At 75.2% G+C, this 55,344-nt stretch carries 59 protein-coding genes and 1 pseudogene (1 of these 60 only partly in view); 27 read left to right on the forward strand and 33 right to left on the reverse strand.

Going from position 1 to position 55,344, the window contains the following annotated elements:
* Positions 1-169 precede the first annotated feature (169 nt).
* The 4 genes from glgA (at position 170) to ACI8AG_RS13270 (ending at position 4,475) form a co-directional block, all read left to right on the forward strand.
* The gene (gene glgA, locus ACI8AG_RS13255) at positions 170-1,342 is read left to right on the forward strand and encodes a glycogen synthase (protein WP_456597412.1); all 1,173 of its coding nucleotides are present in this window, start codon (positions 170-172) and stop codon (positions 1,340-1,342) included.
* 253 nt (positions 1,343-1,595) lie between these two features.
* A complete protein-coding gene (locus ACI8AG_RS13260; RefSeq protein ID WP_456597413.1) occupies positions 1,596-2,564 on the forward strand; it encodes an ABC transporter substrate-binding protein in 969 nt (322 codons plus the stop codon).
* 10 nt (positions 2,565-2,574) lie between these two features.
* Positions 2,575-3,669 carry a FecCD family ABC transporter permease gene (locus ACI8AG_RS13265; RefSeq protein WP_456597414.1) on the forward strand — a complete coding sequence of 365 codons (1,095 nt, stop codon included), beginning with the start codon at positions 2,575-2,577 and terminating at the stop codon, positions 3,667-3,669.
* On the forward strand, positions 3,666-4,475 hold the full coding sequence (locus tag ACI8AG_RS13270) for an ABC transporter ATP-binding protein (RefSeq protein WP_456597415.1): 810 nt from the start codon (positions 3,666-3,668) through the stop codon (positions 4,473-4,475). The genes ACI8AG_RS13265 and ACI8AG_RS13270 overlap by 4 nt, the downstream gene beginning before the upstream one ends.
* Positions 4,476-4,481: 6 nt before the next feature.
* Here the strand turns inward: ACI8AG_RS13270 and ACI8AG_RS13275 are convergent, their stop codons facing one another.
* Together ACI8AG_RS13275 and ACI8AG_RS13280 are read right to left on the reverse strand one after the other, a co-directional pair.
* Positions 4,482-5,333 carry a 5-oxoprolinase subunit C family protein gene (locus ACI8AG_RS13275; RefSeq protein WP_456597416.1) on the reverse strand — a complete coding sequence of 284 codons (852 nt, stop codon included), beginning with the start codon at positions 5,331-5,333 and terminating at the stop codon, positions 4,482-4,484.
* Positions 5,334-5,963: a 5-oxoprolinase subunit B family protein gene (locus ACI8AG_RS13280; RefSeq protein WP_456597417.1), complete on the reverse strand. Its 630-nt coding sequence runs from the start codon at positions 5,961-5,963 to the stop codon at positions 5,334-5,336.
* Positions 5,964-6,058: 95 nt separating this feature from the next.
* Here ACI8AG_RS13280 and ACI8AG_RS13285 point away from each other — a divergent pair, with 95 nt between their 5' ends.
* On the forward strand, positions 6,059-7,270 hold the full coding sequence (locus ACI8AG_RS13285) for a PP2C family protein-serine/threonine phosphatase (RefSeq protein ID WP_456597418.1): 1,212 nt from the start codon (positions 6,059-6,061) through the stop codon (positions 7,268-7,270).
* Between the two features lie 82 nt (positions 7,271-7,352).
* A complete protein-coding gene (locus ACI8AG_RS13290) occupies positions 7,353-8,081 on the forward strand; it encodes a GAF and ANTAR domain-containing protein (RefSeq protein ID WP_456597419.1) in 729 nt (242 codons plus the stop codon).
* 4 nt (positions 8,082-8,085) lie between these two features.
* On the opposite strand, the gene ACI8AG_RS13295 is transcribed toward ACI8AG_RS13290, so the two are convergent.
* On the reverse strand, positions 8,086-8,862 hold the full coding sequence (locus ACI8AG_RS13295) for a LamB/YcsF family protein (RefSeq protein WP_456597420.1): 777 nt from the start codon (positions 8,860-8,862) through the stop codon (positions 8,086-8,088).
* Positions 8,863-8,914: 52 nt separating this feature from the next.
* On the opposite strand from ACI8AG_RS13295, the gene ACI8AG_RS13300 reads away from it, so the two are divergent.
* From ACI8AG_RS13300 to ACI8AG_RS13310, 3 genes are all read left to right on the forward strand, one after another.
* Positions 8,915-10,042 carry a spore photoproduct lyase family protein gene (locus ACI8AG_RS13300; protein ID WP_456597421.1) on the forward strand — a complete coding sequence of 376 codons (1,128 nt, stop codon included), beginning with the start codon at positions 8,915-8,917 and terminating at the stop codon, positions 10,040-10,042.
* A 144-nt stretch (positions 10,043-10,186) separates the two neighbouring features.
* Positions 10,187-11,848 carry a SpoIIE family protein phosphatase gene (locus tag ACI8AG_RS13305; protein ID WP_456597422.1) on the forward strand — a complete coding sequence of 554 codons (1,662 nt, stop codon included), beginning with the start codon at positions 10,187-10,189 and terminating at the stop codon, positions 11,846-11,848.
* A 49-nt stretch (positions 11,849-11,897) separates the two neighbouring features.
* The gene (locus ACI8AG_RS13310; RefSeq protein ID WP_456597423.1) at positions 11,898-13,400 is read left to right on the forward strand and encodes a phytoene desaturase family protein; all 1,503 of its coding nucleotides are present in this window, start codon (positions 11,898-11,900) and stop codon (positions 13,398-13,400) included.
* A gap of 10 nt (positions 13,401-13,410) precedes the next feature.
* On the opposite strand, the gene ACI8AG_RS13315 is transcribed toward ACI8AG_RS13310, so the two are convergent.
* The 9 genes from ACI8AG_RS13315 to dapE form a co-directional block, all read right to left on the reverse strand.
* On the reverse strand, positions 13,411-14,361 hold the full coding sequence (locus tag ACI8AG_RS13315; RefSeq protein ID WP_456597521.1) for a methyltransferase domain-containing protein: 951 nt from the start codon (positions 14,359-14,361) through the stop codon (positions 13,411-13,413).
* A gap of 142 nt (positions 14,362-14,503) precedes the next feature.
* Positions 14,504-15,967 (reverse strand): hypothetical protein, encoded by a 1,464-nt coding sequence (locus ACI8AG_RS13320; RefSeq protein WP_456597424.1) that lies wholly within the window; start codon positions 15,965-15,967, stop codon positions 14,504-14,506.
* Positions 15,968-16,149: 182 nt separating this feature from the next.
* Complete coding sequence (locus ACI8AG_RS13325; RefSeq protein WP_012947303.1) at positions 16,150-16,317, reverse strand: DUF3117 domain-containing protein; 168 nt, start codon at positions 16,315-16,317, stop codon at positions 16,150-16,152.
* Between the two features lie 125 nt (positions 16,318-16,442).
* Entirely contained in the window at positions 16,443-17,006 is a 564-nt protein-coding gene (locus ACI8AG_RS13330) for a DNA-3-methyladenine glycosylase I (protein WP_456597425.1), read from the reverse strand.
* A 60-nt stretch (positions 17,007-17,066) separates the two neighbouring features.
* Complete coding sequence (locus ACI8AG_RS13335) at positions 17,067-17,969, reverse strand: DMT family transporter (RefSeq protein ID WP_456597426.1); 903 nt, start codon at positions 17,967-17,969, stop codon at positions 17,067-17,069.
* Between the two features lie 70 nt (positions 17,970-18,039).
* A complete protein-coding gene (locus ACI8AG_RS13340) occupies positions 18,040-18,492 on the reverse strand; it encodes an SRPBCC family protein (protein WP_456597427.1) in 453 nt (150 codons plus the stop codon).
* A complete protein-coding gene (locus ACI8AG_RS13345; protein ID WP_456597428.1) occupies positions 18,485-18,853 on the reverse strand; it encodes a DivIVA domain-containing protein in 369 nt (122 codons plus the stop codon). Before ACI8AG_RS13345 ends, ACI8AG_RS13340 begins: the two co-directional genes overlap by 8 nt.
* Position 18,854: 1 nt before the next feature.
* Entirely contained in the window at positions 18,855-19,688 is an 834-nt protein-coding gene (locus tag ACI8AG_RS13350; RefSeq protein ID WP_456587305.1) for an LOG family protein, read from the reverse strand.
* Positions 19,685-20,797: a succinyl-diaminopimelate desuccinylase gene (dapE, locus tag ACI8AG_RS13355; RefSeq protein ID WP_456597429.1), complete on the reverse strand. Its 1,113-nt coding sequence runs from the start codon at positions 20,795-20,797 to the stop codon at positions 19,685-19,687. The genes ACI8AG_RS13350 and dapE overlap by 4 nt, the downstream gene beginning before the upstream one ends.
* A 73-nt stretch (positions 20,798-20,870) precedes the next feature.
* Here dapE and dapD point away from each other — a divergent pair, with 73 nt between their 5' ends.
* A complete protein-coding gene (dapD, locus tag ACI8AG_RS13360) occupies positions 20,871-21,854 on the forward strand; it encodes a 2,3,4,5-tetrahydropyridine-2,6-dicarboxylate N-succinyltransferase (RefSeq protein WP_456597430.1) in 984 nt (327 codons plus the stop codon).
* 125 nt (positions 21,855-21,979) lie between these two features.
* Here dapD and ACI8AG_RS13365 read toward each other — a convergent pair whose 3' ends face one another.
* Entirely contained in the window at positions 21,980-23,089 is a 1,110-nt protein-coding gene (locus ACI8AG_RS13365) for an alpha/beta fold hydrolase (RefSeq protein WP_456597431.1), read from the reverse strand.
* 162 nt (positions 23,090-23,251) lie between these two features.
* Between ACI8AG_RS13365 and ACI8AG_RS13370 the strand changes: the two genes are divergently transcribed.
* Together ACI8AG_RS13370 and ACI8AG_RS13375 are read left to right on the forward strand one after the other, a co-directional pair.
* The gene (locus ACI8AG_RS13370) at positions 23,252-23,965 is read left to right on the forward strand and encodes a hypothetical protein (RefSeq protein ID WP_456597432.1); all 714 of its coding nucleotides are present in this window, start codon (positions 23,252-23,254) and stop codon (positions 23,963-23,965) included.
* 53 nt (positions 23,966-24,018) lie between these two features.
* The gene (locus ACI8AG_RS13375; protein WP_456597433.1) at positions 24,019-24,567 is read left to right on the forward strand and encodes a hypothetical protein; all 549 of its coding nucleotides are present in this window, start codon (positions 24,019-24,021) and stop codon (positions 24,565-24,567) included.
* A gap of 13 nt (positions 24,568-24,580) precedes the next feature.
* Here ACI8AG_RS13375 and ACI8AG_RS13380 read toward each other — a convergent pair whose 3' ends face one another.
* The 4 genes from ACI8AG_RS13380 to fdxA form a co-directional block, all read right to left on the reverse strand.
* Positions 24,581-25,033 carry an anthrone oxygenase family protein gene (locus ACI8AG_RS13380; protein WP_456597434.1) on the reverse strand — a complete coding sequence of 151 codons (453 nt, stop codon included), beginning with the start codon at positions 25,031-25,033 and terminating at the stop codon, positions 24,581-24,583.
* Positions 25,030-25,164, reverse strand: a complete 135-nt coding sequence (locus ACI8AG_RS13385; RefSeq protein WP_456597435.1) for a hypothetical protein — start codon at positions 25,162-25,164, stop codon at positions 25,030-25,032. The genes ACI8AG_RS13380 and ACI8AG_RS13385 overlap by 4 nt, the downstream gene beginning before the upstream one ends.
* Positions 25,165-25,293: 129 nt before the next feature.
* Positions 25,294-26,430 carry a succinyldiaminopimelate transaminase gene (gene dapC / locus ACI8AG_RS13390; RefSeq protein ID WP_456597522.1) on the reverse strand — a complete coding sequence of 379 codons (1,137 nt, stop codon included), beginning with the start codon at positions 26,428-26,430 and terminating at the stop codon, positions 25,294-25,296.
* Positions 26,427-26,753: a ferredoxin gene (fdxA, locus tag ACI8AG_RS13395; protein WP_012947287.1), complete on the reverse strand. Its 327-nt coding sequence runs from the start codon at positions 26,751-26,753 to the stop codon at positions 26,427-26,429. The genes dapC and fdxA overlap by 4 nt, the downstream gene beginning before the upstream one ends.
* Before the next feature lie 219 nt (positions 26,754-26,972).
* Here fdxA and ACI8AG_RS13400 point away from each other — a divergent pair, with 219 nt between their 5' ends.
* On the forward strand, positions 26,973-29,831 hold the full coding sequence (locus ACI8AG_RS13400; protein WP_456597436.1) for an EAL domain-containing protein: 2,859 nt from the start codon (positions 26,973-26,975) through the stop codon (positions 29,829-29,831).
* Positions 29,832-29,881: 50 nt separating this feature from the next.
* Entirely contained in the window at positions 29,882-30,637 is a 756-nt protein-coding gene (locus ACI8AG_RS13405; protein ID WP_456597437.1) for a GNAT family N-acetyltransferase, read from the forward strand.
* Here the strand turns inward: ACI8AG_RS13405 and ACI8AG_RS13410 are convergent.
* The 7 genes from ACI8AG_RS13410 to ACI8AG_RS13440 form a co-directional block, all read right to left on the reverse strand.
* Entirely contained in the window at positions 30,591-31,049 is a 459-nt protein-coding gene (locus ACI8AG_RS13410) for a hypothetical protein (protein WP_456597438.1), read from the reverse strand. The genes ACI8AG_RS13405 and ACI8AG_RS13410 overlap by 47 nt on opposite strands.
* Positions 31,046-31,939, reverse strand: coding sequence for an N-acetyl-1-D-myo-inositol-2-amino-2-deoxy-alpha-D-glucopyranoside deacetylase (gene mshB, locus ACI8AG_RS13415; protein ID WP_456587296.1), 894 nt, complete (start codon positions 31,937-31,939; stop codon positions 31,046-31,048). Before mshB ends, ACI8AG_RS13410 begins: the two co-directional genes overlap by 4 nt.
* 128 nt (positions 31,940-32,067) lie before the next feature.
* A complete protein-coding gene (locus ACI8AG_RS13420) occupies positions 32,068-33,183 on the reverse strand; it encodes an ABC transporter ATP-binding protein (RefSeq protein ID WP_456597439.1) in 1,116 nt (371 codons plus the stop codon).
* Positions 33,176-34,228 (reverse strand): ABC transporter ATP-binding protein, encoded by a 1,053-nt coding sequence (locus ACI8AG_RS13425; protein WP_456587294.1) that lies wholly within the window; start codon positions 34,226-34,228, stop codon positions 33,176-33,178. Before ACI8AG_RS13425 ends, ACI8AG_RS13420 begins: the two co-directional genes overlap by 8 nt.
* A complete protein-coding gene (locus tag ACI8AG_RS13430; RefSeq protein WP_456587293.1) occupies positions 34,225-35,166 on the reverse strand; it encodes an ABC transporter permease in 942 nt (313 codons plus the stop codon). Before ACI8AG_RS13430 ends, ACI8AG_RS13425 begins: the two co-directional genes overlap by 4 nt.
* Positions 35,159-36,082 (reverse strand): ABC transporter permease, encoded by a 924-nt coding sequence (locus ACI8AG_RS13435; protein ID WP_456597440.1) that lies wholly within the window; start codon positions 36,080-36,082, stop codon positions 35,159-35,161. The genes ACI8AG_RS13430 and ACI8AG_RS13435 overlap by 8 nt, the downstream gene beginning before the upstream one ends.
* A 148-nt stretch (positions 36,083-36,230) precedes the next feature.
* The gene (locus ACI8AG_RS13440; protein WP_456597441.1) at positions 36,231-37,886 is read right to left on the reverse strand and encodes a peptide ABC transporter substrate-binding protein; all 1,656 of its coding nucleotides are present in this window, start codon (positions 37,884-37,886) and stop codon (positions 36,231-36,233) included.
* 346 nt (positions 37,887-38,232) lie between these two features.
* Between ACI8AG_RS13440 and ACI8AG_RS13445 the strand changes: the two genes are divergently transcribed.
* The gene (locus ACI8AG_RS13445; RefSeq protein WP_456587290.1) at positions 38,233-38,403 is read left to right on the forward strand and encodes a CsbD family protein; all 171 of its coding nucleotides are present in this window, start codon (positions 38,233-38,235) and stop codon (positions 38,401-38,403) included.
* 114 nt (positions 38,404-38,517) lie between these two features.
* Here the strand turns inward: ACI8AG_RS13445 and ACI8AG_RS13450 are convergent, their stop codons facing one another.
* Complete coding sequence (locus ACI8AG_RS13450) at positions 38,518-39,276, reverse strand: (deoxy)nucleoside triphosphate pyrophosphohydrolase (protein ID WP_456597442.1); 759 nt, start codon at positions 39,274-39,276, stop codon at positions 38,518-38,520.
* A gap of 27 nt (positions 39,277-39,303) precedes the next feature.
* Between ACI8AG_RS13450 and ACI8AG_RS13455 the strand changes: the two genes are divergently transcribed.
* The 5 genes from ACI8AG_RS13455 (at position 39,304) to ACI8AG_RS13475 (ending at position 43,014) form a co-directional block, all read left to right on the forward strand.
* Entirely contained in the window at positions 39,304-39,840 is a 537-nt protein-coding gene (locus ACI8AG_RS13455) for an RrF2 family transcriptional regulator (RefSeq protein ID WP_456597443.1), read from the forward strand.
* 230 nt (positions 39,841-40,070) lie between these two features.
* Positions 40,071-41,744, forward strand: a complete 1,674-nt coding sequence (locus ACI8AG_RS13460; RefSeq protein WP_456597444.1) for a nitrite/sulfite reductase — start codon at positions 40,071-40,073, stop codon at positions 41,742-41,744.
* The gene (locus tag ACI8AG_RS13465; RefSeq protein WP_456587286.1) at positions 41,741-41,914 is read left to right on the forward strand and encodes a hypothetical protein; all 174 of its coding nucleotides are present in this window, start codon (positions 41,741-41,743) and stop codon (positions 41,912-41,914) included. Before ACI8AG_RS13460 ends, ACI8AG_RS13465 begins: the two co-directional genes overlap by 4 nt.
* Positions 41,911-42,621, forward strand: a complete 711-nt coding sequence (locus ACI8AG_RS13470; protein ID WP_456587285.1) for a phosphoadenylyl-sulfate reductase — start codon at positions 41,911-41,913, stop codon at positions 42,619-42,621. Before ACI8AG_RS13465 ends, ACI8AG_RS13470 begins: the two co-directional genes overlap by 4 nt.
* Positions 42,622-42,723: 102 nt before the next feature.
* The gene (locus tag ACI8AG_RS13475; protein ID WP_456587284.1) at positions 42,724-43,014 is read left to right on the forward strand and encodes a 4a-hydroxytetrahydrobiopterin dehydratase; all 291 of its coding nucleotides are present in this window, start codon (positions 42,724-42,726) and stop codon (positions 43,012-43,014) included.
* Between the two features lie 46 nt (positions 43,015-43,060).
* On the opposite strand, the gene ACI8AG_RS13480 is transcribed toward ACI8AG_RS13475, so the two are convergent.
* The 3 genes from ACI8AG_RS13480 to ACI8AG_RS13490 all read right to left on the reverse strand — a co-directional run bounded on the left by ACI8AG_RS13480 (position 43,061) and on the right by ACI8AG_RS13490 (position 46,779).
* Positions 43,061-45,319, reverse strand: a complete 2,259-nt coding sequence (locus tag ACI8AG_RS13480) for a PhoX family protein (protein WP_456597445.1) — start codon at positions 45,317-45,319, stop codon at positions 43,061-43,063.
* 216 nt (positions 45,320-45,535) lie between these two features.
* Positions 45,536-45,925 (reverse strand): DUF3037 domain-containing protein, encoded by a 390-nt coding sequence (locus tag ACI8AG_RS13485; protein WP_456597446.1) that lies wholly within the window; start codon positions 45,923-45,925, stop codon positions 45,536-45,538.
* Entirely contained in the window at positions 45,922-46,779 is an 858-nt protein-coding gene (locus ACI8AG_RS13490) for a HipA family kinase (RefSeq protein WP_456597447.1), read from the reverse strand. Before ACI8AG_RS13490 ends, ACI8AG_RS13485 begins: the two co-directional genes overlap by 4 nt.
* A 151-nt stretch (positions 46,780-46,930) precedes the next feature.
* On the opposite strand from ACI8AG_RS13490, the gene ACI8AG_RS13495 reads away from it, so the two are divergent.
* Positions 46,931-47,476, forward strand: coding sequence for a DUF1990 family protein (locus ACI8AG_RS13495; protein WP_456587279.1), 546 nt, complete (start codon positions 46,931-46,933; stop codon positions 47,474-47,476).
* On the opposite strand, the gene ACI8AG_RS13500 is transcribed toward ACI8AG_RS13495, so the two are convergent.
* The 4 genes and pseudogenes from ACI8AG_RS13500 to ACI8AG_RS13515 all read right to left on the reverse strand — a co-directional run bounded on the left by ACI8AG_RS13500 (position 47,473) and on the right by ACI8AG_RS13515 (position 49,999).
* Positions 47,473-48,222: an ABC transporter permease gene (locus ACI8AG_RS13500; protein WP_456587278.1), complete on the reverse strand. Its 750-nt coding sequence runs from the start codon at positions 48,220-48,222 to the stop codon at positions 47,473-47,475. The genes ACI8AG_RS13495 and ACI8AG_RS13500 overlap by 4 nt on opposite strands.
* A complete protein-coding gene (locus ACI8AG_RS13505) occupies positions 48,219-48,728 on the reverse strand; it encodes an AAA family ATPase (protein WP_456597523.1) in 510 nt (169 codons plus the stop codon). Before ACI8AG_RS13505 ends, ACI8AG_RS13500 begins: the two co-directional genes overlap by 4 nt.
* Positions 48,714-49,120 (reverse strand): annotated as a pseudogene (locus ACI8AG_RS13510) (ATP-binding cassette domain-containing protein); the annotation flags it as partial. The pseudogene ACI8AG_RS13510 and the gene ACI8AG_RS13505, both read right to left, overlap by 15 nt.
* Positions 49,121-49,168: 48 nt before the next feature.
* Positions 49,169-49,999: a formate/nitrite transporter family protein gene (locus tag ACI8AG_RS13515; protein ID WP_456597448.1), complete on the reverse strand. Its 831-nt coding sequence runs from the start codon at positions 49,997-49,999 to the stop codon at positions 49,169-49,171.
* Positions 50,000-50,132: 133 nt separating this feature from the next.
* On the opposite strand from ACI8AG_RS13515, the gene ACI8AG_RS13520 reads away from it, so the two are divergent.
* From ACI8AG_RS13520 to ACI8AG_RS13540, 5 genes are all read left to right on the forward strand, one after another.
* Entirely contained in the window at positions 50,133-50,666 is a 534-nt protein-coding gene (locus ACI8AG_RS13520) for a DUF6817 domain-containing protein (protein WP_456597449.1), read from the forward strand.
* 164 nt (positions 50,667-50,830) lie between these two features.
* Positions 50,831-51,817: an ABC transporter ATP-binding protein gene (locus ACI8AG_RS13525; RefSeq protein ID WP_456597450.1), complete on the forward strand. Its 987-nt coding sequence runs from the start codon at positions 50,831-50,833 to the stop codon at positions 51,815-51,817.
* Complete coding sequence (locus ACI8AG_RS13530) at positions 51,817-52,644, forward strand: ABC transporter permease (RefSeq protein ID WP_456597451.1); 828 nt, start codon at positions 51,817-51,819, stop codon at positions 52,642-52,644. The genes ACI8AG_RS13525 and ACI8AG_RS13530 overlap by 1 nt, the downstream gene beginning before the upstream one ends.
* Positions 52,645-52,682: 38 nt before the next feature.
* Positions 52,683-53,885 (forward strand): sensor histidine kinase, encoded by a 1,203-nt coding sequence (locus ACI8AG_RS13535; RefSeq protein ID WP_456597452.1) that lies wholly within the window; start codon positions 52,683-52,685, stop codon positions 53,883-53,885.
* The gene (locus ACI8AG_RS13540; protein ID WP_456587270.1) at positions 53,882-54,487 is read left to right on the forward strand and encodes a response regulator; all 606 of its coding nucleotides are present in this window, start codon (positions 53,882-53,884) and stop codon (positions 54,485-54,487) included. The genes ACI8AG_RS13535 and ACI8AG_RS13540 overlap by 4 nt, the downstream gene beginning before the upstream one ends.
* Before the next feature lie 18 nt (positions 54,488-54,505).
* On the opposite strand, the gene ACI8AG_RS13545 is transcribed toward ACI8AG_RS13540, so the two are convergent.
* Positions 54,506-54,739: a hypothetical protein gene (locus tag ACI8AG_RS13545; RefSeq protein ID WP_456597453.1), complete on the reverse strand. Its 234-nt coding sequence runs from the start codon at positions 54,737-54,739 to the stop codon at positions 54,506-54,508.
* A gap of 196 nt (positions 54,740-54,935) precedes the next feature.
* On the opposite strand from ACI8AG_RS13545, the gene ACI8AG_RS13550 reads away from it, so the two are divergent.
* Positions 54,936-55,344, forward strand: the 5' portion of a protein-coding gene (locus ACI8AG_RS13550) for a M1 family metallopeptidase (RefSeq protein WP_456597454.1). It continues 1,049 nt past the right edge of the window; the window shows 409 of its 1,458 coding nt (coding positions 1-409); its start codon is at positions 54,936-54,938; its stop codon lies beyond the right edge, outside the window.

A 55,344-nucleotide genomic window follows, 5' to 3' on the forward strand; every position in this document is an offset into this window, starting at 1 on the left:
TGGAACGGCCACCTTTCAGGGGCCCGCGCCGAGCCCGGTGACGCGCTGGAACGGCCACCTTTCAGGGGCCCGCGCCGAGCCCGGTGACGCGCTGGAACGGCCACCTTTCAGGGGCCCGCGCCGAGCCTGCGAGGCGCGGGGGGAAAGGTGGTCCTTCTAGGGTGACGGCGTGCGCATCGGGATCGTCACGCGAGAGTGGCCGCCGGACGTCTACGGCGGCGCGGGGGTGCACGTCGAGCACCTGGTGTCGGCGCTGCGTGCCCTGCCCGACGGGCCGCAGCTCGACGTCCACTGCTTCGGCGGCGCACGGGCGGACGCGACCGCCCACGCCGTGCCCGCCGGGTTGTCCGACGCCAACGGGGCCCTGCAGGCGCTGGGGGTCGACGTCGAGATCGCCGCCGCGCTCGCCGGAGCCGACCTCGTGCACAGCCACACCTGGTACGCCAACACGGCCGGGCTGCTCGCCGCGCTGGTGCACGGCGTGCCGCACGTCGTCACCGCCCACTCGCTGGAACCGCGCCGGCCGTGGAAGGCCGAGCAGCTGGGCGGCGGCTACCGGCTGTCCTCCTGGGCCGAGCGCACCGCCTACCTGGCCGCCGACGCGGTGGTCGCGGTGAGCGCGGGCATGCGGGAGGACGTGCTCGCCGTCTACCCAGAGCTGGACCCGGCCCGGGTGCACGTCGTCCACAACGGCGTCGACGCGGAGGCCTACCGCCCGGTGCACGCCCCGGAGGTGGTCCGCGGGCTCGGGGTGGACCCCGACCGGCCGTACGCGCTGTTCGTCGGCCGGATCACCCGGCAGAAGGGGCTGGCCCACCTGCTGGCCGCGGCCGACCAGCTGCCGGCCGACGCCGGTCTCGTGCTGTGCGCCGGAGCCGCCGACACCCCGGCCGAGCGGCAGCAGGTCGCCGACGCCGTCGCCGAGCTGCAGTCCCGCCGCGACGGCGTGGTGTGGATCGAGGCGATGCTGCCGCGCGAGCAGCTGGTGCCGCTGATCACCGGTGCCACGGTCTTCGTGTGCCCGTCGGTGTACGAGCCGCTGGGCATCGTCAACCTGGAGGCGGCGGCGTGCGGCACCGCCGTCGTCGCCAGCGCCGTGGGCGGCATCCCGGAGGTGGTCGACGACGGCCGCACCGGTCTCCTGGTGCCCTACGACGAGACGGACCCGACCGGGTTCGCCGCCGGCCTGGCCGCGCGCACCGGCGAGCTGCTCGCCGATCCGCAGCGCGCCGCCGCGATGGGCGCCGCCGGCCGCGAGCGGGTCGTCGCCGAGTTCGGCTGGGCCGCGATCGCCCGGCAGACCGTGGACGTCTACGCGGAGGTGCTCGCCGCCCGCGGGTGAGCCGACCGCCGCGGTTCCGGCCGTCCGCGTCCCGCCCGCTGGTACCTTTCAGCCCGCCGGCGTCTGCCGGCGGTGCAGCCGCAGCGAAGCCCGGTGCGAACCCGGCGCTGTCCCGCAACTGTGATGGCCCCGTGCGGGCCCGAGCCAGATCGCCTGCCCTGCGCCGTGCAACCGACCCTCGCGGCAGGGGTCGCGCATCGGGCGTCGGATCAGCTCGGGGGCGACGCCCGCCGCCTCCTCTGGAGGCTCTTCCTTGCTCGGCACCTCCTCCCGGGCGGCGCGCACCTCGCGCGCCCCGCGGCGACCCGCGCGCGCCTTCCTCGCCCTCGTGGCCGCCCCCGTCCTGGCGCTGCCCGCCTGCGGTGGGGCCTCGGACGGCGGTGACGACGCGGCCCCCACCACGGCCGCCGGCGACTTCCCCGTGACGGTCACCGGCGACAACGGCGAGCTGACCCTCGACGAGCGGCCGGAGACCATCGTCTCCCTGTCGCCGACGGCCACCGAGATGCTCTTCGCCATCGGCGCCGGGGAGCAGGTGGAGGCCGTCGACGACAACTCCGACCACCCGGCCGAGGCGCCGACCACGGAGCTGTCGGCGTTCACGCCCAACGCCGAGGCCGTCGCCGGGTACGACCCCGACCTGGTGGTGCTCAGCAACGACATCAACGGCATCGTCGACGCCCTCGAGACGCTCGACGTCCCGGTCCTGCTGCTCGAGGCCGCCGAGGACCTCGACGACACCTACGCGCAGCTGGAGACCCTCGGGACGGCGACCGGGCACGACTCCGAGGCGGCCGAGGTGGTCGCCGACGTGCAGGACCGGATCGACGCCGCCGTCGCGTCCGTGCCCGACGACGTCGCCGGGATGCGCGTCTACCACGAGCTCGACCCGTCGTTCTACTCCGCGACGAGCGAGACGTTCATCGGCGGGATCTACTCCCTCTTCGGCCTGGAGAACATCGCCGACGGTGCCCCCGAGGCCGGGGGCTACCCCCAGCTGTCGGCCGAGTACGTCGTCGACCAGGCGCCCGAGCTGATCGTGCTGGCCGACACCGAGTGCTGCGGCGAGAGCGCCGAGACGGTGGCCCAGCGGCCGGCGTTCGGCTCGGTGCCCGCGGTGACCGAGGGGCGGGTCCTCGCCGTCGACGACGACATCGCCTCCCGGTGGGGTCCGCGCGTGGCCGACTTCGCCGAGGCGGTCGCCGGGGCGCTGCAGGACTGAGCCCGGCGGCATGAGCACCACCCACGGCACCCGGCCCGGCCGCACCGCGGCGGGGCCGGGTGCCGTGCGGTCACCGCGCTCCGCACTCCTCTCCGGAGCCGGCGTCACCGCCGCCCTCGTGGCCGCGGCGCTCGCCGGGGTCTGGGTGGGCGCGGTGCCGCTGCCGCCCGGCGCGGTCGTCGCCACGCTGCTCGACCGCGCGCTGGCGCCGGTGGGCCTCGACGTCCCCGGCACCCTGGAGGGGACCCGCGCAGCGGTGCTGCTGGAGCTCCGCCTGCCCCGCGTCGTGCTCGCGGTGCTGGTCGGCGCCGGGCTGGCCGTCTCCGGCGCCGCGTACCAGGGGGTGTTCCGCAACCCGCTCGCCGATCCGTACCTGCTGGGCGCGGCGGCCGGGGCCGGGCTGGGCGCCACCGTGGTCCTCGCGTACGCGCCCGGCCAGCAGGTCGGCCCGGTCGGGGTGGTCCCGCTGGCCGCCTTCGTCGGCGCGCTCGTCGGTGTGGGGTGCGCGCTGGCCCTCGGTCACGCGGCCGGCGGCTCGCAGAGCGCGCCGCTGCTGCTGGCGGGCATCGCGGTCGCCGCCTTCCTCGCGGCGGCGCAGACGCTGGTGCAGCAGCAGAACACCGACGACCTGCGGGAGATCTACGGCTGGCTGCTCGGGCACCTGGGCGGCGCGCAGTGGTCCGACGTGGGCCTGGTCCTCCCCTACCTGGGGGTGGCGGTGGTCGCCCTGCTGCTGTGCGCCCGCCCCCTGGACGTGCTGGCGATCGGCGACGACGAGGCCCGCTCGCTCGGCGTGCACCCCGGCAGGCTGCGGCTGCTCGTCGTGGTCGCCGCGTCGCTGGCCACCGCGTCGGCCGTCGCGGTCAGCGGGCTGATCGGCTTCGTCGGGCTGGTCGTGCCGCACATCGTCCGCCGGCTGGTCGGCGGCGCCAACGCCCGGGTGCTCCCGGTGTCCCTGCTGGCCGGTGGCGCGTTCCTGGTGCTCGCCGACCTGCTCGCCCGCACCGTGCTCGCCCCCGCGGAGCTGCCGCTGGGCGTGGTCACCGCCTTCGTCGGCGCCCCGTTCTTCGCAGGTCTGCTGTGGGCGGGGGCGCGGCGACGGTGAGCGGAGGACCACCCGGCCCGCGCCCGGCCGGCGGCGCGCGCGTGGAGGTCGTGGGCCTCGACGCCGGCTACGGACGGCGCCCGGTGCTCGTCGGTGTCCGGTTCACCGTGGCGGCCGGCGGCTGGCTGGGCATCGTCGGCCCCAACGGGTCGGGCAAGTCCACGCTGCTGCGCGCGGTGCTGGGCCTGCACCCGCACGAGGGCCAGGTGCGCATCGACGGCGTCCCGCTCACCGGGATGCCGCGCCGCGACCGGGCCCGCCTGCTGGCCTACGCGCCGCAGCTGCCGGTGCTGCCGGAGGGGGTCAGCACGCGGGACTACGTCCTGCTCGGCCGCACCCCGCACCGTCCGCTGCTGGCCGCACCCCGCCGGGTCGATCGCGAGGTCGTCGCCGAGGTGATGGACCGGCTGGAGCTCGACGAGCTGGCCGACCGGGCGGTCGTCACCCTCTCCGGTGGGGAGCAGCAGCGCGCCGTCCTCGCGCGGGCGCTGGCCCAGCGACCGCGGGTGCTGCTGCTCGACGAGCCCACCGCCGCCCTGGACCTCGGCCACGCGCAGCAGGTGCTCGACCTGCTCGACCGGCTGCGGCGGCAGGACGGGCTCACGGTGGTGAGCACCCTGCACGACCTCACGCTCGCCGGGCAGTACGCCGACCGGCTCACCCTCCTCGCCGAGGGGCGGGTGGCCGCCGAGGGCAGCCCGGCGGAGGTGCTCACCGCCGCCGTGCTGGCGGAGCACTACGGCGCCCGCGCCCGCATCGTGCCGGGCCCGCACGGGCCCGCGGTGCTGCCGGTGCGCGGGAGCTGATGCCGGTCAGCGCACCGCGTGGAAGCGGACCACGTCCCCGGGCCGCAGCTGGGCGGCGGCGGGCAGGTCCGCGGTGACGACGACGGCGAGCACCGGATAGCCACCGGTGACCGGGTGATCGGCGAGGAACAGCACCGGGGCGCCGTCGGGCGGGACCTGCAGCGCCCCGGGCACCAGCCCCTCGCTGGGCAGCTCGCCGTCGCGGGCCCGACCGAGCCGGGGACCCGCCAGCCGCAACCCCACCCGGTCGCTGTCGGCACCGACCGCCCAGCCGGCTCCCAGCAGGGCCGGCCACGCGGCGTCGTCGAGCCAGTCCCGCCGCGGCCCGGGCAGCACCCGCAGCACCGGCCGGTCCGACGGCTCGCCCACGGGCGCGACGTCGACGACCGGCTCCTCCCCCGCCAGCCCGCCGACCGGCAGGCGCGAGCCCGCGCCCAGGACGGCCGGGCCGAGGCCGGACAGGGTGTCGGTGCTGCGCGACCCCAGCACCGGCGGGACGTCGACGCCGCCCCGCACCGCGAGGTAGCTGCGCAGGCCGGTGCGCGGGGTGCCCAGCCCCAACACGGCGCCGGGGCGCACGGTGGTGGGAGCGGCGAACGGCGCCGGGCGCCCGTCCACGACGACCGGCACCGGGGCACCCGTCACCGCCACCAGGAGGGTGCGCTCGGCGCGGACCCGCAGCCCCCCGCCCGTCGCCTCGACGACCGCGGCCGCCGGCGTGTTGCCCACCAGCCGGTTGGCCAGCGCCGCCGCCGACCGGTCCGCGGCGCCGGACCGGGGCACCCCGACGGACGCCCAGCCGGTCCGCCCGGCGTCCTGCACGGTCGCGAACGGCCCCGGGGTCAGCACGGTGAGCACTCAGGCCACCGCCCGGAAGCGGACCGTGGTGCCCGGGGCGAGCAGCGCCGGCGGGTCGCGCCCGACATCGAAGAGGACCGCGTCGGTGCGCCCGACCAGCTGCCAGCCCCCGGGCGAGGCACGCGGGTAGACGCCCGCGTACGGGCCGGCCAGCGCCACCGAGCCGGCCGGGACCCGGGTGCGCGGGGTGGCCCGGCGCGGCACGTGCAGCTCCTCCGGCAGCCCGGTCAGGTACCCGAAGCCCGGGGCGAAGCCGCCGAAGGCGACGGTGAGCGGGGTGCCGGTCAGCGCGGCGACGACGGCGTCCGCCGTCCGCCCGGTGAGCCGGGCGACCTCGGCGAGGTCCGGTCCGTCGAAGACCACCGGCAGCACCACGGCCGCGCGCGCCGGTCCGGCCGCGGGCGCGGCGGGGGCCAGTCGGCACAGGGTGGTCACGTCGAGGTCGGTGACCGGCCGGTCGAGCAGGACGAGCAGGGTGCGGGCGGCGGGCACCAGGTCCACCTGCCCGGCCAGCGGGGCGGCGAGCAGCGCGGCCCGCAGCCCCGGGATCGCGGCGACGTCCGCCACCTCGAGCAGCACTGCGCGATCGCCGTAGGGCAGCGCACGCACCGCTCCCCCACCGTCGCCCACCCGCCCATGATCGGGCATCCCCCGGGCCCGTGACGGCCCCTCCGCCGCGCAACTCCGTTCGCCCGGTCCGCACGCCGGTGGAATGCTGGACCGCCGTGACCTCGACGACGGCCTCCGGGCAGGACCCGCTGCGGTCCCTGCTCCGGTCGTCGCACCACCTGACGGCCGACGAGCTCGGCTCGGTCGTCTCGCGGCACGCGAGGCTCCTGGGCGCCCGCGCGGCCGTCGTCTACCTGGCCGACTACGAGCAGTCCTCCCTGGTCCCCGTGGCCGGCGAGGACGTTCCGCCGCGCACCGGGCTGTCCGTCGACGGCTCGATCGGCGGCCTGGCCTTCCGCCGGGTCGAGGAGACCCGCTCCCCGAGCTCCGGCGACGACACTGCCGTGCGTCTCTGGCTCCCCCTGCTCGACGGCGCCGAGCGGGTCGGCGTCCTGGAGCTGCTGTTCGACACCGGGCCTCCGGCGGAGCAGGACGAGGAACGCCGCGCCTTCGCCGCACTGGTGGCCGAGCTCTGCGTCACCCGGGACGCCTACAGCGACGTGTTCGCCCGGCTGCGGCGCACCCGGCCGCTGAGCCTGGCCGCGGAGATCCAGTGGGACCTGGTCCCACCGCTGACCTTCGGCACCGAGCGGATCGTCATCTCCGCAGCGCTGGAGCCCACGTACGAGATCGGCGGGGACACCTTCGACTACGCCGTGAACGGCCCCGTCGCCGACCTCATGGTCCTCGATGCGGTGGGCCACGGTCTGCCCGCCGCGCTGCTGACCACGGTCGCCGTCGGCGCCTACCGCTCGGCCCGCCGGCACGAGCTCTCCCTCCCCGCGACGTCGGCGGCGATGGACGCCGCGATCGCCGGGCAGTTCCCCGGCAGCCGGTTCGCCACCGCGCTGCTGGCCCGGCTCGACCTGGAGTCCGGCCGGCTCACCTGGGTCAACGCGGGGCACGGCTCCCCGCTGATCGTGCGCGACGGCGTCCTCCTGCCCGCCCACAGCTGCCGCCCGGACCTGCCGCTCGGGCTCCAGCAGGGGCCCGCCCGGACGTGCGAGGTGCAGCTACGCCCGGGCGACCGGGTGCTCCTGCACACCGACGGCGTCACCGAGGCGCGGTCGCCGGCGGGCGACTTCTTCGGCGAGGAACGCCTCGCGGACTTCGTCGTCCGCGCGGAGACGGCCGGCGACCCGCCGCCGGAGACGCTCCGCCGGCTCATGCGCAGCGTGATGGACCACCAGGCGGGCCGGCTGCAGGACGACGCCACCATCGTGCTCGTCGAGTGGCGGACCGGCCGCGAGGACCAGATCACCCTGTGACGCCGCCGGGATCGGCCGATCCGGGCGAGGCCGCACCCACCGGCCGGGATGTGCGCCGCGCCACACCGGCGGACAATCGGGCATGACCATCGGGGGGCGCTTCGACGCCGCTCTGGCGCGGCAGTCCGACCCCGCGCTCGCCGGTCCCGAGGCCCTGCCGCTGCGGCTCAGCCGCGTGTGCGCCGAACTGCTCCGGGTCGACGGTGCCGGGCTGGTCCTGGTGGACGGCACCGGCCGCCGGCTCCCGCTGGGCGCCAGCGACCCGGCGGCCGCGAGCGCCGAACGGATGCAGTTCACCGTCGGCGAGGGGCCGTGCGCGACCGCCGAGGTCACCGGCCAGCCGGTGCTCGCCGTCGAGGAGGAGCTGCGCCGCCGCTGGCCGGTCTTCGCCGACCTGCTGCTCGGCGGCACCCCCTTCCGCGCGGTCGTCGCCCTCCCCCTGCGCCCGGGCCCTGCCGGGGAGGGTGCCCTCGACCTGTACTTCACGCGGTCGGCCGCCGTCGTGGAGCTCGACGTCTTCGAGGCCGTCGCGGTGGGCGAGCTGGTGAGCTCCGCGCTCAGCGACGCCGCGGTCTGGTCGACCTGGACGCCGGCGGAGGGACCGGACTGGCTGCGCGGCCCGGCACCGCGGCAGCGGGCGGCGGTGTGGGAGGCGGTGGGCAAGCTGGGCGTCGCCCACGACATCGATCCGGAGAAGGCGCTGGCCCTGCTCCGGACGGAGGCCTACACGTCGGGGCGGTCCGTGGACGAGGTCGCCGCCACCCTGCTCTCGGGCCGCCGCTCGATGGAGGACCTGCGCCCCGGCGACTGACCGCTCAGCCGGTGAACGGGGCGACCGCGAGCCCGGCCGCCTCCAGCGCTGCCCGCACCGACCGCGCGAGGTGGACCGCGCCCGGCGTGTCCCCGTGCACGCACACCGACCCCACCTCGACCGGCACCACGCTGCCGTCCACCGCGACCACGCTGCCCTCGGCGGCCATGCGGACCGCGCGCTCGGCGACCACCTCCGGCTCGTGCACCAGCGCTCCCACCGACCCGCGGGGCACGAGGCTGCCGTCGGGGGCGTAGCCGCGGTCGGCGAACCCCTCCGCCACGGTGGGCAGCCCGGCCGCCGCGGCGGTGCGCAGCAGCTCCGAGCCCGGCAGCCCCAGCACGGTCAGCCCGGCGTCGTAGGCGGCGACCGCCTCGACGACGGCGCGGGCCTGCGCCGCGTGGTGCACGACGGCGTTGTAGAGGGCCCCGTGCGGCTTGAGGTAGGAGACCCGCCCCCCGGCCGTGCGGGCCACGCCGTCCAGCGCGGCGAGCTGGTAGAGGACGTCGGCGGCGAGCTCGTCCGGGGCGACGTCGACGAACCGCCGGCCGAACCCCGCCAGGTCGCGGTAGGAGACCTGGGCACCGAGGGCCACGCCCCCGGCCACGGCGGCACCGCACACGCGACGCATCGTGACCGGGTCCCCGGCGTGGAACCCGCAGGCCACGTTGGCGCTGCTCACGACCTCCAGCAACGCGTCGTCGTCGCCCAGCCGCCACACGCCGAAGCCCTCGCCGAGGTCGGCGTTGAGATCGATGCGGGGGCCGCCCGGTGCGCTCACCCGCGCAGTCTCGCATCGGAATGGCGGCCGCCCCGCGGGTGCTGCACCCGGTATGGGAGCCGCCGAGCCGCTCACCCTCTTCGACCTCGCCGAGCCGGCACCGGCACCGGCACCGGTGCCGCCCGACCACCTCCTGCAGGTCCGCCGCGTCTACGCCGAACCGGCGGCGACGGAGTCCCCGCGTGGCCGCCAGGTGCTCGGCCGGTTCCCCGACGCCGAGGTGGTCGAGGTGCCCTCGCACTGGCAGATCCCCGAGCTGCACGGCAACGCCGGGAACGTCGACCGCTGGGTGCGGGTGAAGACCGAGACGCTGGTGCTCGGCGTCCGCAAGGGGCTGGTCACCCGGCCCAACGGCCGCTCCGCGAACTTCATCGCCCCCGGCACTGCCAACGGCTGCGCCATGGCCTGCGCCTACTGCTACGTGCCCCGGCGCAAGGGCTTCGCCAACCCGATCACCGTCTTCACCAACATCGAGCAGATCACCGGGCACGTGCGCCGGCACGTCGCCCGGCAGGGACCGAAGACCGAGCCCGACCAGTGCGACCCGGAGAGCTGGGTCTACGACATCGGCGAGAACAGCGACTGCTCGGTGGACGCGCTGGTCAGCGACAACGTCGCCGACCTGGTCCGCACCTTCCGGGACCTGCCGACGGCGAAGGCGTCGTTCGCGACCAAGTACGTGAACCGGCAGCTGCTCGACCTCGACCCGGCCGGTCGGACCCGGGTGCGCTTCTCCGTGATGCCCGAGGACGATGCCCGGGTCCTCGACGTGCGCACCAGCCGGGTGGCCGACCGCATCGCCGCCGTCGACGACTTCGTGGCCGCGGGCTACGAGGTGCACCTGAACCTCTCGCCCGTGGTCCTGCACGCCGGCTGGGAGGATGCCTGGTCACGGCTCCTGGCGCGGCTGGACGACGAGCTCGGCGCGGCGGCCAAGGCGCAGGCCGCCGCCGAGGTGATCATGCTGACCCACAACGAGGCCCTGCACGAGGTGAACCTCGGGTGGCACCCGACGGCCGAGCAGCTGCTCTGGCGCCCCGACCTGCAGGAGCCCAAGCGCAGCTCCAACGGGCAGGACAACGTGCGCTACCGCGCCGGGATCAAGCGGGCGGCGGTCGCCCGACTGCGCGAGCTGGTCACCCGGCACGCCCCCTGGCTGCGCATCCGCTACGCCTTCTGAGCCGTGGCCGCCCGGGAGCGACATGGCGGATTGTCGGCATGGCCACATGTCGACATCTCGCGTCGGCACCGTCACCCGACCTGTGAGAGGCTCATCGTGACGGGACCGTTACGTTCCGTCGGGGAACGTCGTGCAGGGAGAAGAGTGCCCGGGTCCACCACTGGCGTACCGGCGGCGACGCTGCTGGCCGCGCTGCCCGACACCGTGATCGTGGCCGACGGCGACGGTCGCATCGCGTACGTGAGCCCGGCCGTCGAGACGTTGCTGGGTCACGACCCGGCGGCGCTGATCGGCCGGCCGCTGCAGCTGCTCATGCCCGAGCGGCTCCGGCACGGCCACAACGAGGGCTTCTCCCGGTACCGGGCCACCGGCGAGGGGAAGCTCGTCGGCGCGACCACGCAGCTGCCGGCGCTCCACGCGGCCGGTCACGAGGTGCCTGTCGACCTCACCCTGTCGCGCCTGACCCCGGCGGACGGCGCGTCGCCGGACGAGGCGCTCGTGGTCGCCGTGCTCCGCGACGCCAGCACCACGATCCTGCTCGAGCGGCAGTTCGCCGTCAGCCGCTACCTGGCCGCCACGCTGCGGGTGACGGCAGCGCTGACCGAGGCGCGCGACGCCGACGTCGCCTTCCAGCAGCTGCTCCCGACGCTGTGCACGGAGCTGGACTGGGACGCCGCCCTGCTGTGGCAGGCCGACACCGAGCACGGCCGGCTGGTGCACGCGGGCACCTGGGCCGCCCCCGGCGCGGACGTGCCGGCGCTGGCCGCCGACGCCCCCCGCCGCGTCTTCCGCCGTGGTGAGGGCCTGCCGGGGGGCGCCTGGCTGCACCGGGTCCCGGTCGTGGCCGAGGACCTCGCCGCCGACCCGCGGGTGGTCCGCCGCGACGTCGTCCGCGCCGACGGGCTCGGTACCGGCGTCGCGTTCCCGGTCCTGAGCGGCGACACGCTGCTCGCCGTCTGCGAGCTGTTCTCGACGCAGTCGCGGCCCGTGCCCCCGGAGCTGCTGGAGGTGCTCGGGCACGCCGGCCGGCAGATCGGCCAGTTCCTCGCCCGGCTGCGCGCGGAGTCGGTGATCCGCGACCTGGCCGACACCCTGCAGCGCAGCCTGCTCCCCTCCCACCTGCCCACCATCCCCGGGGTGGAGCTGGCAGCCCGCTACCGCGCGGGCGGCGACTCCGCGCTCGTGGGCGGCGACACCTACGACGTCACCCCCCTGCCCGACGGCCGCTGGATGGTGCTGATCGCCGACGTCTGCGGCACCGGCGCCGAGGCGGCGGCGGTCACGGCGGTCACCCGGCACACCGCCCGCGCCGCGGCCACGGGGAGCCCGGCGGAGATCCTGCGGGCGGTCAACACCGCGCTGCTGCACGAACAGGGGACGGGGCCGCTGCGGTTCGTCACCGCCTGCTGCCTGGTGCTGGAACCGGCGGGGCCGGGCCACCGGGTCCGTCTCGCCGTCGCCGGGCACCCGCTCCCCGTCGTCTCCGATGCGGACTCCGACGCCCGTCCGGTCGGGACCGCCGGCCCACCCCTCGGGATCGATGCCGACGTCGAGCTCACCGAGACCACGCTGGACCTGCCTCCCGGGTCGACCCTGGTGCTCTACACCGACGGCGTCACGGAGGCGCGGGACGACGCCGGGCGGCAGTTCGGCGAGGACGCGCTGCTGCGGGTCGTCGCCGGCGCGCCGGTCGCCGATCCGGAAGCGGCCGTCGGCGCGATCTCGGCCGCGGTCGAGGCCCAGCTGGCCGGCTCCCGCTACGAGCCCGACGACCTCGCCGTGCTGGCGCTCGCCGTCCCGCGCTGAGAGCCCCGTCCCGCCGACGCGCTCCGGGCCGGCTGGCTACGGTGGGTCGGTGGCGCGGGTGGTGGTCGTGGGCGCCGGGCTCGGCGGGCTGGCGGCCGCCGCGCGGCTGGCGGCCCTCGGACACGCGGTGACCGTCGTGGAACAGGCGCCCGACGTCGGCGGGAAGCTCGGCTGGTTCACCCGCGACGGGCACGCCTTCGACACCGGGCCGAGCCTGGTCACCCTGCCGCAGGTGTACCGCGACCTGTTCGCCGCGACCGGCAGCCGGCTCGAGGACACCGTCGACCTGGTCCGGCTGGACCCGGCGGTCGGCTACCGGTTCGCCGACGGCACCCGGCTGACCGTGCCCGGCCGCGCAGAGGCCGTCCCCGCCGCGCTCGACGACGCGCTGGGGGCCGGCGCCGGAGCCCAGTGGGCCGCCCTGATGGAGCGGGCCGCGGCGATGTGGCGGATCAGCGAGGAGCCGTTCCTGCGCACCCCCCTGGCCGGGGCGACGACGCTGGCGCGGCTGGCCCGGCGCCCGGCCGACGTCGCCGCGATCGCGCCGTGGCGGTCGCTGCGCGGCCTCGGTCACCGCCACCTGCGCCACCCGCACCTGCGCACGGTGCTGGACCGCTACGCCACCTACTCCGGCTCGGACCCGCGCCGGGCGCCGGCGGTGCTGGCCACCGTCCCCTACGCAGAGCAGGCCTTCGGCTCCTGGTACGTGCGGGGTGGGCTGCACCGGCTCGGGACGGCGGTGCGGGACCGGGCCGTCGCGGGCGGCGCCGCGGTCCGCACCGGCTGCGCGGTGCGCAGGGTGCTGGTGGCGGGCGGCCGGGCTGCGGGTGTGGAGCTCGCCGACGGTGAGCGGCTGCGCGCCGACGTCGTCGTCTCCGGCGTCGACGCCGCCGCGCTGCACGCCGACCTGCTGCCCACCGACCGGCGCACCCGCGGCGTCCGGCGGGACCTGGCCCGCGCCACGCCGTCGCTGTCGGGGTTCGTGCTGCTGCTGGCGCTGCGCGGCCGGACCCCGGGGCTGGAGCACCACACGGTGCTCTTCCCCGACGACTACGACGCGGAGTTCGACGCCGTCTTCGGCACCGGCCGGTACGCGGGCCGACCGTGCCCGGTCCCCGATCCCACCGTCTACGTCAGCGCGCCCGACGACCCGGCGCTGGTGCCCGACGGCGACAGCGAGTCGTGGTTCGTCCTGGTGAACGCGCCGCGGCACGATCCGGTGCACGGGGTGGACTGGGACGCCCCGGGGCTCGCCGAGCGGTACGCCGACCGGGTGCTGGCGGTCATGGCCCGCCGCGGGCTCGACGTCCGGGACCGCCTCCGCTGGCGGGAGATCCGGACGCCGGCCGACCTGGCGCGGGGCACCGGCAGCGTCGGCGGGTCGATCTACGGCAGCTCCAGCAACGGCTCCCGGGCGGCGTTCCTGCGCCCGGGCAACGCCTCGCGCATCCCGGGGCTGTTCCTGGTCGGCGGCTCGGCGCACCCCGGCGGTGGGCTGCCGCTGGTGGGCCTCTCGGCGGAGATCGTGGCGGGGCTCGTCGGCCCCGCCTGACCGGGGCCGGTCACCGCGGCCGGACGGCCGCGACGGCCACGAGCGGGGCGCCCGGGGCGATCCGCCGGGTCTCTCCCGGTGGCAGCCCGGCCGCGCGCAGCCCCGCGACCAGGTCCGCGGCCCCCGGCAGCGACATGCCGCCCTCCTGCGCCCGCAGCAGCAGGTCGAAGTGCCGGCTGAACAGCTGCGGCGTCGCCACGGTGGTGACGACCAGGAGGGTGCCCCCCGGCGCGAGCAGCCCCGCCACGTCGGCGAACAGGGCGACGCGCTCCGCCACCGGGACGTAGTGGACGACGTTGGCCAGCAGCGCGAGGTCGAACCCGCCCTCGTCGGGCAGCTCCCGGACGTCGGCCCGCACGATGCGCGCCCGTCCCGCCAGCCCGCGCCGTTCGAGGGTGCGCTCGGCGAGGGCGGCGGCGTCGGCGTCGGCGTCCACCCCGACGCCCTCGGCCTGCGGAGCCGCCGCCAGCACCGCGGCCAGCTGCAGCCCCGCGCCGCACCCGACGTCGACCACCCGCCGCGGGGACACGTCCGCCGCCGTCTCCCGGAGGACGTCGTCGACGAACGGCTCGAAGGCGGCCGACACCCGGGCGATGACCGCCCCCTGCTCGGCGACGTCCCGCCGCGGTGGGCCACCGGCCAGCAGGTCACCGAGGTGGCGGTAGAGCCCGGTGTGGAACCCGGCGAACGCCTCGTAGGAGGCCCGCACCAGGTCGTCGTCCCGCAGGGCGCGCCCGGCGCTGGTCAGGGACCAGCCGGCGGCGTCCTCCCGGACGAGGCCGGCGGCCGCGAGCACCCGCAGGAAGGCTGCGAGCAGGTCGTCGCGGGCCACCGCCAGCCGGCGGGCGAGCTCCGGGATCGCCACCGCACGGTCGCCCAGCGCGTCCAGGACGCCGGTGTGCAGCGCCGCGGCGCCCAGGTTCAGCCGGACCGCGGCCTGCCCGTCACGGGTGGCCCGCAACCGGGCCCGGGCGTTCCCGGTCCGCAGGACGGTGAGCAGGGTGCGTGCGCTGAACAACCCGGCCATCTGGCGCTCCCACCGTTCGGGGAGCCCACTGTGGTCCGCCCGGACCCGTCGCACCAGTACCGGCGACGCGGTCCGGTCAGCCGCGGGCCGCGCCGTAGCCCAGCAGCGCGGCCAGCCCGAGCGCGCTGCGCGGCTGGTACGCCGCGCGCCACAACCCGCCGTGCGCGGCCTCGTGCGCCTCGTCCTGCCACGGGTGCTCGTGCGCCGGTCCGCCGCCGGTGTGCAGGTCGTGCACGAGCAGCGCGGCCATGAGCACGTTCGACGTCGCCGGCTCGAAGATCTCCACGCCGAACCGGTGAGCGCCGGCGTAGGCCGCGGCCAGGGCCCGGTTCTTCACCACCGAGCGGGTCCGCGTCGGCGGGGCGACGTTCATCGACACCGTGCTGCCCGCCGCGCGTGCGGCGGTCGCCCGCCACCGCTGCAGCCGCTTGGCCAGCGCGTAGTTGGGGCCCTGCTGCGCCACCAGGCTGTCGGCGATGCCCGGGTCGGTGCCGGGCACGTAGGCGCGCTGCAGGAGCCGGCCGCCCGACACCGTCCGCAGCGGGCGGCCGAGCAGCTTCGCCGTGCGGCTGCGGCGCGCGTACGCCTCCACCGACTGCGCCACCGCCTCCGCGGGGACGGCGAAGACGTCGGTCGGGGTGGCCAGGAACGCCAGCGCGAGCTCCGGCCGCGCACCCGCGAGCCGCACGGTGAGCGCGTCGACGGCCGCCGAGACGCGCACGTTCGTGGCACCGTCGGCGTAGACGTAGTTGCCCAGGACCGGGGAGCCCGGCAGGCCCGCGGCCCAGTCGGCCACCGCGGGGACCTCGGCGATCAGATCGGCTCCCGCGCGCGCCGGGTCGGGCTCCGACCCGGGCTCCGCCACGGGCACCAGGAGGGTGCCGGCGCCGGACCGGGCGATGTCGAGCACCCGCTCCCACAGCGGCGCGCGGGGCAGGTCCACCCCGGCCACGCGGGCGCCCCAGCGCAGCAGTGCGGTGAGCGGCCCCATCTCGGCGCCCGCCCCGAGCACGACCACGGTGGTGTCCGGCAGCGACAGCCACTCGGGGTGCGCCGCGACGGTGCGCACCGCCTCCGCGCACGACGGCTCCACGACCCCCGCGGCCACCCAGTCGTCGAGCCGGCGCAGCAGGGCGTCACCCCGCAGCCGCCCGCCGCGGAACGGCAGCGACAGCTCCCGCTCCGGCTCGGCGGTGCCGGTCACCTCCACCGTGTGCAGCACCCGGCCGGCGGGCGCGGTGGTCAGCCCGGCGAGGTCGGCCTCCCCCTCGGGCCCGGCCACCCGCATCCGCGAGTGCAGGGACGCCAGCCCGGCAGCGGCGATGGCCTGCGCCGCCTCCGGCGAGGGCAGCCCGGCCTCCACCAGCCGGCGGAAGTGCGTCAGGTAGCCCGCCCGCCAGTTGGTCTCCCGCTCGGCGGCCAGCGCGCCGGCGGCGTCGGCGGGGCGCAGTGCATCCGCGACGACGGCCCGGCCCAGCGCCGCCGTGCTCCGGCGTCCGTCGGCCCCGGCCGGGAACACGACCCCCTGGTCCTCGCTCATGCGCCTTCCTCCACCCGTCCAGCTTCTCCCGGCTCCTGGCACGCGGCCAGCTCAGCAGCACCCCTGCGCCGGCCCCGGCCCGGGCCCGGGAACGACCCGGCCCCGGCCGACGGCGAGCTGCCGTCGACCGGGGCCGGGTCGTTCCCTGCGCACCGCCACCCGGGGGTGGAGCCGCGCAGAGATCAGCTGGTCGCGCCCTTCAGGGCCTCCGAGAGAGCGGCCGCCTCGTCGGGCGACAGCTCGACGACCAGGCGCCCACCGCCTTCCAGCGGTACCCGCATGACCAGGCCGCGCCCTTCCTTGGTGACCTCGAGGGGACCTTCACCCGTGCGCGGCTTCATGGCCGCCATGCGTGCCTCCTTCGCCGGCCACGCGCCTGCCTGCTGGCAGGAGCGAGGCGTCCGATGCTGTGAGCTCCGGGACAATGATCCCGTATGGGGGCGCTCCGTCCAACAGGAGGTCCGTCAGAGTGACCTCAGCCCGCCCCCGCACCCTCGGCCGGGTGTGCCCGGAAGCAGTCGGCGACGTGGTCGTCGACCATCCCGGTCGCCTGCATGAGCGCGTAGGCCGTGGTCGGGCCGACGAAGACGAAGCCGCGTCGCTTGAGCTCCTTGGCCATGGCCACCGACTCCGGGCTCGTCGCCGGCACGTCGGCGAGGGTGGCCGGGCGAGGACGCGGCCCGTCGGGCGCGAACGACCACAGCAGCTCGGACAGCCCTTCGGGCAGCTGCTGCGCCGCCCGGGCGTTCGTGACGGCCGCCGCGATCTTGGCGCGGTTCCGGACGATGCCCGCGTCGGCCATCAGCCGCGCCCGGTCCTCGTCGGTGAAGGCGGCCACCGCGTCGATCGCGAAGCCGGCGAACGCAGCGCGGAACGCGGGCCGCTTGCGCAGGATGGTGATCCAGGAGAGCCCCGACTGGAACGCCTCCAGGCACAACCGCTCGAACAGCGCGTCGTCACCGTGGAGCGGGACCCCCCACTCCTCGTCGTGGTAGGCGATGTACTCGGGGGCGCTCGTGGCCCAGGCGCAGCGCTGCACGTCCCGGACGCTAGCGCCGCCCACCGACGACCCTCCGCCGGGCAGCGCGCTCCGCACCGCTCAGCGGGCCGCGGCGTCCACCGCCTCGACGCTCGGCTCGGGGCCCTGCTTCCCGCGTCGGGTCGCCAGGACGCAGCCGACCAGCACCAGCGGCAGCCCCAGGGCCAGACCGAGGGTGAACGGCTCGCCGAGCAGCAGCAGCCCGAGGAGCACCGCCACGGCCGGGTTGACGAACGTGATGACCAGCGCCCGCTGCGGCCCCACCTCGCGGATCAGCGCGAAGAACAGGGCCAGGGCCACCGCGGTGCAGAGCAGGCCGAGGGCGAGCAGCGACAGCTGCGCCTCCCCCGACGCGTCGACCACCTGGCCGAGCCGCGGGACGGCGAACGGCGCGTAGACCACCGCGGTCACGAGCAGCGCGAGGGAGCTCGCGGCCACGCCGGGCACCTCGGGCAGGGCCCGGCTGACCACCAGCGGCGCCGTGGCGTACCCCACGACCACCAGGCCGACGGCGACGAGGGGCAGCAGTTGCGCGCCGTCGATGTCCAGGCCGAGCAGGACCGCGATCCCGACCACGCCGATGCCCATGCCCAGCACCCGCACCGGGGTGAGCCGCTCCTCCTCCCCGGCGAGCCGGGCGGCCAGGGCCGCCACGAACGGCACCGCGGCCACCAGCAGACCGGTGAGCGAGCTGGACAGGGTCTGCTCGGCGTAGGCGAGCAGCAGCCAAGGCCCGGTCATCTCCAGCACCGTGAACAGCAGCAGGGGCTTCCAGTGCCGCAGCGCCGGGCGCAGCTGGCCGCGGGCGACCGTCCAGGGCAGCAGCAGGGCCGCTCCGATCGCGCAGCGGGCGAAGACCACCACGACCGGCGACACCTCCTCGACGGCCACCTTGATCAACAGGTAGGGCACGCCCCAGATCACCGACATGGTGAGGAACAGGGCCCAGCCCCGCCGGCTCACGAACCCGCCTCCGTCGTCCCGTCGCGCACCGGCACATCCTCACCGATCGCCGGTCCCACCCCGCGGCAGGTCAGTACGTGCGGGCGAAGGCGGCGAAGCGCCGCAGCGACCAGCGGATCCCCAGGAGGGCGAACGGCCTGACCAGCACCCAGCCGACCCGGCCGAGCACCCCGTAGGGCAGGTCGAGCCGCTCGGTCCAGACGAAGGTGCTCTGCTCGCCCCGCGGCTCGATCTCGAAGATGCCCGGCCCCCGCACCAGCCGGCCGGTGTGCTGCACCTCGACCCGGCGCGGCGGGTCCCACGCCGTGATCACCATGGTGTCGAGGAACCCGAACCGGAACCCGCCGGGCGCCGGCAGCCCGGTACGCGCGGCCAGCCGGCCGCCGACGCCCTGCGCGGGCCCGTCGACGGTCCGCACGTCGGTCGCGAGCACCCACTCGCCCTGCCGCGACCAGTCGGTCAGCGCGGCCCACACCCGTTCAGCAGGCGCCTCGACCGCCACCCGCTCCACCAGCTCAGGCATCCCGCGTCCCCTCCCGGTCGGTCCGCTCGACGCCGGGATCGGTCGGCGCCCCCTGCCGGCCGTGTGCGGCCAGCTCGGCGCGGAGCGCCGCGATCTCCGCGTCCCGCTCGTCCAGGGTCTGCGCCAGCTGGTCGAGCAGCCAGTCGACCTCGACCATCCGGTAGCCGCGGGCGGTGACCGCGATCCGCAGCGCCCGGACGTCGTCGGCCACCACGCGCCGGTCGTCGGGCAGCTCGACCGGCGACCGCCCCGGGTCCGCCGGCGGCTGGCTCTCGCCCCGCCCCATGAGCAGCGAGGCCACCAGGAAGAGTGCGCCACCGACCAGCAGGACGGCGAGCACGAAGAGGACGAAGGAGAGCACGTCAGGCGTCGGACGGGCGGGTGTCGACGGGCGCCCGCATCCCCCCGCCGCTGTCCCCTGCCTGGCGCGCCGCCTCGGCCGCCTGGATGACCGCCACCGCCTCGGCGACGTCGTCGGTCACGGTGACCAGGTCGAGATCGCCGGGGCTGATCGTGCCCTCGGCGATCATCGTGTCGCGGATCCAGTCGATCAGGCCTGACCAGTACTCGCTGCCCATGAGCACGACCGGGAAGCGGGTGACCTTGCGGGTCTGCACCAGGGTGAGCGCCTCGAACAGCTCGTCGAGCGTGCCGAAGCCCCCGGGCAGGATCACGAAGGCCTGCGCGTACTTCACGAACATCGTCTTGCGGACGAAGAAGTAGCGGAACGAGATGCCGACGTCGACCCACTCGTTGAGCTCCTGCTCGAACGGCAGCTCGATGCCCAGCCCGACCGACATGCCCCCGGCCTCGGAGGCGCCCTTGTTGGCCGCCTCCATGGCCCCGGGGCCGCCCCCGGTGATGACGGCGTACCCGGCCCGGGACAGCGCGGCCCCGAGCTCGACGCCGGTGGCGTAGTGCGGGTGGTCCCGCGGCGTCCGGGCGCTGCCGAACACGCTGACCGCGCGCGGCAGCTCGGCCAGCAGCCCGAAGCCCTCGACGAACTCGCTCTGGATCCGCAGCACCCGCCACGGGTCCGTGTGCACCCAGTCGCTGGGGCCCCGCTTGTCGAGCAACCGCTGGTCGGTGGTCGACCCCTGCCGCTGCGGGTCGGGCTCGCCGCCGCGCAGCATGATCGGGCCGCGGTGGCGGGTGGGCCGCGGCCGTCGGCCGTCGGACGGCGGGGTGGCGGTCATGCGGTGCTCCCGGAGAGGTAGGCGGTGAGGGCGTCGACGGTCGGCTGCAGCCGGTCGACCAGGACGTGCTCCTCGCGCGTGTGGGCGAGCTGGGGGTCGCCCGGCCCGTAGTTGATCGCGGGGATGCCGAAGGCGGCGAACCGGGCGACGTCGGTCCAGCCCAGCTTGGCGCGCGCCGGGCGGCCCACGGCGGCCAGGAACGCGGCGGCGGCCGGCTCCGCGAGGCCGGGCAGCGCCCCACCGGCGTTGTCGACGACGGTCAGCGTCGCGCCCGCGGCGATCGCGTCGGCGAAGACCTCGCGCACGTGCGCCTCGGCGGCGTCCTCGTCGCGGTCGGGGGCGTAGCGGAAGTTCACGGTGAGGGACGCCGCATCGGGGACCACGTTGCCGGCGACCCCACCGGCGATGCCCACCGCGTTGAGCCCCTCGCGGTAGGTGCAGCCGTCGATCGCCACCTCGCGCGGCCGGTAGGCGGCCAGCACGGCGAGCGCGCCGGCCAGCCCGTGGATGGCGTTCTCCCCCAGCCAGCTGCGCGCGCTGTGCGCCCGGCGGCCCGTGGTCGCCAGCACGGCCCGCAGGGTGCCCTGGCAGCCGGCCTCGATCTCGCCGTCGGTCGGCTCCAGCAGGATCGCCAGGTCGCCGTAGAGCCAGCCGCGCCGCTCGCGCGCCACCCGGCCCAGGCCGTTCTTCACCGCCTCGACCTCCTCGTTGTCGTAGAAGACGAACGTGAGGTCGTGGGCCGGCTCCGCCCCGGGGACGCCGAAGACGGCGGCCAGCCGCAGCATCACCGCGTCACCGGCCTTCATGTCGCTGGTGCCGCAGCCGTAGAGGCGGCCGGTGGCCTCGTCCAGCCGGCTGGGCACGTTGTCGGCGATCGGCACCGTGTCCAGGTGCCCGGCGAGGACCACCCGTGTCGGCCGCCCGAGGTTGGTGCGGGCGAGCACGGCGTCGCCGATGCGCTCGACCTCCAGCCCGCCCAGCGCCCGCAGCGCCGCCTCGACCGCGTCGGCCAGGGCCGCCTCGCTGCCCGACACCGACGGGGCGTCGACCAGGGCGCGGGTCAGCGCGAGGACGTCGGCGGACAGGTCGAGCGGCGGCACGGTCGTCACACCTGCCGAGCTTATGGCCCGCCTGCCGTACCGGCCCGCCCCGCCGCGGATCCGCCTCGGTAGCGTTCCGGGCGTGACTGACGCAGCGTCCGCCCCCGTCTCCGCATCCGCCGCCGGCCTGGCCACGGTCACGCCGTCGGGCACCGTGCTGGACACCTGGTACCCCGAGCCGCGGCTCGGGGCCCCCGCGGGCGCGGCCACGGGGACCACCCGCCTGGGCGCGCTCGAGCTCTCCGGTGAGCTGGGCCCCGACTACGGCGGCCTGGTGCGCCGCGACGAGGCGCGCGGGGTGGAGGTCATCGCCGTCCGCACGGTGATCGCCGACCTCTCCCAGCCGCCGGTGGACACCCACGACGTGTGGCTCCGGCTGCACCTGCTGTCCACCCGGCTGATCACGCCGCACCAGGCGAACATGACCGGCGTGTTCGGCCTCCTCACGAACGTGGCCTGGACCAGCGCCGGGCCGGTGGAGGCGGCGACGTTCAACGCCCACCGGCTGCGTGCGGCCCTCGGCCACGTGACCGTCTTCGGCGTCGACAAGTTCCCGCGGATGGTGGACTACGTCATCCCGTCCGGCGTGCGCATCGCCGACGCCGACCGGGTCCGCCTCGGCGCCCACCTGGCCGAGGGCACCACGGTCATGCACGAGGGCTTCGTCAACTTCAACGCCGGCACGCTGGGCCCCTCGATGGTGGAGGGCCGGATCAGCGCCGGCGTGGTCGTGGGCGCCGACAGCGACATCGGCGGCGGCGCCTCGATCATGGGCACCCTGTCGGGCGGCGGCACCCAGGTCATCTCGATCGGCAGCGGCTGCCTGCTCGGCGCCAACGCGGGGATCGGCATCTCGCTCGGGGACGGCTGCGTCGTCGAGGCCGGGTGCTACGTCACCGCCGGGTCACGGGTCACGCTGCCCGACGGCTCCCAGGTGAAGGCCAAGGAGCTCTCCGGGCGCAGCGGCCTGCTCTTCCGGCGCAACAGCGTCAGCGGCGCGCTCGAGGCGCTTCCGCGCGACGGCAACTGGGGCGCGCTCAACGCCGACCTGCACGCGAACACATAGGAGAAGGACCCCCTGCCCCCCACCGCTCGCACGCTCGCGGCGGGACCCTGCAGGGGGCCATCGGGTCGTGCCTGCGCGGAACCCTCCGGGTCCCACTCGGTGCGACGAGCCCATGTCGGCGGGTCTCAGGCCGACGTTTCCGCGGGGACGTCGAGGTGCTCCAGCAGGGCCACCACGAACTCCTGTGGCCGCTCGACGTGCGGGGAGTGCCCGACCCCGGGCAGGACCACCTCGCGGTAGGTGCCCCCGGCCGCGGCGTACCGCTCCAGCACGGCGCGGGTCTGGGCGACCATCGGCTGCGGCGGGCAGACCGCTTCACCCGGCCAGCCCGGCACCGCACCCAGCTGTCCCAGGTGGGCCAGGTCGAACACCGAGGTGTCCGACACGATCGCGTCGGCATCCCCCCGGATCCACAGCACCGGGGGCTTGCCGGCCAGCTCGGCGACACCCGACACGTCCATGACCGTCGGCGCCATCGTGTTCAGCACGCCGCGCTCCCCGGGGGCCGCTCCCGGCCACGTCGGGCTGGGCACGGAGTCGCCCGGGTAGTGGTCGGCACCGGTGCGGGTGGACAGCATCGAGGCGACGAAGACGTCCTCCATCGCGGGGTCCAGCGGCAGGGACCCCGGAGCCACGTAGAACGCCCGCAGGATCGACCGCGGACTGGTCGGGCTGTCGGCGCTCGTGTCGCCGGCAGCGAGCGCGGCGACGAACTCGGGGTTGGCCGCACCGCCCCCGGAGCCCGCGCCGTCCTCGGCGAGGCGGCGCCCCTCCGGCCCAGCCGTGCCGCCGAAGCCGTACGGCGATACCGGGGCCACCAGCGTCACCGAGGCGACCCGCGCGGGCGCGTCGAGCAGGTACTGCAGGACGACGCCCGCGCCCATGCTCCAGCCGACCAGGTGCACCCGCTCGACGCCGAGGGTCTCCACCAGCGCCGCGACGTCGTCGGCCCAGTCGCGCACGCCTCGGCGCGCGTCCACCGGGAGCGGATCGGTGTCGCCGTAGCCGCGCAGGTCGACCGCGACCGGCCGCACGCGCGTCACCTCGGCCAGGGCCAGCAGCGGTTGCTGCCAGAAGAGCGCGGAGCTGACGTTGCCGTGCACGAAGAGGACGACCTCGCCGCCGGCGGCGCCGAGCTCCGCCGGCTCCACGGCGGCCGGGTGCACGACGTTCTGGGTCAGTCGCGGGGTGGGCACCCGCGTGGCGGTGATCCCGGGCAGCAGAACGTCAACCATGGCTCCTCCTCGACGGCGGGCACACGCTATCGGCGCCGTCCGGCTGGGAACAGCCCCTCCCGGAGGGCTCGCCCGCTCGTCCCACCTCCGGCGCACCTCGCGCCCCTGCACCGTGGCGGCGTCCGAGGAACGGCCGGGAACGGCGCTTACAGTCGGTGGACGATGACCAGCCCCCGCACCGCGACGCACCACGCCGCAGACCGGGCGCGCAGCACCACCCGTGCCCGGCCGGCCGCCCGCCGCCGCGCCGCCGGGCACGGCGGCGCACGTCGCGGCACCGCGCGCCGCCCCCGCCGGCGCCCTCCGGCCCGCCGCCCGGCCGCCCAGCGGTCCGGCCGGTCCGGGGGCGCCACCGGGCTGGTCCGGTGGTGGCCGGCGCTGCTGGTGACCGCCGCCCTCCTCGCCGGCGCGGGCTGGGGCGCCGAGCGGCACTGGCAGCCCCCCGCGACCGGCACCTGCACCGTGCCCGACGGCTCGGTCACGGTCACCGCCGAGCAGGCCGCCAACGCGGCCACCATCGCCCGGGTCGGCCGGGAACGCGGGCTGTCCGACCGGGCCGTCGTTATCGCGCTGGCCACCGCCCAGCAGGAGTCGCGGCTGCGCAACCTCGACTACGGCGACCGCGACTCCCTGGGGCTGTTCCAGCAGCGGCCCTCCCAGGGGTGGGGCACGCCCGAGCAGGTGCGCGACCCGGTGTACGCCGCCGGCAAGTTCTACGACGGGCTGGTGACCATCCCCGGGTGGGAGGCGGGCCGGCTGACCGAGATGGCCCAGGCCGTGCAGCGCTCGGGGTACCCGGAGCTGTACCAGCAGTGGGAGGGCATGGCGCAGCAGCTCACGGCCGCCCTGGCCGCGGAGACGCTCGACTGCGCCTGACGACGGCCGGGCGCCCGGTCCCGGCGCACTCGGGGGTCCCCCGGCAGGGGGACGTGGCGGGCGCGACGCTCAACGAACACCTCGGCGGCACCGACGTCCTCGCCATGACGATCGCGTCCGACGACCTCCCCCGCGCGGTCCCCGCCGCACCCACCGACGTGACCGCCCTCCTGCCCTCCCGGGAGGCGCTGCTCCAGCGACTGGCCGACGAGCTGCCGGCAGCCGGCCAGCAGCCCACCAGCCTCATCGCGCTCGGCCTGCTGCACCGTGACGACGGGTGGCCCACCCCGCCGGACACGCTGGCGCAGGTCACCACGCTCCTGGCCCGCTCCATCCGCGGAGACGACTGGGTGGCCTCCTGCGGGCCCGCGGATTTCGGCATCGTGCTCGCCGGTCCGGTGCCGGCCGCGCAGACCGCCGCCACCCGGCTGGTCTCGGCGGTGCTCGCGCTGGGCATCCCGGGGGTGTCCGCGGCGGCGGGCATCGCGCCGGTGGACGCCGCCAGCCGGGCCGGCGAGATCTTCCGCCGCGCCACGCTGAGCCTCACCGCCGCGCGGCGGGTCGGCCCCGGCACCGTGATCCAGTACCGCGAGCCCGTCTGACCGCCCCGAGGGGTCACGCCGGGCCGACGAGGAGGACGGCGGCGAGGGCGGCAGCCAGCGCCCGGACGCCGTTCCACCAGGTCCACCGGCGGACCCAGCGGGTCCAGTCCCCCGGAGCCGCGGCGTCCGGCCGCCACCGGGCGAGCGCCTCGTTGAGCGGGACGTTGGCCGCGACCGTGACGCCCACGACGCCGACCAGGTAGAGCAGTCCCGCGGCGAGGACGCCCGGACGGCGGGCGCCGGCCAGCTCCGCGCCCCCGGCGGCCAGGCACAGCACCGCCGTGCCGAACAGCAGGGTGAGGAAGACCGGGCGGATCGCCGTCCGGTTCACCGACTGCATCGCCGCCACCCCCACCGGGCAGGGGACGGCCACCAGGGCGGGCATCACCACCAGGCTGAAGACGCTGAAGGCCCCGGAGACGAGGCCGGCGCCCAGCGCGCCGGCGTGCACCAGCACCCCGGTCACCGGAGCACTGCCGGTCGCACGTACGCCGCCACGTGCTCCCCGGCGGGCTCCACCCGGGAGCGGCGGCCGCCCACCACGGGGCTCCCGGTGGTCCGGGTACCACCGGTCACGAGGATGGCCTCCGATGTCATGACCCGAGTACAGGCGACGCCGGACGAGACGGTCCATTGCCGCGACGCCGCTTCACATGCGCGGTCGTCCACGGTTCCGGAGACGGACCCCGTCCCGGCCCCGCACCTGGCCACGGCCGGCTGACCTCGTCAGGCGGCCAGGCGCTCCGCCGCGGCGTCGATCCGCTCGTCGGTCGCGGTCAGCGCCAGCCGGACGTGCCGCGCCCCGGCCGGGCCGTAGAAGCTGCCCGGGGCGGCGACGATCCCGAGGGTGGCCAGCCGGTCGATGGTGAGCCAGCAGTCCTCGTCCCGGGTGGCCCAGAGGTAGAGGCCCGCCTCGGAGTGGTCGATCCGCATCCCGGCCGCGCGCACCGCCGCAGCCAGCCGGTCCCGCCGCCGGCGGTACCGCTCGCGCTGCGCGTCGACGTGCGCGTCGTCGTCCAGGGCGGCGGCCATGGCGGCCTGCACCGGCCCCGGCACCAGCAGGCCGAGGTGGCGGCGCACCTCCCAGGCACGGCGCACCAGCGCCGGGTCACCCGAGAGCAGGCCGCCCCGGTAACCGGCGGCCGTCGACTGCTTGGACAGCGAGTGCACGGCCAGCAGGCCGGTGTGGTCCGCGCCGGCGATCTCCGGGTGCAGGATCGACCGGGGCGTCACGTCCCAGCCCAGCGTGATGTAGCACTCGTCGGCAACGACGGGCACCCCGTGCGCTCGCCCCCAGGCGACCCATCGCCGCAGCTCGTCGTCGGTCAGCACCCGCCCGTGGGGGTTGCCCGGCGAGTTGAGCCAGACCAGCGAGACGGGTGGGTGGGCGGGCGTCACCGCGTCAGCCGGCGGGGTGTCGCTCCGGTGCACGGCCAGGCCGGCGAGCACGGCGCCGACCTCGTAGGTCGGGTAGGCGACCTCCGGGACGACCACGGTGCCGGCGGCGCCGGACAGCCCCAGCAGGGTGGGGAGCAGCGCGACGAGCTCCTTGGAGCCGACCGTCGGGATGAGCGAGGGCTCGGCGCCCAGCGGGTCGCCCACGTGCACACCCAGCCGCCGGCGGAGCCAGTCCGCGGCGGCCGTGCGCAGCTGCGCGGTGCCCAGCGCGGTCGGGTAGCCGGGAGCGTCGGCCGCCCCGGCGAGCGCCTCGCGCAGCACCGCGGGTGTGCTGTCGACGGGCGTGCCGATCGACAGGTCGACCACACCGCCCGGGTGCTGGGCGGCCCGCGCCCGTGCACCCGCCAGGGAGTCCCAGGGGAAGTCCGGAAGCGCCCGGGGCGCGCCGGGGACCGGAGCGGTCAGTGGCCTTCGCCCTGGGGCGGGAGCGCGGCCACCAGCGGGTGGTCCTTGCCGATCTTCCCGGTCTTGGCGGCGCCACCGGGGCTGCCCAGGTCGGAGAAGAACTCCACGTTGGCGTTGTAGAAGTCCTTCCACTTGTCCGGGACGTCGTCCTCGTAGTAGATGGCCTCCACCGGGCAGACCGGCTCGCACGCCCCGCAGTCGACGCACTCGTCGGGGTGGATGTACAGCATCCGGTCGCCCTCGTAGATGCAGTCCACCGGACACTCATCGATGCACGCCTTGTCGAGAACGTCGACGCAGGCCTGGGTGATGACGTAGGTCACGGGGTTCCCTCCCGGGGACTCTCGGGCGGCGCGCCGGCCGGGGCCGGTCGCGTCAGATGCACCCCTAGTATCACCTCCCGCGCCGGTCGACGTGCCACGGGCCACCCGCCGCGTCCCCCGGCCGGGGCACGGGAGATGCAGCTCCGGGCGGTCTCCCCCCATCGGGGTGGGTCACCGACCCCCGCTCAAGCAGCCGGCCGGGGCGCCGATCTCGATCATGTGTCCCGGACGACGCAGGACGAGGGGACGTCGCGGCCCGAGCCGTCGGCGTCCCCCTTCGACGCGCACGCCGCCCTGGTGCACCTGCTCTCCCGGCTGCGCGCCTCCTCCGGCGCGACACGGGTGTCGGTGTGGGTGCACGAGGCCACGACCGGCCTCGTCGTCCCGTTCCGGCAGTCCGGCTGCGCCACCCGGGACGCGCTCCCCCTGCACCCGGCTCTGCGCACCCCCGCCGTGCTGGCCGACTCCCCCTTCCTCTCCGCCGTCGTCACCGGTCGCCGGGGCATCGTCGCCCACGCCGACGGGCGGCGCGTCGAGGACCGCCACCTGGCCGCGGTCGGCATCCGGTCGGCGCACGGCGAGCCGCTGGTGCTCGGCGGCGAGGTCGTCGGCGTCCTGACCGTGGAGCCCGCCGCGGCCGCAGCCCCCCACCTGCTGCGCCAGGTGGCCCCGCGGATCGCCGCGGCGCTGGCCGAGGCGTGGAGCCGGCGCACCCAGCAGCGCCGGCTGGCCCAGGCCGCCGTACTCCTGGAGCTGATCGAGTCGGCCGCGCAGGCCCAGTCGATGGACCACCTGCTCGGCTCGGCCTGCCGCCAGCTCGCCGAGGTCGGCGAGGTCGAGCGCGCCTGCGTCTTCCTGCTGGAGGACGGCCGGCTCGTCCCCCGCATGGCCGCCTACGCCGACGGCCGGCAGGACCTCGCCACCTGGCGGCAGTTCCGCAACGCGCCCGTCGCCCCCGAGCTGGCCGAGACCGTGCTGCGCACCGGCTCACCCATGACCGCCGACCGCGAGTCGGGGTTGATCTCGGGGTGGTGGGCCGACTCGTTCCACATCGCCTCCGCGCTGGCGGTCCCGCTCGGCCGGAGCCCCGAGCTGGCCGGCGTCCTCACGTTGGACAGCACGCAGGTCCGCCCCTTCTCCGAGGACGTCCGCCGGCTGGCCGCCGCCGCCGGTGCGCACCTCGGCGGCGTCATCGAGCAGGCCCGCACCAGCCAGGCCCGTGCGGCGTCGCTCACGACCGCCCGCGTCGTCCGGCAGCTCCTGGTGGACGGCTCGGCGGTGACCGGGGCTGCCGCGGCCGCCGAGGTGCTGGCCCGCGCCGTCCAGCGGCTGGCCGGCACCGACCGGAGCGCGGCCTACCTGGTCGACGGCGACGGGCGGATCAGCGAGGTCCGACACGTCGACTGGCCGGAGGAGCACAAGCACGTGGTGCAGACCCGCCTGGTCGGCCACCCGGCGAGCGGCGTCCCCCTGTGGCGGCTCACGAGCGAGGAGAAGTCGGCCGTCTTCGTCGAGGACGCCGCCGCCACCGACCTGCTCGATCCGGAGCTCGTGCGGGCGCTGGAGGTCAACTCCTACATCAGCGTGCCGCTGATGTCCCGCGACCGGCTCCTGGGCCTGGTGGTCACCGGATCGGTCGGTGCCACCCGCACGTGGAGCTCGTCGGTGCGCGACGCCGTCCGGCAGGTCACCCTCGAGGGGGCGTTGGTGGTGGAGAACGCCGAGCTGCGCGCCGCCGAGCAGGAACGCCTGGCGCAGCTGGCCACCGAGGCGCACCACGACCCGCTCACCGGGCTGGCCAACCGCCGCAAGTTCATCGAGACGGTCGAGACCACCGTCTACGGCGACCGCGACCGGCGCTGCGCCCTGCTCATGATCGATCTCGACCGGTTCAAGGAGATCAACGACAGCTTCGGGCACAGCGTCGGCGACGACCTGCTGTGCCTGGTGGGTCCCCGCCTGGAGCGGACCCTGGGCCCCGCGGACCTGCTGGCCCGCATGGGCGGTGACGAGTTCGCCGTCCTGCTGCCCGACGCCGATGCCGCACAGGCCCGCGAGGTGGCCGAGGACCTGGGCGCCGCGCTGCGCGACGCCTTCGTCCTCGACGGGATGTCCCTGCACGTGGACGCCAGCATCGGCATCGCCCTGTGCCCGGACCACGGCCGGGACCGTTCGCTGCTCCTGGCCCGGGCCGACACCGCCATGTACGCGGCCAAGCGCGGGCGCCACGGCTACGAGGTGTGGGCACCCGACGGCACCCCGGCCTCCCGCGACCGGCTGGAGACCCTGGAGCAGCTGCGGTCCGCCCTCGACGGCGAGCAGCTGGACAACCACTACCAGCCCCAGCTGGACCTGCGGACCGGCAGCGTCGTCGGGGTGGAGGCACTGGTCCGCTGGAACCACCCGGAGCGCGGTCTGCTCTACCCCGACGTCTTCCTGCCGCTGGCCGAGCAGGCCGGTCTGATGCGCCGGCTGGCGCTGCGCGTGCTGGAGCGCTCGCTGCGGGACCTGCACACCTGGCGGACCCACGGCCACGACCTGTCGGTCGCGGTGAACCTGTCGGTGTCCAACCTGCAGGACGTCGCCCTGCCCGAGCAGGTGGCGATGCTGCTGGACGCCTGCTCGGTGCCCGCCGGCGCGCTGGTCCTGGAGATCACCGAGGACGTGCTCATGGCCGACGCCGCCCGCAGCCAGCAGGTCATGGCGGGGCTGCGCCGGCTCGGCGTGCGGCTCTCGGTGGACGACTACGGCACCGGGTACTCGTCGCTGTCCTACCTGCGGGCGCTGCCGGTCGACGAGCTCAAGCTCGACCGCAGCTTCGTCACGCACCTGACCTCCGACCCGCGGGCGGCGGCGATCGTGCGCAGCACGCTGCAGCTGAGCCGCGACCTCGGGATGAGCATGGTGGTCGAGGGCGTCGAGGACGCCGATGCGCTCGCCGCCCTGCGCGAGTGGGGCTGCGACGTCGCCCAGGGCTACCACATCTCCCGGCCCATGCCGGCCGAGCGGGTGCTGGGCTGGCTGAACGCCCGCCCGCTGCCGGCCGCGCACGATGCGGCGCCGCCGCGGCGGAACTGAGGTACTGCCCGCCGGCACCCGGCGGCGGGGCGGGCGTCATGATCGTCGCCGTGACCGCTTCCGCCCCCACCCGGGTCGTCGAGCTGGAACGGCTGGCCGCCCGCACCTGGCGGGGGTTCGAGGAGGAACGCTTCGGCGACTGGCTGCTGCGCGCCGGTGGTGGCTTCACCGGCCGCGCCAACTCGGTGCTCGTGGCCGGGGACCCCCCGGGCGACCTGCACTCGGCCGTGGCCGCCGTCGCGGGCTGGTACGCAGACCGGGGGCTGCGGCCCTGCGCCGCCGTGCCGCAGCCGGGCGCCGAGGACGCCGACGCCGCGTTCGCCGCCGCCGGGTGGGTCCGCGACGAGGACACCCTGGTGCTCACCGGGCCGGCCGGCCCCTGGTCCGCCCCCGACGTACCGGTCCTGCTCGCCGACGCTCCTGACGACGCCTGGCTGGCCGGCTACCGCCACCGCGGCGCGGCGCTGCCGACGACCGCAGCCGCCGTCCTGCGCAACGCCGAGCGACCGGTGTTCGCCTCCGTCCGGCCGGACCCGGGGGCGACCCGCGCGGCGGTCGTCGCCCGCGGCGTGGTCGCCGGCGACTGGCTGGTCATCAGCGCCGTCACCGTCGACGAGCCCTACCGGCGGCGCGGCCTGGCCACAGCGGTGATGGCCGCGCTCGCCACCGAGGGGCGGGCCGCCCGGGGGGCACGCTCCTGCCTGCTGCAGGTGACGGCGTCCAACGCCCCGGCGCTGGCCCTCTACGCGCGGCTGGGATTCACCGAGCACCACCGCTACCACTACCGGTGGGCTCCGCGGACGTAACCCGCCGGCCGGGTCCCGCGGGCGTGGTCCGCCGGACGGGCGTGCCGAGGGCCAGGCCGACGGCGAGGGCCGCGGCCAGCACACCCAGCAGCAGGAACGCGCTGCTGGCCGCACCCAGCGCGCCCCCGGAGACCAGCAGCAGGTCGCCCTCCGGGCGGCGCTGCATCGCCGCTAGCGCGACGACCAGCCAGGTGACCGCGGGGAGCGAGGCGACGACCTTCGACCCGCTCAGCCACAGCGCCGCGCGGACCAGCAGCAGGTTGCCCACCACCGCCGCGACCACCGACACGGGCACCAGCACGCCACCGACCCGCAGCGGCAGCCAGAACACCTCCACGATCGCCAGCCACGCCGCGACCACAACCGCCGCGACCCCCAGACCGGCGCGCGCGACCGGCCCTCGTCGGCTCACCCGGGCAGACCGGCGAAGAGGTCGTCCTCCCGGCCGTCCGGCCCGGCGCCGGGTCCGCGCTCGCCCTTGACCAGCCGGTAGTACTCGACGCCGAGCACCTCCTGGCCGAGGTTGTTCGACAGCGCGAAGAACGGCCCGTCGACGGTGATCTGGGTCGGGTGGGCGCGCATGGCGGCGTCCTTGCGGTCGGCGTACGCACGGGCGTCGACGGCGCAGTCGACCACCTCGTCGGGGACCACGAAGGGCACGTCGTCGACGTCCCCCAGCCCTTCGAAGGGCGAGGCCTCACCGAGCGCGGCCAGGGCCTCGATGCCCTCCCGCACCACCGAGCGCGGCATGGCCGACCAGTACACCTTCGCCACGTCCCAGACCGGGCCGAGATCGGGGCGGTAGCCGGGGTCGGCCGCGGCCTCGACCGCCCGCATCGCCACCCGGTGGGCCTGGATGTGGTCGGGGTGGCCGTAGCCACCGAACTCGTCGTAGGTGACCAGGACCTGCGGCCGGACCTCGCGGACGACGGCGACGGCGTGCGCCACCGCCTCGTCGAGGTCTGCGTTCCAGAACGCGCGCGGGTGGTCGTTGGCCGGCGTGCCCATCATCCCCGAGTCGCGGTACCGCCCCGGTCCGCCCAGGAAGCGGACGTCCACGACCCCGAGCGCCGCCATCGCCCCGCGCAGCTCCCAGATGCGGTACCCGCCGAGCTGGTCGGCCTGGTCCGCGGCGAGCTGGGCCAGCTCCGGCACGAGGACCTCCCCCTCCTCTCCCAGCGTGCAGGTGAGCAGGGTGACACCGGCGCCCTCGGCGACGTAGCGGGCCATCGTGGCGCCGTTGTTGATCGTCTCGTCGTCGGGATGCGCATGCACGAGGAGCAGTCGTCGGTCAGCGGTCACGGTCGGCCATTCTCCCTGAGGCCGTCGCCGCATGGAGGGGGCCGGGGGCCGCAGCGCCGTCCTCCCCCACCGTGCATGGCGAGGGAGGACGCGCTGGGATCAGGTCACCTGATCCCAGCGCGAGGTGCTCAGCCCTCCGTGGGGACGACCGCGCGCGCCTCGGCGAAGTGGCACGCCGACGGGTGGCCCTGCCCCCGGTCGACCAGGGCCGGCGGCTCGGTGGCGCAGATGTCCTGGGCCTTCCAGCAGCGGGTCCGGAACCGGCAGCCCGACGGGGGGTTGGCCGGGCTCGGCACGTCGCCCTGCAGCAGGATCCGCTCCTTGAGCCCGCGCAGGTGCGGCTCGTGCACCGGGACGGAGGAGAGCAGCGCCTGCGTGTACGGGTGGGCGGGCGAGCCGTAGACCTGGGCGTCGGTGCCCTCCTCCACGATGCTGCCCAGGTACATCACCGCGACCCGGTCGGAGATGTGCCGCACCACGGAGAGGTCGTGGGCGATGAACAGGTAGGAGAGCCCGAAGTCGTTCTGCAGGTCCTCCAGCAGGTTGACGACCTGCGCCTGGACCGAGACGTCCAGGGCGCTCACCGGCTCGTCGCAGACGATGACCTCGGGCTGCAGGGCGAGGGCCCGGGCGATGCCGATGCGCTGCCGCTGCCCACCGGAGAACTGGTGCGGGTAGCGGTTGACGAAGTCGGGGTTGAGCCCGACCCGCTCCATCAGCTCCTGGGTGCGCTGCAGCCGCCCCTTCTTCGGCGCGACGTCGGCGTGCACCGACCAGCCCTCGGCCACGATGTCCCCGACGGTCATCCGCGGGTTCAACGAGGCGTAGGGGTCCTGGAAGATGATCTGGACCTCGCGCCGGTACTGCTTGAGCGCGCGGCCGCTCATCTTCGTGACGTCGTCACCCTTGTAGAGGATCTGCCCGTCGGTCGGCTTCTCGAGGGACACGAGCATCTTGGTGACCGTCGACTTGCCGCAGCCGGACTCGCCCACCAGGCCGACCGTCTCCCCGCGGCGCAGTTGCAGGTTGACCCCGTCGACGGCGCGGACGTGGCCGACCGTGCGCCTCAGGACGATGCCCTGGGTGAGCGGGAAGTGCTTCTTGAGGTCCTTGACCTCGAGAAGCACCTCACCGGGCCGGTGCGCCGGGCGGGTCGCCGCCGCGTCGGCCGCGTCGGACAGCCTCTGCCGGTCGGCCTCCGCGGACCGGTCCGCTGCGCTGCTCCCGGAGCTGGCGTCAGACACCGAGGACCTCCTCGCTGTAGTGGCAGGCGGCCTCACGGCCCGGGACGACCAGCCGCAGCGGCGGGGCGTCGGCGACGCAGTCGCGACCCGCGGCGGCCTCCGCACCGGTGCGGCGCTTCGGGCAGCGCGGGTGGAACGGGCAGCCCGACGGGATGGCGGCCAGGTTGGGCGGCTGCCCGCCGATGGGCTGGAGCCGGCCGCCCTTGACCTCCACCTGCGGGATGGAGCGCATCAGCCCGTCGGTGTACGGGTGGGCCGGGTTGCCGAACACCTCGTCGACGGTGCCCCGCTCGACGATGCGGCCCGCGTACATGACGGCCACGTTGTCGGCGACCTCGTTCACGACGCCGAGGTCGTGGGTGATGAGGATCAGCCCCATCCCGGTGTCCCGCTGCAGGTCCTTGAGCAGGTCCATGACCTGCGCCTGCACCGTGACGTCGAGCGCGGTGGTCGGCTCGTCGGCGATCAGGATGCGCGGGTCCAGCGCGAGGGCCATCGCGATCATCACGCGCTGGCGCATGCCACCGGAGAACTGGTGCGGGTAGTCGTTCACCCGCTGCCTGGCGGCCGGGATCCGGACGCGCTCCATCAGCTCGACCGCGTGCTCCTTGGCCTCCTTGCGCGAGGTGCCCCGGTGCGCCCGGAACATCTCGCCGATCTGGAAGCCGACGCTGTACACGGGGTTCAGCGAGGAGAGCGCGTCCTGGAAGATCATCGAGATCCCCGGCCCGCGGACCTTGCGCTGCTCCTCCTCCGGCAGCGTGAGCAGGTCACGCCCCTGGAAGACGATCCGGCCGCTGGTGACCTCCGCCGGCGGGGAGTCGAGGATCCCCATGATCGCCTGCGCGGAGACGGACTTGCCGGAGCCGGACTCACCCAGGATGGCGAGGGTCTCGCCCTCCGAGACGGTGTAGCTCACGCCGTTGACGGCGTTGACCACCCCGGACTCGGTGCGGAACTCCACCCGCAGGTCGTCGACCTCGAGGACGGGTGTCCCGGCGCCGCGGGCGGGGCCGGGGGAAACGGACGTGGACGCGGTGCTCATGAACGCTGCTTCGGGTCGAGGGCGTCGCGCAGGGCGTCACCCATGAGGACGAAGGCCATCACCGTCAGGGTGAGGATGAGGCTCGGGAAGAGGACAGCGTGCGGCGCGGTGCGCAGCAGGCTCTGCCCGGTGTTGATCTGCAGACCCCACGAGATCGCCGGCGGCTGGAGCCCGACCCCGAGGAAGGTCAGCGTCGCCTCCGCGGCGATGAGGATGCCGATCGTGATGGTGGCGTAGACGAGCACCGGGGCGACGGCGTTGGGCAGGATGTGCCGCATCAGGATCCGGATGTCCGAGGCCCCCATCGCCCGGGCGGCGGCGACGTAGTCCGAGCTCTTGATCGCGATCACCTGCGAGCGGACCAGCCGCATCGCGGTCATCCAGCCGAAGAGCGCCAGCGCGATCGCCACCGCGATCACGCCCCGGCCGAGGATGCCGCTGCGCAGGACCACCAGCGCGCCCAGGATCAGCGGCAGCGCGTAGAAGATGTCGGCGATCCGGCTCAGGATGCTGTCGGTGACGCCGCCGTAGAAGCCGGAGATGGCGCCGACCAGGACCCCGAGCACCAGGATCACCACGACCGCCAGCAGGCCGATGATCAGCGAGTTCCGGGCGCCGTAGACGACGTTGGCCAGGTAGTCGCAGCCCTGCTGGTCGAAGCCGAACCAGTGCTCCGCCGACGGCTCGGCGTTGGAGTTGGACAGGTTGCACGACCGCGGGTCGACCCCACGGGCGAAGACCGTCGGCAGCAGCGCCATGCCGACGAACAGCAGGCCGAGCACGGCGCCGATCCAGAAGAGGAAGTTGCGCCTCAGCTGCCGCCAGGCGTCGCTCCAGAGGCTGTTCTGCCGGGCCTGCGCCTCCTCGTCGTGCGCGCCGGTCACGGCACCGGCCCCGGCCTCGTCGTGACCGACGGCCGTCAACTTCGGGTCACTCATAGCGGATCCTCGGGTCGAGGACGGCGTAGAGCACGTCGACGACCAGGTTGAAGAAGATGAAGACGAAGACCAGGAGCGTCACGATGCCGACCACGACGGCGCCCTCCTGGGCCCGCACGGCGTCGAAGACGGCTCGGCCGATGCCCGGCAGGTTGAACACCGTCTCGGTGACGATCGCACCGCCCATGAGGGTGCCGATGTCGGCGCCGATGAAGGTGACGACGGGGATCAGGCTGTTGCGCAGCGTGTGCCGGACGATGACGTCGCGGCGCGGCAGGCCCTTGGCGCGCGCGGTGCGCACGTAGTCGGCGCGCATGTTCTCGGCGATGCTGGTCCGGGTGAGGCGGGCCACGTAGGCCAGCGACCCGGCGGCGAGGACGAGGCCGGGCAGCAGGTAGCTGTACCAGCCGTCGTTGATGCCGGCGATCGGGAACAGGCCCAGCTGGAGCCCGAAGGTGAACTGCGCGACGAACGCGAGCACCAGGATCGGGATCGACACGATCAGCGTCGTGCTCACCAGCACCACGTTGTCGAAGAAACCGTTCTTGCGGATGCCGGCCAGCACGCCGGCCACGATGCCGATGACGATCTCGAAGGCGATGGCGACCAGCGCCAGCTTCACGGTGACCGGCATCCGCTGGGAGATCGTGTCCAGCACCTCGCGGCCGCGGAAGTCGGTGCCGAAGTCACCCTGCAACAGGTCGCCGACGTACTTGACGTACTGCAGCCAGAGCGGATCGTTGAGGTTGAACTCCTCGGTCAGCTGGGCGACCACGGCGGGGGCGAGCGGGCGGTCGCCGCCCAAGGCCCGGATCGGGTCGCCCGGCAGTGCGTAGACCAACGCGAAGATCAGGAACGAGGCCCCGACCAGGACGGGGATCGTGAGTAGAAAGCGGCGCGCGATGTAGCGGCCCATGTCGCTCCTCGGTCGAGACGCGCCACGCCCATGTCGCGGGCGCGGAGGCGTCGTCCATGATGCGGGACGAGCCCGAGCGGCCGACCGCCGGGGAGCCCGGCCCGGTCTGGGCGGGGGTCCCCGGCGGCGGCCGTGCGGTGCGGCTAGCTCAGCCCTGCGGCGTGACCTTCTTGAGGTCGATGTCGCCGAACACGTCGATCACGACGTCGCTGACGTTCTCCGAGTGGGCGGCCTGCTCCACGTCGAAGAACATCGGGATGATCGGCATGTCCTGGAGCAGGATGTCCTCGGCCTGGTTGTAGTACTCGATGGCCTCCTCGTTGCTCTCGGCGCTGTTGCCCTGCTGGATCAGCGCGTCGAACTCCGGGTTCGAGTAGAACGTGGCGTTGGAACCCGCCGGCGGCAGGGCCGCGGTGGAGTACAGCGGCTCCAGGTAGTTCTGCGGGCTCGGGTAGTCCATGCTCCAGCCGAGGCGGAAGGGACCCGTCACACCCTGCTCGTCCAGCAGCGGGAGGTACTCGGCGAAGTCCAGCTCGCCCCGCAGGACGTAGTCGATACCGACGTTCTCGCGCAGCTGGTTGCCCACGGCCTGCACCCACGCGTCGTGGCCGGCGCCCGCGTTGAACCACAGCTCGATCGGCTGGCTGCGGTCGAAGCCCGCCTCGTCGAGGAGCTGGTTGGCCTGCTCGACGTCCAGCTCGCAGTACTCGCAGACGCCCTCGCGGTAGCCGTCGACGACGGGCGCGACGTAGGCGTCGGCGGGCTCGCGGCTGCCGGCGAAGATGGCGTCGGAGATCGCCTGCCGGTCGACGGCCATCGACAGCGCCTGCCGGACCTGCGGGTCGGAGAAGCGCTCGTCGTATGTGGGGTACCCGAGGTAGGTGAACCCGGACGACGGGGCCTCCAGGAAGCGGTCGCCGAGCACGTCCTCGGCCGAGGCGATGGCGTCCGGCGGAAGGTCCGGCAGGACGTCGAGGTTGCCGGCCTGGAGGTCGTTGTAGCCGGTGTTCAGGTCGGCGTAGACCCGGAACTCCACCTGCTCGGCGACGGGCGCGTCCTCACCGGCGTAGTCCTCGTACCGGGTGACGGTGAAGCCCTGACCGGGGACGAACTCCTCGGTCGCCTCGAAGGCGCCGTTGCCGATCGGCTGGCGGCCGAAGCCCTCCGGGTCCTCGAAGAATGCCTCGGGCAGCGGCCAGAAGGCGTTGTAGCCGACCGTCACCGGGAACTGGGCGAACGGGGTCGCGAGCGTCACCTCGAAGGTGTTCTCGTCGATCACCTCGAGGCCGCTCATCTCCTCGGCGGCGGGGTCGCCGGTGACGTTGCCCTCGTCGTCCGTCGGGGCCTGCAGGTCGTCGTAGCCCAGGATGTTCGAGAAGAAGTACGAGGCACCCTGCGCGTTCGGGCTGTAGGCCGTGTAGTTCCACGCGTCGACGAACGACTGCGCGGTCACCGGGGTGCCGTCGTGGAAGGTCCAGCCGTCCTTGAGCTCGACGGTCCAGGTGGTGTTGTCCTCGGACTCGATCGACTCCGCGACACCGGTGTACTGCACCTCGCCGTCCGCGGCGTACTCCACCAGGCCGGTCCACAGACCGGAGATGATCTGGTGGCCCTCGCTCTCGGTGGTGTTACCCGGGATGAGGGCGTTCTCCGGCTCGCCGACGTAGATGCTGTAGGTGCCGCCGCCGTCGGCGGAGGTGCCGCCGCCGCCGCCGTTGTCGTCGCTGCCACCACAGGCGGACAGCATCATCGCGGCGGCGACGCCGGCCGCGACGAGCCCACCTCTGCGCTTGCTCAACTTCACGTGCAATGCCTCCCTCGACCCGCGCGAGCGGGGGGAACGGACAGGTCGACCCACGACCCGCGGGCGACTGGATGGTCTCGAGCCGGACGCAGCCGGACCGGGGAGGACCGGGACTGCGACGGGTGGACCCTAGGCACGCCCCGGAGAGGGTGTCCACGGACGTCATCGAGTTGTGACCTGGGCTCACGATCCGCGCGCTGACCGTAACTTCCACGCCTCGCAGGGCATCCGGCGGGCGGTCCTCCCGCCACGGGCGCAGGTGGACCGGAGGCTTTCCGGTGCGCGTGTCGGGGAACGTCGGGGAGGGTAAGGCCGGTCCGAGCAACCGACGACCGGAGGTACTGCGATGAGCGGCACGGACAAGACGACGAGCAAGATCGAGGAGCTGTCCGGCAAGGGGAAGCAGGCGCTCGGGAACGCCACCGACGACCGTGACCTCCAGGCCGAGGGCAAGAAGGAAGAGTCCAAGGGCAGCCTCAAGCAGGCCGGCGAGAAGGTGAAGGACGCCTTCAAGTAAGGCCTCCGCACCCCTCGCGCAGGGGCTACGGCGACGACGGGCGCCGCTCCCACCGGGAGCGGCGCCCGTTCCCGTTCCGACGGTGGCGAGACGGCTCCACGGCCCCGCCGGCGCTCAGCGGGGGGCGAGCAGTGCCCGGACGGCGGGGAGCAGGGGGCGGTCGGCGGGGATCCAGTCGAGCGCGTCGAGGTCGGCGGCGCCGACCCAGCGCAGTTCGGTGTGCTCCCGCGCCTCCGGCCGGCCGGAGGCGATGCGCGCCTCCCACACCCGCATCGTCGAGGCCCCGGGCGCACCGCCGCCGACCACACCGTCCAGGAGCACCTCCCCCAGGAAGGACTCGGGCACGACCGCCACCCCGAGCTCCTCGGCGCACTCCCGCACGAGCGCCGCCCGGTCGGTCTCGCCCGGGTCGACCTTGCCGCCGGGGAACTCCCAGCAGCCGTCGAAGGGCCCGCCCGAGCGCTGCGCCACCAGCACCCGGTCCCCCTCGACCAGCGCGGCACCGACGACCTGCACGACCTCGCGCGCCCGCAGCGCGGCCGCCGCGGCGTACGCGTCCAGGTGCGCCCGCATGGCACGGGCGATCCGGCGCCGCAGCACGACCCGGTCGACGACGGCCCCCACCGCGCCGGGCAGCCCGGTCTCCCAGGCGACCTGCTCCTCGACCAGCGTGCCGGCGCCGGTGGCGGAGAAGCGGCGCGAGTGGGTGACCCAGCCGCCCGACCCGACCGCAGCGGTGAACACGTCCCGCTCCGGCCGCACCGCGACGACCTCCGCCAGCGGGAACGGCCAGGGCCGGCCCAGGGCACGGGCGACGTCGAACGCCACGGTCAGCGGCGCCTCCACCGAGGTGATGAAACGCAGCTGGAACACCCAGGCACTCTCCCAGACCACGGCAGTATGGGCAGCGTGCGCATCAACGCCCGGGTCGACTACGCCGTCCGAGCCGTCGTGGAGCTCGCCGCGGCGGCCCCCGAGGCGCTGACCTGCGATCGGATCGCGACCGCCCAGGACATCCCCAACCGCTTCCTGCAGGCCATCCTCGCCGACCTGCAGCACGCCCGCCTGGTCACCAGCCAGCGCGGCCGGGACGGCGGGTACCGGCTGGCCCTGCCCGCGTCGGAGATCTCGATCGCCCGCGTGATGCGGGTGGAGCAGGGATTCCTCGCCGAGGTGCACGGCCAGCGGCCGGAGGACGTCAGCTACCCCGGCGCCGCCGCCGGCCTGGCCGAGGTGTGGGTCGCCGCCCGCGAGGCCTACCGCCGGGTGCTCGAGGGGGTGACCGTGGCCGACGTCGTCGCCGGGCAGCTCCCCCCGCACGCAGCCGAGCTGGTCGCCCTCGACGCCGCGTGGCGGTCCTTCAGCGAGCCCGTGCCGACCGAGGGCGGCCACGACGCACCGGCCGACGGGGCGCGGCCTCCCCGCCCCGTCGGGTGAGCCCTGCACCGGGCCGCCCGGAATGTGGGAGGATCGCGACATGACCGACCGCGGCAGTCTCCTCGTCGCGCGTCTGCACATCGACCTGGCGCTCGTCTCCAGCGCCGCCTGTCGCGCCGCGCGCTGACCCAGGTCCCTCGCGCAGCTGTCCCGCTGCGTCCCGAACCAGCAGCGCCTCCCACCCCGGCCGGCTGCCGGGCGGTCGGCGAGCGCAGGAAGAAGTACGCCACGTGAGCACCCCCACCCGGAGCAGCAACCGGCCGCAACGCGGTCAGGGCCAGTGGGCGCTGGGCTACCGCGAACCGCTCAACCCCAACGAGCGGATGAAGAAGGACTCCGACGGCCTCGAGGTGCGCCAGCGGATCCTCGACATCTACTCGAAGACCGGCTTCGACGGCATCGACCCCGGTGACCTGCGGGGTCGCATGCGCTGGATGGGCCTCTACACCCAGCGCGCCCAGGGCATCCCCGGGGGCAAGACCGCCGTGCTGGAGCCCGAGGAACTCGAGGACTCCTACTTCATGATGCGCGCGCGCATCGACGGCGGGCAGCTGACCAGCGACGCGCTGCGCGTCCTCGGCGGCATCAGCACCGAGTTCGGCCGCGACGTCGCCGACGTCACCGACCGGCAGAACGTGCAGTACCACTGGATCCGCATCGAGGACGTCCCCGAGATCTGGCGGCGGCTGGAGTCGGTGGGCCTCTCCACGATGGAGGCCTGCGGCGACGTGCCGCGCGTGATGCTCGGCTGCCCGCTGGCCGGGATCCTCGAGGACGAGGTCATCGACGCCACCGACGTCATCGCCGAGACCGTCGCCAAGTACGTGGGCAGCCCCGAGTTCAGCAACCTGCCCCGCAAGTGGAAGACGTCGATGTCCGGCTGCGTCGACCACTGCACCGAGCCCGAGATCGACGACGTCTCGTTCGTCGGCGTCGTGAACGAGGCGGGCGAGGCCGGCTACGACCTGTGGGTCGGTGGCGGGCTGTCCACCAACCCGATGTTCGCCCAGCGGATCGGCGTCTTCGTCCGGCCCGACCAGGTCACCGACGTCTGGGCCGCCTGCACGTCGGTCTTCCGCGACTACGGCTACCGCCGGCAGCGCAACCGGGCCCGGATCAAGTTCCTCATGGCCGACTGGGGCCCGGAGAAGTTCCGCCAGGTGCTGCAGGACGAGTACCTGCACGCTGCTCTGCCCGACGGCCCCGCCCCGGCGCCGGCGAAGCACGACCAGCGCGACCACGTCGGCGTCGCCAAGCAGAAGGACGGCGCCAACGCCGTCGGCTTCGCGCTGCGCACCGGCCGGATCAGCGGCTCGCTGCTCACCACGATCGCGAACCTCGCCGACGAGTACGGGCAGGGGCGCATCCGGACGACGACGCAGCAGAAGCTGGTCATCCTCGACGTGCCGGACGAGAAGGTCGAGGCGCTGGTCGCCGCGCTCGCCGAGCACGACCTGCAGGTGCGGCCGAGCGCCTTCCGCCGCGGCACCATGGCCTGCACCGGCCTGGAGTTCTGCAAGCTGGCGATCGTCGAGACCAAGCAGCACGCGCAGGAGCTCTACGCCGAGCTCGAGCGGCGGCTGCCCGACTTCGACGTGCCGATCGGCATCAACGTCAACGGCTGCCCGAACAGCTGCGCCCGGTTCCAGACCGCCGACATCGGGTTCAAGGGCTCGATGGTGCGCGACGACAGCGGCGAGATGGTCGAGGGCTTCCAGGTGCACCTGGGCGGGCACCTCGGGGTGGAGGCCACCTTCGGTCGCAAGTTCCGCGGCCACAAGGTGACGAAGGCGGAGACCGCCGACTACTGCGAGCGCGTCCTGCGCGGCTTCCTCGACCGCCGGACGCCGGGCGAGTCCTTCGCCCACTACGTCTCCCGCGCCGAGGAGGCCTGGCTGCTGTGACCGAGGAGCCGGAGCCGGGAAGGACCCGGCAGCTGCCGGTGTTCCACTGCCCGTACTGCGGGGACGAGGAGCTGACCCCCTACGACGGGGAGTCGGCCGGTGGCTGGCGCTGCGGCGCCTGCCTCCGTGCGTTCACCGTCCGACTGCTCGCCACGGGGGTGCCGGAATGACCACTGCGATCGCGCCGACACCGGAACTCGCCGCCGACGCCGATGCCCGCTTCGAGGGCATCGCCGACCCGGTGGAGCAGGCGCTGGCCGTGCTGCGCTGGGCCGGGGAGACCTTCGGCGACCAGTTCGCGATCACGTCGTCCATGGCCGACGGGCTGCTGTCGCACCTGGCCTCCCGGGTGATCCCCGGCGTCAACGTGGTCTTCCTCGACACCGGCTACCACTTCGCCGAGACGATCGGGACCCGCGACTGGGTCAGCAGCGTGCTGCCGATCACGCTGCACAACGTCACCCCGCCGCAGACCGTGGCGGAGCAGGACCTCGCCTTCGGGCCGAAGCTGCACGACCGGGATCCAGATCTCTGCTGCGAGCTGCGCAAGGTGAAGCCGCTGGCGCAGGCGCTGGCCGGGTTCACGGCCTGGGGCTCGGGCGTGCGGCGCGACGAGTCGCCGACGCGCGCCGGCACCCGGCTCGTCGACTGGGACGCCAAGCGCGGCATGGTGAAGGTCAACCCGATGGCGGCCTGGACCCAGGACGTCGTCGACGCCTACACGACCGAGCACCAGGTCCCGGTGAACCCGCTGTTCGAGATCGGCTACGGCTCGATCGGCTGCGCGCCCTGCACCCGGCCGGTCGCGCCGGGCGAGGACCCGCGGGCCGGGCGCTGGGCCGGCTCCACCAAGACCGAGTGCGGCCTGCACCTCTGAGGAACCACCCCTGGAAGGGCCTCGTCCCTCCCCGCGCCGCGGGCCCCGGGGACGAGGCCGTTCCAGTACGTCGCCGCCGTTCCCTCACGTCACCATGGGCGGATGCCGCGCCCACCCCGCCTCTCCCCTGACGAGCTCGCCGCCGCGCTCCGCGCCCTCCCGCTGTGGTCGGGGGACGTCGACGGCATCCGCCGCACCGTCGAGCTGCCGAGCTTCCGCGCCGCCGTCGCCGCGATCGTCGCGATCGCGGACGTCGCGGAGGAGCTGGACCACCACCCGGACGTCGACCTGCGGTTCCGGCGCCTGCACCTGACGCTGGTCAGCCACTCCGCCGGCGGGGTGAGCGAGCTGGACCTGGAGCTGGCCCGCCGCATCGACGCCCTCCTGCCCTGAGACGACGCGAGCCCCGCACCGGACCGGTGCGGGGCTCGCGCTCCTCTCAGCTGCCGATGCGGCCACCGTCCGGGCGGTAGACGACGGCGACGCTCGGCCGCGGGAACGGCCGGTACGCCTGCATGTCGGGCCACCGGCTCGACGGGTTCTCCACCGTGGAGCCGGTCGTCTCACCGGGGTGCTGCACGGAGACGAACACCGACCGGCCGTCCGACGGGATCATCGGCCCGCTGCACTCGGCGCCGATGGGCACGGTGAGGAACGCCTTGAGGTGGCCGCGCTCCGGGCCCTGGGTGGGAACGGCGAAGAGCCCGTCGTTCGTGCCCCCGATGGTGCCCGCCTCCTGGTTCCGCGTGGAGAGCACGTTCCCGTCGGTGGAGATCCACAGGTTGCCGGCTGGGTCGAACTCCAGGTTGTCCGGGCACGAGATGGCGCTGACCTGCGACTTGTCGTACCCGGCGAAGTACGTGCCGGGGTACTCCGGGTCGCCGCAGAGGAGGAAGATCCGCCAGTTGAAGGTCTCCCCCGTGGCCGACCCGACCTCTTCCCACTCGATGACGTGCCCGTTGCGGTTGCCCGGCCGCTCCTCGAACCTCGCCGGCGTGCCGGCCTCGTCGTCGGCGGGCACGAACGCCCAGGAGCGGGTGAGCGGATTCGCCTCGTCCGCCCCCGGCCGGCCGTTCTGACCGGTCCGGTTCGAGTTGTTGGTCAGCGCCGCGTACACCCGGCCGTTGACCGGGTTGGTCTGGATGTCCTCGGGCCGGTCCATCTTGGTCGGCACCTTCGAGGGATCGATGACCTGGACGTTGTCCGGGTCCGGGAAGTCACCGTTCTCGTCGAGCAGCTTGCCCAGCCGGTCGGCGGCCTGGCGGGTGAAGACCAGGACCCACGCGACGTCCTTGCCCGGGATCATCGACCGGCCGTCCTTGACCAGCGGGATCCAGTGCCCGACCCCGTCGAACTCCCCGTCGGTGGGCAGCTGCCCGCTGCCGTCGATCTCGGCGGCCGGCGAGTCGCCGGTGAAGCGGGCGACGTAGAGGTCGCCCTCCTCCAGCAGGGTTATGTTGTGCTGCCGCGTCGCCCGGTCGGTGCCCTCCCGGTACTTCTTCTTCGACACGAACTTGTAGATGTAGTCGAAGCGCTCGTCGTCGCCCGAGTACGCGACCACCCGGCCGTCCTCGGCGATCCGCACGTCGGCACCCTCGTGCTTGAAGCGCCCCAGGGCGGTGTGCTTCTTGGGCGTCGAGGTGGGGTCGTACGGGTCGAGCTCGACCACCCAGCCGAAGCGGTTGACCTCGTTGGGCTCCTGGCTGAGGTCGAACCGCGGGTCGACGGTGTGCCACTTGCGGGTCGGGACGTCCTCGGCGCTGACGCCGTACCGGCGCAGCGCCGCCATCTGGGTGGCCTCGCTGATCGGCGCCGTCGTCCCGAAGTACTGGTTGAAGTTCTCCTCGCCGTGCAGCGTCGTGCCCCACGGCGTGACGCCCCCCGCGCAGTTGTTCAGGGTGCCCAGGACGGTGCGCCCCTCGGGGTCGGCGCTGGTCCGCAGGTACTCGGACCCGGCGGCCGGCCCGGTCAGCTGGAAGGGGGTGTCCGTCGTGATCCGGCGGTTGCGGTCGCGCTCCCGCGCGGCCCGCCACTGACCGGCCGGACCCTCCCGGCGGACCTTCACCACCGAGATGCCGTGCGCCATCATCGCGACGCGCTTGTACTCGTCGGGGATGTCGCCCGCGCCCTCCTCGTCGGCGACACCGGCGAACATCAGCTGCTCGTCGGTGTACTCGTGGTTCACCACCAGCAGCGCGTTGCGGTCGTCCAGGGGCAGCCACCCGATGAAGTCGCAGTTGTAGCCGAACTGCTTGGCCTGTGCCTCGGGCGTCTGCCGGTCGATGCGGAACGGCGGCGCCCCGGGCAGCACCGGGTCACCCCAGCGCATGACCACGCTGGAGGCGTACCCGGTGGGGACGACCAGCTCGTCGAGGAAGTTCTGCTGGACCGGCTGGAACGTCAGGGCCCCGTCGGCGGCACCACCGCGGCGGGACGACGAGGTCTGGGCCGCGGCCGGGAGAGCCGGTCCGGCCGCGACGACCAGGGCGCTGACGCCGGCCGCCTTCAGCAGGTTGCGCCGGCTGAACGACTGCTGGACCACAGCCGCGAAGGTCGGGTTGTCCGTCGGGTTGGGGATGGCGCTGTCGCAGGCGTTGCCGCACTTGTAGAAGCAGGTCGTGTGGCTGCGGCTGCCGTGCCGGATGCCGGAGAGCAGGGGCAGCAGCGCGCGCTTGCGCGGCTCGAGGATGTCGGTCATCAGAACCCTCTGGGTCGAGAGGAAGTCGGGCGCGCGAAGCCAAACCGGCTCCGGCCACCACGACGTGACCGAGCAGTGAACGAGCGCTGACCTCCTGGCCACCGTTTGTGCCACGCGCCGTGGGTGACGGGTGACCGCCCGCGTCCGGTGACGGGCAGCGCCGCGACGGCCGCGCCGGAGCCGCCGGCGGTTGCCCGACCGCAGCCGAGGTCGGGGTCAGCCCTCGACCGGGAGCACCAGCACGCGCAGCAGCCGGTCGGCCTCGGCGTCGGGGTCGGCCGTCAGGCCGGTGTGCACCGGGCCCGGCTGGACGACGGTGCTGCGGGGCGCGGTGAGCCAGCGGAACCGGGCCCCGAGCGCCTCCCGACCGGCCGCACCGACGCCCGGATCGGCCGAGCAGACGTCCGCGGCCGCCTGGAGCGCCCGGCCGATGGCCACCGGGTCGGCGGTGGGGTCCAGCGCGCGCAACCGGTCGACGTCGAGGTGCAGCCGCGAGCCCAGGTAGTCGCGCTGCCGGCAGTAGACGAGGACGCCGGCGTTGAGGAACTCCCCCCGCTCGACGCGCGGGACCACCCGCAGCACCGCGTACTCGAAGGTGTCCTTCATCGCTGGCTGATCCCCTCCGGCGGCGGCGGCCCCAGCCACGCGGGCCGGTTCTCCCCGCGCGGCGCCCGCCGTCGGCCCGCTCCCCCGGCGGCGGCCGCGGCGACCACCCCGGGCAGCCAGGCCGCGCGGGCGTCCAGCCGGGCGAGCAGCTGCTCGACGTACCGGGACCGTACGGCGTCGGGCGCGGCACCGGCCTGCGGGTCGTCGAGCCACTCGTCGGGCACCTGCGCCAGCACGCGGTCCAGCAGCTCCCGGGTGACCCGGCGGGCCAGCGCCGTGTCGGCCGCGGGCACGTCGGGAGCGCACTCGACCAGGGCGTGCGCGGATGCGTCGTAGGGCCGGGCCACGGCCGCCGCCGCCCCCGGCCAGTGGTGGTGGAAGGTGAGCGCGGCGCCGTGGTCGATCAGCTGCAGCCGGCCGTGCCAGAACAGCATGTTCGGGTTGCGCCAGGAGCGGTCGACGTTGCCGATCAGCGCGTCGAACCACAGCACCCGGCCGGCCAGCTCCGGGTCGACCCCGTCGGCGCCGGCCTCGAAGTCCAGCGCGCCGGGGAGGTAGTCCAGCCCGAGGTTGCGCCCGGCCGACCGCTGCAGCAGCTCCTGCACCTCGTGGTCGGGCTCGCCCACGGCCAGCTCGCGGACGACGTCGACGGTGACCAGCGCCGGCACCGGCAGCCCCAGCGCCCGGGCGAGCTCGGCGCAGACGACCTCGGCGACCAGCACCTTCACGCCCTGCCCCGCCGCGCGCCACTTCACCACGTAGGTGCCCAGGTCGTCGGCCTCCATGAGCCCGGGCAGCGACCCACCCTCGCGCAGCGGGGTGACGTAGCGGGTGGCGGTGACAGCGGGCAGCACAGTGGGGTCAACCTACGCCCGGTGCGGCTGCCCGCGTCGGGCCCGACGCGGAGGTACCCGTCCGCGTCGCCGAGCCGCAGCGGCGCTCGCGGCACCGCGGGCCCCTTGACCGCACCCGGCAGCGGGAGCGGGTGGACGGGACACTGGGTTCGTGGGCCTCCTGCGCGCGACCGATCCGGCACTGCTCGCCGAGGCGCCGTTCACCTACGCCGAGGTGGGCGCCACGGGGGGCGAGGCGCTGCCGGCCGGCTACCACCACGCGGAGCACTCCGCGGTCGTGGGCACCGGGCCGGCGGCCTTCGAGCGGGCGGCCGCCGCGGTGCTCGGCTGGCGGGCGCAGCGCGGTGCCGGCCTGCGGATCCGCGCCTCGGGGCCGGCCGGCGTACCGGGCACCGTCGTGGTCCTGACCGCGGGGCTGCCGCGGCTGGGGTACGACATCCCCTGCCGCGTCGTCTGGGCCGCCACCGAGGGGAACGAGCGGGGCTTCGCCTACGGCACGCTGCCCGGCCACCCGGAGAGCGGCGAGGAGCGGTTCACCGTCCGGCTCACCGACGACGGGGACGTCGTCTACACGATCCGGGTCTTCTTCCGCCTGGCCTCGCCCGCCGCCCGGCTGGCGGGTCCGCTGAGCCTGGCGCTCCAGCGGGTGGCCACCGCCCGGTACGTGTCGGCGATCCGCCGGGCCGTGCGGAGCTAGACGTCGCGGCGCACCAGCAGCGCCGCACCCAGCAGCCAGGCCGCCGCCGCCCAGGCGCCGGCCACGAGCAGGCCGGTCTGCCACGAGGTCGCCGCCGCGAGGAAGGCGTCCTCCCCCACCCGGAACGCCGGCAGCCAGCGCGAGACCCGCACGCTGAGCTCCGTGCCGGCGATCGCGAGCACCGGCGGGAGCACCAGCACCAGGGCGAGCGCGGCGCCGAGGGCGCCGGCGCTCGAGCGCAGGACCGCCCCCAGGCCGACGGCGAGCACCCCGGTGAGCGCCGCCCCGGCGACCTGCAGCCACAGCTGGCGCAGCACATCGGCATCGGTGGGCGGGATGCCGCCGGGGACGGCGGTGAGCCGGGTGGCGGCCAGCAGGCAGAAGGCGGCCACGACCGCGGTGAGGAGCACGCTCCAGGCGACGACGACGACGGTCTTGGCGAGCAGCAGCCGACCTCGGCGCGGCACCGCGGTGAAGGTGGCCAGCGCCAGCCCGGTGCGGAACTCGCTGCTGACCACCAGCACGCCGAGGACCACCAGCGGCACGGGGCCGAAGCCGAACCCGGTGAGCGCCGAGCTCACCGCGAGGTCCGCGCGCGGAGCCGCCTGCGTGGTGGCCGCGGCGAGCCAGCCCGCGCCGCCGGCCAGCAGCACGAACAGCGCCGAGCACCACCAGGTGGAGCGCGTCGACCGCAGCTTGGTCCACTCGCTGCCCACGACCGCGGAGAACGGCACGCCGCGGCTCACGGGGTGACCGCCCGGTACTCGACGTCATCGCCGGTCAGCTCCAGGTACGCCTCCTCGAGGGAGGTGGCGACCGGGCTGAGCTCGTGCAGCCGCACGCCGAGGTCGTGCGCGAGGTCCCCGACCTCGGCGGCCGCCAGCCCGTCGACCCGCAGGGACCCGTCGATCTCCAGCTCGACCGAGCCGCCGGCGCGCTGCACCGCCGACGCCAGGAGCGGGGCCTGCGGGCTGCGCACCCGGACGGCGACGTGCGCGCCGAGCAGCTCGCCCATCGGGACGTCGGCGAGCAGCCGGCCACGGCCGAGGACGACGAGGTGGTCGGCGGTGTCCTGCATCTCGCTCATCAGGTGGCTCGAGACCAGCACGGTCCGCCCCTCGTGGGCGAGATCGCGCAGCAGCTCGCGCACCCACCGGATCCCCTCCGGATCGAGCCCGTTGACCGGCTCGTCGAGCAGCAGGACCTGCGGGTCACCGAGCAGGGCGGCGGCGATGCCGAGTCGTTGCGCCATGCCGAGGGAGAAGCCCCGCACCCGCTCGTGGGCGACCGGCTCCAGCCCGACCAGCCCGATCACGTCGTCCACCCGGCGCCGCGGCAGCGCGTTGCTCCGCGCCAGCGCGAGCAGGTGGGCGTGGGCGGTGCGCCCCGGGTGGCGGGCGCGCGGGTCGATCAGCGCACCGACCTCCCGCACCGGGTGGGCCAGCTCCCGGTACGGCCGGCCCAGCACCGTCGCCGTCCCTGCCGTGGGCCGGCCAGGTCCAGCACGCAGCGCATCGTCGTCGTCTTGCCCGAGCCGTTGGGCCCGAGGAAGCCGGTGACCCGGCCGGGCTCCACCGTGACCGTCAGCCGGTCGACGGCGACCCGGGCGCGGTAGCGCTTGGTCAGACCGTCGAGCTCGATCACGCCGCCAGGATGGCGGGAGCCCGCCGCGACCGGCCGGAGGCGCGCTGCTCAGTGGCCGGAGGCGACGGCCGCGCGCTCCCGCTCGATCAGCTCCTTGCTCCGCACCAGGCGAATCAGGGTGACCACGAACAGCCCCCCCGCCATGTTGAGCAGCACGGTGTACCAGAACCAGCCCAGCCAGTCGATGTAGCCGAACGGGGCGCCGGCGTGCAGCGCGCCGAAGATCAGCAGCGAGTCCAGGATCGAGTGGAACAGCACCAGCCCGGCGAGCAGGAAGCCGCCGATCACCGAGGCGACGATCTTCCCCGTCTCGGAGTGCGCGCCGTGCTGCATGCGCGTCATCAGCGTGATCACGCTGCCGGCCAGGAAGGCCAGGGAGACCGCCTGGGCGTCCAGCGGCGCCTCGACGAAGTGCGTCGCCGACTCGACGGCGGTGTCCGCCAGCTGGGGGAACGCCAGGACGACGACCCACATGACCAGCCAGCCGCCGACGAGGTTGGCGACCAGCGTCCCGGCCCACAGCTTCGCCAGCTGGGCGGTGCTCGCCCGCCCGGCGAACACCGCGGTGACCGGGACCAGGAAGCCCTCGGTGAACAGCTCACTGCGCCCGAGCATCAGCGCGATCAGGCCGACGCTGAACGCCAGGCCGGCGAGCAGCTCGCTGCCCGTGGCCTCCAGGACCGCCAGCAGGGCGAGCACGCCGACGGCGATCTCCAGCCCGCCGGCCAGCCCCGTGGCCAGCACCTCCCGCCACCGGCGGTGCAGGCGTTGCGCACCCTCGCTGACGATCTTCTCGAACGCCTCGGCGACCTCGTCCTCGGCGGGGACGTCGGTCTCGCCCAGCTCCGCGCGCTTCTGGTCCTGCTCCTGGTCCTCCACGGTGCTCCTCCGATCGTCGACACCGGGACCGGGGACCGGGCGGCGCGTTGGCGCGGCCCTACCCGGAGCGGTCCCGCCCCCACACGTGATCGTGCTCATCGCCGGTCATCGGCGGCGTGGCTACGGTCGGGTGATGACCACTCCCGACGAGCGCCTGGCTGCGCTGCTCCGCGCACGCGGCGCCGAGGAGATCGGCCATCCCGGCGGCACGCTGGCCGCGCACCTGGAGCGGGTGCAGCGCACGCTCGCCCGGCTGGGCGCCACCCCCGACGTGCAGCTCGCCGGCCGGGCGCACGCGGTGTACGGCACCGACGGGTTCGACATCCGGCTGCTCGCCGACGACGAGCGGCCGCTGCTGGCCGGGGTCATCGGTGCGCCGGCCGAGACGCTGGTGCACCGGTACGGCCGCTGCGACCGCGCCCGCACCTGGGACGACCTCGCCGCGACCGGGCTGGTGCACGACCGCGTCACCGGCTCCGCCGAGCGGCTGGCGGGCGTGGACCTGCGCGATTTCGCTCATCTGAGCCTGGTCAACGAGCTCGACGTCGCCGAGCACGCCCCGGGCTTCCTCGAGCGGCACGGGACGTACTTCCGGCAGCTCACGGAGCAGTGGTCACCCGTGCTCAGCGCCGCGGTGCTCGCCGAGGCGCACCGGGTCCTCGGCTGAGCGGTCCCCCCCCCATGACAGGCGTCACGGGTCGGGCGTGCGGACGGCGGCGCAGGTCGTGAACGACGGCACCTGTGCAGCGCCCGACCGGGCGGCAACGTGGGGGGTACGACCCGGAGAACCGGCCCGACGGCGGCCGGCGGGGCGCGCCGAGGAGGTTCTGCATGACCACCGTCGACCACTCCCCCCGCGCCCGGCCAGGACCGCGGCCGGACGCGCCACCGGCGGTCGAGGTCGTGGACCTGTGCCGGCGCTACGGCGACTTCGAAGCCGTCCGGGGCATCTCCTTCGAGGTGCACCCCGGCGAGGTGTTCGCGCTGCTCGGCGTCAACGGCGCCGGCAAGACGTCCGCGCTGGAGGTGCTGGAGGGGCTGGCCAGGCCCGACGGGGGCACCGTGCGGATCCTGGGCGCCGATCCCCACCGCGAGCCCGCCGCCGTCCGCCCGCACCTGGGGGTGCTGCTGCAGAGCAGCGGCCTGCCCGGCGATCTCACCGTCGGCGAGACGGTGTCCACCTGGGCGCGGACCCTGACGTCCCCGCGCCCGGTGGACGAGGCGCTCGCGCAGGTCGGCATGACCGGCCGGACGGACGTCCGCGTGCGCAGCCTCTCCGGCGGCGAGCGCCGCCGCCTGGACCTCGCCCTCGCCCTCCTGGGTCGGCCGCGCGTCCTGGTGCTCGACGAGCCCACCACCGGCCTGGACCCGGAGAGCCGGCGGACGGTGTGGTCGCTGGTGCAGGAGATGGTGCGGGGCGGGACGGCGGTCGTGCTCACCACCCACCACCTCGAGGAGGCCGAGGAGCTGGCCGACCGGATCGCCATCCTGCGCGCCGGCCGGATCGAGCTGGACGGCACCCCGGTCGAGATCACCGCGGCCCAGCCGGCCACCGTCCGCTTCACCCTCGACCGGGACGTTCCCTCGCTGCCGCCGCTGCCCGGTACCCGGCTCGTCGCCCCCGCTCCCCGGGTCGAGCTGCACACCCGCGACCTCCAGGCGGCGCTGACCACGCTGCTGGCCTGGGCCGCCGACCACGACGTCCAGCTGGCGGGCCTGCAGGCGCGGTCGGCCTCCCTGGAGCAGGCCTTCCTGGCCGTCGCCGACGGCGCCTCGCCGACCACCGACCGATCCGCCCCCGAGAGCAGGAGCGCCTGATGTCCGTCCCCACGACCGCCGTCCCGACGACGACGTCGCCCGCCGGGCCGAGCCGGCTCCGGCGCACCCTCGCCCTCGCCGGCGCCGAGACCCGGCTCTACCTGCGCAACCGCACCGCCGTGGTGAACTCGGCGGTGCTGCCGCTGCTGCTGGTCGCCGCCGTCCCGCTGCTCGGCTTCGGTGACGGCGCGGTCCCGGCCGGCCCCCGGCTGCTGGTCAGCGCGATCGGCGTGATGCTGGTCTTCCTGACCTACACCAACCTGCTCACCACGTTCGTCGCCCGCCGGGAGGACCTGGTCCTGCAGCGGATGCGCACCGGCGAGCTCACCGGCGCGGAGGTGATCCTCGGGACCGCCACCCCGACCCTGCTGATCACGGTGGGCCAGGTGGTCCTCGTCGGCGCCGGGATCGCCGTCCTCGGCGAGTGGGCGATGCCGGTGGACGTCGTCCTGCCGCTGGTGGCACTGATCGGCGGCGGCGCGCTGATGCTGCTGCTGGCGGCCGCGAGCACCGCGTTCACCCGCACGCCCGAGAGCGCGCAGATCACCGCGCTCCCGCTGCTGCTGGTCTCCACCACCCTGTCCGGGCTGTTCTTCCCGCTGTCCGTGCTGCCCGACCCGCTCGCCACCGCGGCCCGGTTCCTGCCGCTCACCCCGACCGTCGAGCTGAGCCAGCTCGGTCTGGCGGGGCAGACCTGGAGCGGCGAGGCGGTGGACTGGGCCGGCGCGTGGAGCGCGGCGACGCTGCCGCTGGCGGTGCTCGCGGGCTGGCTCGTCGTCGCCGGCGTGCTCGCCCGACGGGGGTTCCGCTGGGCGCCACGGCGGTGAGCCCGGCGGCGGCGCGCCGGTCGGGCAGCATGGGCGCCGTGCCGACAGTGACCCGCTGGTGGGGCAGCCGCTCCGACCCCGAGCGCATCGAGCTCTACACGCGGTGGTCGTTCTACACGTTCCTCGGCGCGATCCCGCTCTTCGCCGTCGCGGTGCTCGGCGCGGCCGCCGAGCCGGTCCCGGATCTCGCCGTCGGCCTGTTCTTCGCCGGGTCCGTCGGCACCGCGGTCGGCGGGGTGGTGGTGACCCGCCGCGGTCTGGCCGCGCACGGCCGCGGCGAGCCGCTGCCCCGGCGCACGGTCCTCGGCGCCTTCGCCGCCGCGGGGCTGATGGCGGCGGCGGGAGCCTGGGCGTTCGGCACCGGGGAGCCGTCGCCCGCCGTGCCGTGGTCAGTGGCGCTGCCCCTGGGCACGGTGCTGACCGCGTGCGCGACGGTCTGGGCCACCCGGCAGCTGCTGCCGCACACGCTCACCATCGGGGTGCTCAGCGGCTTCGCCGCCTACCTCGACGGGACGCCGGCCCCCGCGGCGGTGGCGCAGGGGACCGCGCTCACCCTGGCGGTCATCGGGGTCGTGCTCGCCTTCCGGTTCTCCGTCTGGGTGCTCGACGTCGTGCAGGAGATGGCCCGCAGCCGGGAGGTCCAGCTGCAGCTGGCGGTGGCCGAGGAGCGGCTGCGGTTCGCCCGCGACCTGCACGACGTCATGGGCCGGGACCTCTCGACCATCGCGGTGAAGAGCCAGCTGGCCGGCGCGCTCATCCGGCGCGGTCAGCCCGGGGCCGCCGAGGAGCTCGACGACATCAGCCGCATCGCCGAAGGGTCGCTGCGGGAGGTGCGGGAGGTCGTCCGGGGCTACCGCTCGGCGGACCTCGGCGGCGAGCTGGCGGGCGCCCGCTCGGTGCTCCGCGCGGCCGGCGTCGCCTGCAGCGTCTCGGGCGAGGACGCGGGGACGGCGCTGCCCGAGCACCTGCAGAGCGCGCTCGCCTGGGTGGTGCGCGAGGCGGTGACCAACGTGCTGCGGCACAGCCGTGCGTCGCGGTGCACGATCACCGTGACCGTCGCCGAGCAGGAAGCAGGACTGACCGTGGTCAACGACGGTGCGGACGCGCCCGGGACGGAGTGGGGCAACGGCCTCACCGGGCTCGCCGAACGGCTGACCGCCCTCGGCGGCCGACTCCGGGCGCGGCCGGCGGACGGCGGCTTCGCGCTGGAAGCCACGGTGCCGGTGGCGGTGCGCCGGTGATCCGCGTGCTGCTCGCCGACGACGAGAACCTGATCCGCTCGGCGCTGGCCGCGTTACTGGCCCTGGAGGACGACCTCGACGTCGTCGCGGAGGCGGCCTCCGCGGCCGAGGCGCTGGCCATGGCGCGGGCGCACTCCCCCGACGTCGCCGTCCTCGACCTGCAGCTCCCCGACCGCGACGGCATCTCGCTCGCCGCCGACCTGGCCGCGTTCCTGCCCGGCTGCGGCCTGGTGATCGTCACCGGGCACGGCCGACCGGGCCACCTCAAGCGCGCGCTCGAGGCGGGGGTGCGCGGGTTCCTCCCGAAGACGGTGAACGCCGGGGTGCTGACCACCGTCGTCCGCACGGTGCACTCCGGCGGCCGGTACGTCGACCCCGAGCTCGCCGCCGAGGCGATCAGCGCCGGGGACAGCCCGCTGACCCCGCGCGAGGCCGACATCCTGGAGCTCGCCGCCGGCGGCGCGCCGGTGGAGGAGATCGCCGCGCGCGCCCACCTCTCCCCCGGCACGGTCCGCAACCACCTCTCCGCCGCCGCTGCGAAGCTGCGGGCGCCGAACCGGCACGCCGCCGTCGCCGAGGCCCGCCGGCACGGCTGGATCTGACACCGGGCGGCGAGGGGCTCACCTGCGGAACGGCATCCGCTTGAGCGCCCGGGGCCCGGCGGTCATCACCGTCGCGTAGCGCTCCACCGGCAGCCCCGGCACCGGCCCCACCGGCAGCCCGCGCTGGACGGCGACGGTCTGGCTCTCGGTGCACTTGAGGATGCCCTCCCGGCCGTGCCGCCGTCCGACGCCCGAGTCCGGGTCCGGGTCCGGGTCCGGGTCGCGTGCGGGGCGGTCGTCGTCATCCCCCACTTCTACCCGGCCGGCCGCGCACCGACGACCGCTGAGCCGGGCCGCCGGTAGCAGCGAGCGACCGCGTGTGACCGCCCGGTGGTCCCACGCGGCGGGGGTGCCACGGCGGGTCGGCGCGGAGAATCGCGCCCGCACCGAGCCGTTACCGTCGCCGTCTCCGCGCACAGGAGACCCGCGACGGCTCGGAGGAGCAGCCATGTCCCGGAAACTCTCGATCCTGACCATGACGACGGTGGTGGCGCTCGGCCTCGGTGCCGGGACCGCGTCCGCCGGCGACGACCCGCCCCGCACGGGGTCCCCCGGCGCCCCCGGCCTCGGGGATCCCTACTTCCCGCTCGACGGGAACGGCGGGTACGACGTCGCGCACTACGACCTGGACGTCCGGTACGACCCGGCGACCGACGTGCTCCACGGGGTCGCGACGATCACCGCCCGGGCGCTGCAGGACCTCTCCAGCTTCAACCTCGACCTCGAGGGCATGGAGGTCCGGTCCGTGCGGGTGGGCTCCAGCGACGCGGCCTGGGCGCGCGAGGGCGGCGAGCTCACCGTCACCCCCGCCAAGGCGCCCCGCGCGGGGCAGAGGTTCGCCACCACGGTGACCTACG

The sequence above is a fragment of the Blastococcus sp. SYSU DS0552 genome (genome assembly GCF_054050815.1).

Excerpts from the sequence above, each read along its gene's own strand:
- ACI8AG_RS13265 (WP_456597414.1), top strand. The coding sequence starts at position 2,575 with ATGAGCACCACCCACGGCACCCGGCCCGGCCGCACCGCGGCGGGGCCG.
- ACI8AG_RS13290 (WP_456597419.1), top strand. The coding sequence starts at position 7,353 with ATGACCATCGGGGGGCGCTTCGACGCCGCTCTGGCGCGGCAGTCCGAC.
- ACI8AG_RS13300 (WP_456597421.1), top strand. The coding sequence starts at position 8,915 with ATGGGAGCCGCCGAGCCGCTCACCCTCTTCGACCTCGCCGAGCCGGCA.
- ACI8AG_RS13320 (WP_456597424.1), bottom strand. The coding sequence starts at position 15,967 with ATGAGCGAGGACCAGGGGGTCGTGTTCCCGGCCGGGGCCGACGGACGC.
- ACI8AG_RS13325 (WP_012947303.1), bottom strand. The coding sequence starts at position 16,317 with ATGGCGGCCATGAAGCCGCGCACGGGTGAAGGTCCCCTCGAGGTCACC.
- ACI8AG_RS13340 (WP_456597427.1), bottom strand. The coding sequence starts at position 18,492 with ATGCCTGAGCTGGTGGAGCGGGTGGCGGTCGAGGCGCCTGCTGAACGG.
- ACI8AG_RS13350 (WP_456587305.1), bottom strand. The coding sequence starts at position 19,688 with ATGACCGCCACCCCGCCGTCCGACGGCCGACGGCCGCGGCCCACCCGC.
- ACI8AG_RS13365 (WP_456597431.1), bottom strand. The coding sequence starts at position 23,089 with ATGGTTGACGTTCTGCTGCCCGGGATCACCGCCACGCGGGTGCCCACC.
- ACI8AG_RS13370 (WP_456597432.1), top strand. The coding sequence starts at position 23,252 with ATGACCAGCCCCCGCACCGCGACGCACCACGCCGCAGACCGGGCGCGC.
- ACI8AG_RS13385 (WP_456597435.1), bottom strand. The coding sequence starts at position 25,164 with ATGACATCGGAGGCCATCCTCGTGACCGGTGGTACCCGGACCACCGGG.
- ACI8AG_RS13425 (WP_456587294.1), bottom strand. The coding sequence starts at position 34,228 with ATGAGCACCGCGTCCACGTCCGTTTCCCCCGGCCCCGCCCGCGGCGCC.
- ACI8AG_RS13430 (WP_456587293.1), bottom strand. The coding sequence starts at position 35,166 with ATGAGTGACCCGAAGTTGACGGCCGTCGGTCACGACGAGGCCGGGGCC.
- ACI8AG_RS13435 (WP_456597440.1), bottom strand. The coding sequence starts at position 36,082 with ATGGGCCGCTACATCGCGCGCCGCTTTCTACTCACGATCCCCGTCCTG.
- ACI8AG_RS13445 (WP_456587290.1), top strand. The coding sequence starts at position 38,233 with ATGAGCGGCACGGACAAGACGACGAGCAAGATCGAGGAGCTGTCCGGC.
- ACI8AG_RS13455 (WP_456597443.1), top strand. The coding sequence starts at position 39,304 with ATGGGCAGCGTGCGCATCAACGCCCGGGTCGACTACGCCGTCCGAGCC.
- ACI8AG_RS13470 (WP_456587285.1), top strand. The coding sequence starts at position 41,911 with ATGACCACTGCGATCGCGCCGACACCGGAACTCGCCGCCGACGCCGAT.
- ACI8AG_RS13475 (WP_456587284.1), top strand. The coding sequence starts at position 42,724 with ATGCCGCGCCCACCCCGCCTCTCCCCTGACGAGCTCGCCGCCGCGCTC.
- ACI8AG_RS13480 (WP_456597445.1), bottom strand. The coding sequence starts at position 45,319 with ATGACCGACATCCTCGAGCCGCGCAAGCGCGCGCTGCTGCCCCTGCTC.
- ACI8AG_RS13485 (WP_456597446.1), bottom strand. The coding sequence starts at position 45,925 with ATGAAGGACACCTTCGAGTACGCGGTGCTGCGGGTGGTCCCGCGCGTC.
- ACI8AG_RS13505 (WP_456597523.1), bottom strand. The coding sequence starts at position 48,728 with ATGGCGCAACGACTCGGCATCGCCGCCGCCCTGCTCGGTGACCCGCAG.
- ACI8AG_RS13520 (WP_456597449.1), top strand. The coding sequence starts at position 50,133 with ATGACCACTCCCGACGAGCGCCTGGCTGCGCTGCTCCGCGCACGCGGC.
- ACI8AG_RS13525 (WP_456597450.1), top strand. The coding sequence starts at position 50,831 with ATGACCACCGTCGACCACTCCCCCCGCGCCCGGCCAGGACCGCGGCCG.
- ACI8AG_RS13530 (WP_456597451.1), top strand. The coding sequence starts at position 51,817 with ATGTCCGTCCCCACGACCGCCGTCCCGACGACGACGTCGCCCGCCGGG.